Source organism: Paraburkholderia sp. 2C (genome assembly GCF_054589215.1).
The window spans coordinates 1-53,256 of sequence record NZ_BAAILL010000011.1 but is presented as its reverse complement, the minus strand read 5'-3'; the positions used below and the strand labels follow the sequence as shown (position 1 = coordinate 53,256).

At 63.0% G+C, this 53,256-nt stretch carries 60 protein-coding genes and 2 pseudogenes (1 of these 62 only partly in view); 32 read left to right on the top strand and 30 right to left on the bottom strand.

Features of this window, described 5'->3' with window-relative positions; translation table 11 throughout:
- The 5 genes from ACYPXD_RS01740 to ACYPXD_RS01720 all read right to left on the bottom strand — a co-directional run.
- A protein-coding gene (locus ACYPXD_RS01740) for an MFS transporter (RefSeq protein ID WP_459706751.1) crosses the window boundary here: on the bottom strand, positions 1-489 show its 5' portion. 729 nt of this gene lie to the left of the window's left edge; the window shows 489 of its 1,218 coding nt (coding positions 1-489); the start codon lies at positions 487-489; its stop codon lies off the left edge, out of view.
- A gap of 243 nt (positions 490-732) precedes the next feature.
- Positions 733-1,104, bottom strand: coding sequence for a superinfection immunity protein (locus ACYPXD_RS01735; protein ID WP_459706749.1), 372 nt, complete (start codon positions 1,102-1,104; stop codon positions 733-735).
- A gap of 156 nt (positions 1,105-1,260) precedes the next feature.
- Positions 1,261-2,622 carry a TAXI family TRAP transporter solute-binding subunit gene (locus ACYPXD_RS01730; protein ID WP_459706747.1) on the bottom strand — a complete coding sequence of 454 codons (1,362 nt, stop codon included), beginning with the start codon at positions 2,620-2,622 and terminating at the stop codon, positions 1,261-1,263.
- A gap of 143 nt (positions 2,623-2,765) precedes the next feature.
- Positions 2,766-3,593, bottom strand: coding sequence for an alpha/beta fold hydrolase (locus ACYPXD_RS01725; RefSeq protein WP_459706745.1), 828 nt, complete (start codon positions 3,591-3,593; stop codon positions 2,766-2,768).
- A gap of 29 nt (positions 3,594-3,622) precedes the next feature.
- Complete coding sequence (locus tag ACYPXD_RS01720; protein WP_459706743.1) at positions 3,623-4,165, bottom strand: 2,4'-dihydroxyacetophenone dioxygenase family protein; 543 nt, start codon at positions 4,163-4,165, stop codon at positions 3,623-3,625.
- A gap of 338 nt (positions 4,166-4,503) precedes the next feature.
- Between ACYPXD_RS01720 and ACYPXD_RS01715 the strand changes: the two genes are divergently transcribed.
- Complete coding sequence (locus ACYPXD_RS01715; protein WP_459706974.1) at positions 4,504-4,764, top strand: hypothetical protein; 261 nt, start codon at positions 4,504-4,506, stop codon at positions 4,762-4,764.
- 34 nt (positions 4,765-4,798) lie between these two features.
- Here the strand turns inward: ACYPXD_RS01715 and ACYPXD_RS01710 are convergent, their stop codons facing one another.
- Complete coding sequence (locus tag ACYPXD_RS01710; RefSeq protein ID WP_459706741.1) at positions 4,799-5,191, bottom strand: hypothetical protein; 393 nt, start codon at positions 5,189-5,191, stop codon at positions 4,799-4,801.
- 198 nt (positions 5,192-5,389) lie between these two features.
- On the opposite strand from ACYPXD_RS01710, the gene ACYPXD_RS01705 reads away from it, so the two are divergent.
- Positions 5,390-6,565 carry a permease gene (locus ACYPXD_RS01705; protein ID WP_459706739.1) on the top strand — a complete coding sequence of 392 codons (1,176 nt, stop codon included), beginning with the start codon at positions 5,390-5,392 and terminating at the stop codon, positions 6,563-6,565.
- Between the two features lie 45 nt (positions 6,566-6,610).
- Here the strand turns inward: ACYPXD_RS01705 and ACYPXD_RS01700 are convergent, their stop codons facing one another.
- Positions 6,611-7,903 carry an alpha/beta hydrolase family protein gene (locus tag ACYPXD_RS01700; protein WP_459706737.1) on the bottom strand — a complete coding sequence of 431 codons (1,293 nt, stop codon included), beginning with the start codon at positions 7,901-7,903 and terminating at the stop codon, positions 6,611-6,613.
- Positions 7,904-8,681: 778 nt separating this feature from the next.
- Here ACYPXD_RS01700 and ACYPXD_RS01695 point away from each other — a divergent pair.
- Together ACYPXD_RS01695 and ACYPXD_RS01690 are read left to right on the top strand one after the other, a co-directional pair.
- Complete coding sequence (locus ACYPXD_RS01695; RefSeq protein ID WP_459706734.1) at positions 8,682-9,578, top strand: LysR family transcriptional regulator; 897 nt, start codon at positions 8,682-8,684, stop codon at positions 9,576-9,578.
- Between the two features lie 36 nt (positions 9,579-9,614).
- On the top strand, positions 9,615-10,079 hold the full coding sequence (locus ACYPXD_RS01690) for a GNAT family N-acetyltransferase (protein ID WP_459706731.1): 465 nt from the start codon (positions 9,615-9,617) through the stop codon (positions 10,077-10,079).
- Between the two features lie 46 nt (positions 10,080-10,125).
- On the opposite strand, the gene ACYPXD_RS01685 is transcribed toward ACYPXD_RS01690, so the two are convergent.
- The 4 genes from ACYPXD_RS01685 to ACYPXD_RS01670 form a co-directional block, all read right to left on the bottom strand.
- Positions 10,126-11,004: an alpha/beta fold hydrolase gene (locus ACYPXD_RS01685; RefSeq protein ID WP_459706729.1), complete on the bottom strand. Its 879-nt coding sequence runs from the start codon at positions 11,002-11,004 to the stop codon at positions 10,126-10,128.
- Between the two features lie 321 nt (positions 11,005-11,325).
- Entirely contained in the window at positions 11,326-11,682 is a 357-nt protein-coding gene (locus tag ACYPXD_RS01680) for a BON domain-containing protein (RefSeq protein ID WP_459706727.1), read from the bottom strand.
- 318 nt (positions 11,683-12,000) lie between these two features.
- Positions 12,001-12,354 carry a TFIIB-type zinc ribbon-containing protein gene (locus ACYPXD_RS01675; RefSeq protein ID WP_459706725.1) on the bottom strand — a complete coding sequence of 118 codons (354 nt, stop codon included), beginning with the start codon at positions 12,352-12,354 and terminating at the stop codon, positions 12,001-12,003.
- A gap of 125 nt (positions 12,355-12,479) precedes the next feature.
- Positions 12,480-13,262, bottom strand: a complete 783-nt coding sequence (locus ACYPXD_RS01670) for a TerC family protein (protein WP_459706723.1) — start codon at positions 13,260-13,262, stop codon at positions 12,480-12,482.
- A 148-nt stretch (positions 13,263-13,410) separates the two neighbouring features.
- On the opposite strand from ACYPXD_RS01670, the gene ACYPXD_RS01665 reads away from it, so the two are divergent.
- Positions 13,411-14,292 (top strand): LysR family transcriptional regulator, encoded by an 882-nt coding sequence (locus tag ACYPXD_RS01665; RefSeq protein ID WP_459706720.1) that lies wholly within the window; start codon positions 13,411-13,413, stop codon positions 14,290-14,292.
- Between the two features lie 88 nt (positions 14,293-14,380).
- On the opposite strand, the gene ACYPXD_RS01660 is transcribed toward ACYPXD_RS01665, so the two are convergent.
- Positions 14,381-14,785, bottom strand: coding sequence for a TerB family tellurite resistance protein (locus ACYPXD_RS01660; protein WP_459706718.1), 405 nt, complete (start codon positions 14,783-14,785; stop codon positions 14,381-14,383).
- A 280-nt stretch (positions 14,786-15,065) separates the two neighbouring features.
- Here ACYPXD_RS01660 and ACYPXD_RS01655 point away from each other — a divergent pair, with 280 nt between their 5' ends.
- Positions 15,066-15,290, top strand: a complete 225-nt coding sequence (locus ACYPXD_RS01655) for a hypothetical protein (RefSeq protein WP_459706714.1) — start codon at positions 15,066-15,068, stop codon at positions 15,288-15,290.
- Between the two features lie 461 nt (positions 15,291-15,751).
- Entirely contained in the window at positions 15,752-16,036 is a 285-nt protein-coding gene (locus ACYPXD_RS01650; RefSeq protein WP_459706712.1) for a hypothetical protein, read from the top strand.
- A 360-nt stretch (positions 16,037-16,396) separates the two neighbouring features.
- Here the strand turns inward: ACYPXD_RS01650 and ACYPXD_RS01645 are convergent, their stop codons facing one another.
- Entirely contained in the window at positions 16,397-17,281 is an 885-nt protein-coding gene (locus ACYPXD_RS01645; protein WP_459706709.1) for an aldo/keto reductase, read from the bottom strand.
- Between the two features lie 310 nt (positions 17,282-17,591).
- Positions 17,592-18,239 carry a cation transporter gene (locus ACYPXD_RS01640; RefSeq protein WP_459706707.1) on the bottom strand — a complete coding sequence of 216 codons (648 nt, stop codon included), beginning with the start codon at positions 18,237-18,239 and terminating at the stop codon, positions 17,592-17,594.
- 66 nt (positions 18,240-18,305) lie between these two features.
- Between ACYPXD_RS01640 and ACYPXD_RS01635 the strand changes: the two genes are divergently transcribed.
- The 8 genes from ACYPXD_RS01635 to ACYPXD_RS01600 all read left to right on the top strand — a co-directional run bounded on the left by ACYPXD_RS01635 (position 18,306) and on the right by ACYPXD_RS01600 (position 26,818).
- Positions 18,306-18,734 carry a MerR family transcriptional regulator gene (locus ACYPXD_RS01635; RefSeq protein ID WP_459706704.1) on the top strand — a complete coding sequence of 143 codons (429 nt, stop codon included), beginning with the start codon at positions 18,306-18,308 and terminating at the stop codon, positions 18,732-18,734.
- A gap of 100 nt (positions 18,735-18,834) precedes the next feature.
- Positions 18,835-19,221 (top strand): hypothetical protein, encoded by a 387-nt coding sequence (locus tag ACYPXD_RS01630; RefSeq protein ID WP_459706702.1) that lies wholly within the window; start codon positions 18,835-18,837, stop codon positions 19,219-19,221.
- 224 nt (positions 19,222-19,445) lie between these two features.
- The gene (locus ACYPXD_RS01625; protein ID WP_459706699.1) at positions 19,446-19,769 is read left to right on the top strand and encodes a DUF4148 domain-containing protein; all 324 of its coding nucleotides are present in this window, start codon (positions 19,446-19,448) and stop codon (positions 19,767-19,769) included.
- Positions 19,770-19,850: 81 nt separating this feature from the next.
- On the top strand, positions 19,851-20,222 hold the full coding sequence (locus tag ACYPXD_RS01620; RefSeq protein WP_459706697.1) for a hypothetical protein: 372 nt from the start codon (positions 19,851-19,853) through the stop codon (positions 20,220-20,222).
- A 110-nt stretch (positions 20,223-20,332) separates the two neighbouring features.
- Positions 20,333-21,673 carry a TolC family protein gene (locus ACYPXD_RS01615; protein ID WP_459706695.1) on the top strand — a complete coding sequence of 447 codons (1,341 nt, stop codon included), beginning with the start codon at positions 20,333-20,335 and terminating at the stop codon, positions 21,671-21,673.
- Between the two features lie 8 nt (positions 21,674-21,681).
- A complete protein-coding gene (locus tag ACYPXD_RS01610) occupies positions 21,682-23,238 on the top strand; it encodes an efflux RND transporter periplasmic adaptor subunit (RefSeq protein WP_459706693.1) in 1,557 nt (518 codons plus the stop codon).
- Positions 23,235-26,468, top strand: coding sequence for an efflux RND transporter permease subunit (locus ACYPXD_RS01605; protein ID WP_459706691.1), 3,234 nt, complete (start codon positions 23,235-23,237; stop codon positions 26,466-26,468). The genes ACYPXD_RS01610 and ACYPXD_RS01605 overlap by 4 nt, the downstream gene beginning before the upstream one ends.
- Entirely contained in the window at positions 26,465-26,818 is a 354-nt protein-coding gene (locus ACYPXD_RS01600; RefSeq protein ID WP_459706688.1) for a copper-binding protein, read from the top strand. The genes ACYPXD_RS01605 and ACYPXD_RS01600 overlap by 4 nt, the downstream gene beginning before the upstream one ends.
- Before the next feature lie 57 nt (positions 26,819-26,875).
- Here ACYPXD_RS01600 and ACYPXD_RS01595 read toward each other — a convergent pair whose 3' ends face one another.
- Genes ACYPXD_RS01595 through ACYPXD_RS01580 form a run of 4 tightly spaced genes read right to left on the bottom strand, consistent with a single transcriptional unit; the run spans position 26,876 to position 30,855 of the window.
- Positions 26,876-27,916: a YncE family protein gene (locus ACYPXD_RS01595; protein WP_459706686.1), complete on the bottom strand. Its 1,041-nt coding sequence runs from the start codon at positions 27,914-27,916 to the stop codon at positions 26,876-26,878.
- Positions 27,913-28,647 carry a superoxide dismutase gene (locus tag ACYPXD_RS01590; RefSeq protein ID WP_459706684.1) on the bottom strand — a complete coding sequence of 245 codons (735 nt, stop codon included), beginning with the start codon at positions 28,645-28,647 and terminating at the stop codon, positions 27,913-27,915. Before ACYPXD_RS01590 ends, ACYPXD_RS01595 begins: the two co-directional genes overlap by 4 nt.
- A 34-nt stretch (positions 28,648-28,681) precedes the next feature.
- Positions 28,682-29,878 (bottom strand): chromate transporter, encoded by a 1,197-nt coding sequence (locus tag ACYPXD_RS01585; RefSeq protein ID WP_459706681.1) that lies wholly within the window; start codon positions 29,876-29,878, stop codon positions 28,682-28,684.
- Positions 29,875-30,855, bottom strand: a complete 981-nt coding sequence (locus ACYPXD_RS01580) for a chromate resistance protein ChrB domain-containing protein (protein WP_459706679.1) — start codon at positions 30,853-30,855, stop codon at positions 29,875-29,877. Before ACYPXD_RS01580 ends, ACYPXD_RS01585 begins: the two co-directional genes overlap by 4 nt.
- 338 nt (positions 30,856-31,193) lie before the next feature.
- Here ACYPXD_RS01580 and ACYPXD_RS01575 point away from each other — a divergent pair, with 338 nt between their 5' ends.
- From ACYPXD_RS01575 to ACYPXD_RS01565, 3 genes are all read left to right on the top strand, one after another.
- A complete protein-coding gene (locus ACYPXD_RS01575) occupies positions 31,194-31,565 on the top strand; it encodes a DUF1428 domain-containing protein (protein ID WP_459706677.1) in 372 nt (123 codons plus the stop codon).
- 203 nt (positions 31,566-31,768) lie between these two features.
- The gene (locus tag ACYPXD_RS01570; protein WP_459706674.1) at positions 31,769-32,194 is read left to right on the top strand and encodes a CopG family transcriptional regulator; all 426 of its coding nucleotides are present in this window, start codon (positions 31,769-31,771) and stop codon (positions 32,192-32,194) included.
- 47 nt (positions 32,195-32,241) lie between these two features.
- Complete coding sequence (locus ACYPXD_RS01565; RefSeq protein WP_459706672.1) at positions 32,242-33,339, top strand: extracellular catalytic domain type 1 short-chain-length polyhydroxyalkanoate depolymerase; 1,098 nt, start codon at positions 32,242-32,244, stop codon at positions 33,337-33,339.
- Between the two features lie 156 nt (positions 33,340-33,495).
- Here ACYPXD_RS01565 and ACYPXD_RS01560 read toward each other — a convergent pair whose 3' ends face one another.
- Positions 33,496-33,993 (bottom strand): phasin family protein, encoded by a 498-nt coding sequence (locus tag ACYPXD_RS01560; protein WP_459706670.1) that lies wholly within the window; start codon positions 33,991-33,993, stop codon positions 33,496-33,498.
- A 138-nt stretch (positions 33,994-34,131) separates the two neighbouring features.
- Positions 34,132-34,311: a hypothetical protein gene (locus tag ACYPXD_RS01555; protein WP_459706669.1), complete on the bottom strand. Its 180-nt coding sequence runs from the start codon at positions 34,309-34,311 to the stop codon at positions 34,132-34,134.
- A 265-nt stretch (positions 34,312-34,576) separates the two neighbouring features.
- Here ACYPXD_RS01555 and ACYPXD_RS01550 point away from each other — a divergent pair.
- A pseudogene (locus ACYPXD_RS01550) lies at positions 34,577-35,693 on the top strand (ATP-binding protein).
- A 79-nt stretch (positions 35,694-35,772) separates the two neighbouring features.
- Here the strand turns inward: ACYPXD_RS01550 and ACYPXD_RS01545 are convergent.
- Positions 35,773-36,156: a hypothetical protein gene (locus ACYPXD_RS01545; protein WP_459706667.1), complete on the bottom strand. Its 384-nt coding sequence runs from the start codon at positions 36,154-36,156 to the stop codon at positions 35,773-35,775.
- A 256-nt stretch (positions 36,157-36,412) separates the two neighbouring features.
- Here ACYPXD_RS01545 and ACYPXD_RS01540 point away from each other — a divergent pair, with 256 nt between their 5' ends.
- Both ACYPXD_RS01540 and ACYPXD_RS01535 read left to right on the top strand, forming a co-directional pair.
- Positions 36,413-36,853, top strand: coding sequence for an Hsp20/alpha crystallin family protein (locus tag ACYPXD_RS01540; RefSeq protein WP_459706665.1), 441 nt, complete (start codon positions 36,413-36,415; stop codon positions 36,851-36,853).
- A gap of 12 nt (positions 36,854-36,865) precedes the next feature.
- Complete coding sequence (locus ACYPXD_RS01535; protein ID WP_459706663.1) at positions 36,866-37,273, top strand: Hsp20/alpha crystallin family protein; 408 nt, start codon at positions 36,866-36,868, stop codon at positions 37,271-37,273.
- A gap of 244 nt (positions 37,274-37,517) precedes the next feature.
- Here ACYPXD_RS01535 and ACYPXD_RS01530 read toward each other — a convergent pair whose 3' ends face one another.
- Positions 37,518-37,955, bottom strand: a complete 438-nt coding sequence (locus ACYPXD_RS01530; RefSeq protein WP_459706661.1) for a hypothetical protein — start codon at positions 37,953-37,955, stop codon at positions 37,518-37,520.
- Here ACYPXD_RS01530 and ACYPXD_RS01525 point away from each other — a divergent pair.
- Positions 37,920-38,420, top strand: a complete 501-nt coding sequence (locus ACYPXD_RS01525; protein ID WP_459706659.1) for a YciE/YciF ferroxidase family protein — start codon at positions 37,920-37,922, stop codon at positions 38,418-38,420. The two genes, ACYPXD_RS01530 and ACYPXD_RS01525, sit on opposite strands and share 36 nt — an antisense overlap.
- Positions 38,421-38,817: 397 nt before the next feature.
- Here the strand turns inward: ACYPXD_RS01525 and ACYPXD_RS01520 are convergent, their stop codons facing one another.
- A complete protein-coding gene (locus tag ACYPXD_RS01520) occupies positions 38,818-39,027 on the bottom strand; it encodes a hypothetical protein (protein WP_459706657.1) in 210 nt (69 codons plus the stop codon).
- Between the two features lie 140 nt (positions 39,028-39,167).
- Positions 39,168-40,097 (bottom strand): manganese catalase family protein, encoded by a 930-nt coding sequence (locus ACYPXD_RS01515; protein ID WP_459706655.1) that lies wholly within the window; start codon positions 40,095-40,097, stop codon positions 39,168-39,170.
- Positions 40,098-40,318: 221 nt separating this feature from the next.
- On the opposite strand from ACYPXD_RS01515, the gene ACYPXD_RS01510 reads away from it, so the two are divergent.
- The gene (locus tag ACYPXD_RS01510) at positions 40,319-40,570 is read left to right on the top strand and encodes a CsbD family protein (RefSeq protein WP_459706652.1); all 252 of its coding nucleotides are present in this window, start codon (positions 40,319-40,321) and stop codon (positions 40,568-40,570) included.
- A 101-nt stretch (positions 40,571-40,671) separates the two neighbouring features.
- The gene (locus ACYPXD_RS01505; protein WP_459706650.1) at positions 40,672-40,896 is read left to right on the top strand and encodes a dodecin family protein; all 225 of its coding nucleotides are present in this window, start codon (positions 40,672-40,674) and stop codon (positions 40,894-40,896) included.
- Positions 40,897-40,965: 69 nt separating this feature from the next.
- On the opposite strand, the gene ACYPXD_RS01500 is transcribed toward ACYPXD_RS01505, so the two are convergent.
- Positions 40,966-42,201, bottom strand: a complete 1,236-nt coding sequence (locus tag ACYPXD_RS01500) for an MFS transporter (RefSeq protein WP_459706648.1) — start codon at positions 42,199-42,201, stop codon at positions 40,966-40,968.
- Positions 42,202-42,270: 69 nt separating this feature from the next.
- Positions 42,271-43,380, bottom strand: a complete 1,110-nt coding sequence (locus tag ACYPXD_RS01495; RefSeq protein WP_459706645.1) for an alkene reductase — start codon at positions 43,378-43,380, stop codon at positions 42,271-42,273.
- 267 nt (positions 43,381-43,647) lie between these two features.
- On the opposite strand from ACYPXD_RS01495, the gene ACYPXD_RS01490 reads away from it, so the two are divergent.
- Both ACYPXD_RS01490 and ACYPXD_RS01485 read left to right on the top strand, forming a co-directional pair.
- On the top strand, positions 43,648-44,766 hold the full coding sequence (locus tag ACYPXD_RS01490) for a Gfo/Idh/MocA family protein (protein ID WP_459706643.1): 1,119 nt from the start codon (positions 43,648-43,650) through the stop codon (positions 44,764-44,766).
- 34 nt (positions 44,767-44,800) lie between these two features.
- Positions 44,801-45,742, top strand: coding sequence for a LysR family transcriptional regulator (locus tag ACYPXD_RS01485; protein WP_459706641.1), 942 nt, complete (start codon positions 44,801-44,803; stop codon positions 45,740-45,742).
- A 159-nt stretch (positions 45,743-45,901) separates the two neighbouring features.
- Here ACYPXD_RS01485 and ACYPXD_RS01480 read toward each other — a convergent pair whose 3' ends face one another.
- On the bottom strand, positions 45,902-46,141 hold the full coding sequence (locus tag ACYPXD_RS01480; protein WP_459706637.1) for a hypothetical protein: 240 nt from the start codon (positions 46,139-46,141) through the stop codon (positions 45,902-45,904).
- Between the two features lie 214 nt (positions 46,142-46,355).
- On the opposite strand from ACYPXD_RS01480, the gene ACYPXD_RS01475 reads away from it, so the two are divergent.
- Positions 46,356-46,829, top strand: a complete 474-nt coding sequence (locus ACYPXD_RS01475; protein WP_459706635.1) for a response regulator — start codon at positions 46,356-46,358, stop codon at positions 46,827-46,829.
- Positions 46,830-47,013: 184 nt separating this feature from the next.
- On the opposite strand, the gene ACYPXD_RS01470 is transcribed toward ACYPXD_RS01475, so the two are convergent.
- Positions 47,014-48,150 carry an ATP-binding protein gene (locus ACYPXD_RS01470; protein WP_459706972.1) on the bottom strand — a complete coding sequence of 379 codons (1,137 nt, stop codon included), beginning with the start codon at positions 48,148-48,150 and terminating at the stop codon, positions 47,014-47,016.
- 541 nt (positions 48,151-48,691) lie between these two features.
- On the opposite strand from ACYPXD_RS01470, the gene ACYPXD_RS01465 reads away from it, so the two are divergent.
- From ACYPXD_RS01465 to ACYPXD_RS01450, 4 genes and pseudogenes are all read left to right on the top strand, one after another.
- Complete coding sequence (locus ACYPXD_RS01465) at positions 48,692-49,162, top strand: MarR family winged helix-turn-helix transcriptional regulator (RefSeq protein ID WP_459706632.1); 471 nt, start codon at positions 48,692-48,694, stop codon at positions 49,160-49,162.
- Positions 49,163-49,219: 57 nt separating this feature from the next.
- Entirely contained in the window at positions 49,220-49,561 is a 342-nt protein-coding gene (locus ACYPXD_RS01460; RefSeq protein ID WP_459706630.1) for a DUF1398 domain-containing protein, read from the top strand.
- Between the two features lie 409 nt (positions 49,562-49,970).
- Entirely contained in the window at positions 49,971-50,390 is a 420-nt protein-coding gene (locus tag ACYPXD_RS01455) for a hypothetical protein (RefSeq protein ID WP_459706628.1), read from the top strand.
- Positions 50,391-50,525: 135 nt separating this feature from the next.
- Positions 50,526-51,028, top strand: a pseudogene (locus tag ACYPXD_RS01450) (transposase); the annotation flags it as partial.
- Between the two features lie 145 nt (positions 51,029-51,173).
- Here ACYPXD_RS01450 and ACYPXD_RS01445 read toward each other — a convergent pair.
- The gene (locus ACYPXD_RS01445) at positions 51,174-51,641 is read right to left on the bottom strand and encodes a DUF892 family protein (protein WP_459706626.1); all 468 of its coding nucleotides are present in this window, start codon (positions 51,639-51,641) and stop codon (positions 51,174-51,176) included.
- A gap of 963 nt (positions 51,642-52,604) precedes the next feature.
- On the opposite strand from ACYPXD_RS01445, the gene ACYPXD_RS01440 reads away from it, so the two are divergent.
- Positions 52,605-52,853: a chemotaxis protein CheB gene (locus tag ACYPXD_RS01440; protein ID WP_459706624.1), complete on the top strand. Its 249-nt coding sequence runs from the start codon at positions 52,605-52,607 to the stop codon at positions 52,851-52,853.
- A gap of 144 nt (positions 52,854-52,997) precedes the next feature.
- Here the strand turns inward: ACYPXD_RS01440 and ACYPXD_RS01435 are convergent.
- A partial coding sequence (locus ACYPXD_RS01435) for a hypothetical protein (protein ID WP_459706621.1) occupies positions 52,998-53,256 on the bottom strand: 259 nt, incomplete at its 5' end.

The window sequence follows — 53,256 nt, the reverse complement described above, 5'->3', positions numbered from 1 at the left end:
CAGATATTCGACGATCAGACCGCCGAGCACCGGTCCGAAGCCGAGGCCGAGCATGTTCGACGCCGTGGCCGCAAGCGTTGCGGCATTGCGCCACTTCGCCGGCGCGGCTTCGATAACCGCAACGGTGGCGGTGCCCGTGAAAATGCCGGCCGACACGCCCGATATCAGCCGCGCCGCCATCAGTCCGGCAAGGCTCGTGCTCGCGAGAAACACCGCGCCCGACGCCGCCGCTGCGAAGAGCCCGTAAGTGAGCATGCGCTTGCGGCCCAACTGATCGGACCAGTTACCGACCATCAGCAGCGCGGCCAGCACACCGAATGCATAGCACGCGTAGATCACGGTGATCGTGGCCGGCGTGAAGCCGTAGGCAATGCGGTAATAGCGGTAGACGGCGGTGGGAAGCGTCGTGCCCATCATATTGATGACGAACGCGAGCGCGAGCAGCAAAAAGGCGGTGGACGTGCGTGGCGTGCCGGAGGCGGATTGCATCGAATACCGGTCTGTGAGGAGACTGCGGGAAAACCGCGGAAAAAGACGGCGCACCCGATTATCGTCAATGCACGGATTCTCTGCTGACTGCCGTACTGCAAGCTTGCAAGCTTTAAGGAAACCGCGCGTAAGAATGCGGCCGGGAGAAGCACGCCTCGAGCACGCCTCGAGCACGCCTCGGCCGCTGGCTGCCCCCTCTACGCATTCCCCGCAATGCTGAGTTGCGCGGCGCGGAAAGATCGCTTATCGGAATGTGCGGTGACTGTTCTTCACGTGGCGATCGAAGTGCACGTGACGCACGTCGGCGACTCTCACTTCCGCAAGCCGCGGCTTGAACGGCGCATTATGCTGGGCATGCCTGACAAGCTTGTCGATCGTGCCGCGCGCAATCGCCACGCGGGCCGAGCGCGCGATCTGCGCGAGCCGTGCGCCGCCATCGGGCGACCGTGCCGCGCGCAATGCGGCAAACCAGCCGATCACGGTCCAGCCCAGAAAAACATTGATCATCGTGATCGCGAACGCGTGGCGGTGTTCGCGTGCATCTGCTTCGAGCGACGGCACGAGGTATACCACCAGTGCACCGATCAGTCCGATCGCTTCGACATACTTGGCCATTGCATCACCTCTTTTTCCTATTGGTCCATACGAGCGTTGCAGCCGTGATAGCGGGCGCGGCGCCGTTTGATCCAATGTAGGTCAGTTCAGGGTGATGACGAAACAGGGTAGTTCGCAAATCACAATCGCCAATTCGTGAACAATCGTCCGTGGCTATCAATCCGGTACGTTAGCGTGCGAGGTGTGCGCGGCAATCTGCACGATCCGGTGGCGCACCACGGCGATGGCCTGCTTCAACGCGTAAACATCCTGAAAGTAACGTTGCGGCATGCGGATTTGCCCCGCGTACGCGTCGATCTCCTCGATTTCCTCGCGCCACTGTTCGACTTGCTCCGGCGTCGGTTGCGCGGTCTTCCATATCTCGTCTTCGAGCGACTTCAGTTCGCGGTACCAGACGACGAGCCGCTTCTTGATGCGGGTCTCGAGCATGCGCGGCAACGCCTGCAGCAGGCCGACCAGCACCGCGAGAAACGGCACGAGTATCAGCAGACGCCGTTCGATAAAGCTGGCGAGCCAGAACGGCAGATAGCGCTGCAGGAACGGCGGCCCGGATTTGAAGTAGCGCTCGCTTTCGTCGGAAACCGGAAACTCGGCCGTGTTCAGATTGGGAAACGCGCCGACCGGGGTGAAGTAGTCTTCCCCGCTGTGCACGTTCTTCGCGACTTCGAGCAGCACGAAGGCGAGCGCCGGATGCAGCGAATCTTTCGCGACCAGTTGCGCGGTCGCGGCAAGCAGCGTGATGTCCTCGGGCGGAAGATCCTTGGCGATGCTCGTCGCGCCGCGCGGATAGGTGATCTTCGTGAGCGCCGGGAATTTCTGCACGAACGCGTCGGCCAGTGCGAAGCTCATCAGTTTCAGGTTGCTGTTGAGCAGCGTTTGCTGCATTGGCGCGTCGGGCCGGCCGATAAAGAAGGCCGCGTCGAGCGTGCCGTTTTCGAGGCCGTGATACGCCTCGGTCGCATCCAGTTCGAGCAGCGTCGAATTTTCGCGGGTCACCTCGGCGAGGCCGAGCAGCGTTTGCGATACGTTCAGTAAGCCGCTGCCCCGCACGCCGATCGAGATGCGCTTGCCGCGCAGCTGCATGAGCCGGTCGATCGTCTCGGGGCCGCGGTAGAACACCCAGATCGGTTCATACGAAACCGCGGCGATTGTCTGCAGATTGTCGGTGTCCTTCGGCTGGACCGTGCCGGACTGGATAAAGCCGACCTCGTATTCGCTATTCGGGTCGGCGAGGCGCTGGTAGTTTTCAATCGAGCCCGACGACGGACGGATATCGAGGGTGATGCCTTTGCGCTTGAGCAGCGGCGCGTAATGCTCGGCAAAGCCGCGATAGATGCCGCCGTTCGCGCCGGTGGTGATGACGATCGTGCTGCGCACCGCGGGCTCGCCAAGCGACCACGCCGCCCCGACGAGCGCCGCGAGCACGATCAGCACGACGGCGATCAGCGTCCACCGGCGCGCGGGCGTCATTTTCTCTGCGGTCTGAATGCGGTGCAACGCGGGGTTGCGTTTTGGCATTCTCACTCCCCGTGATCGGCTTATGCGCTATGGTGGGCCGCGTTTCTATGCCTGCGGCAAAGATCATAGCGCATCCCGATAGTGGGGTAGCAAGGAGGACTGATCTGCCGATGGCCGCGCGGGATTTACCGGCGCGGCCGCCGTCAGGCGAAGAAGCCGATCAGCGCATGTGCGACCGCTTGCGGATTGTTTTCCATCGGAATGTGCCCGGCCGCGGCGATGCGCAAGAGTGTCGTATGCGGAATTTCCCTGACGAAGCGTTCCGCGAACTCGACGCGCTGAAACGCATCGTCTTCGCCCCATACGAGCAGCTTCGGCACCGCCGACGCAAGCAGCGCCGGCACGATGTCGAGCGTATAGCGGGCGTCGGCCGCGCGCGCCAGCGAGAGCCACGAGCGCGCGACGCGCGGATCGGTCCACGGGTTCAGATACTCGGCGATTTCCTCTTCTGACGCGGGACGGGCGAGTGCCGCGATCACGGAAGCGCGGCGCGCGACGAGGATATCGGCAGGCGTCGTTGCGGCCGCAACAGCCGGATCGCGATACCGCGCGACGGCCGGTGCCGGCCATGAATCGAACATCACGCCGTTGACGAGCGCGAGCCGGCTCACTTCGAGCTTGCCGTCGACGAGCATGTGTTGCGCGATGCCGCCGCCGATATCGTGCCCGGCCAGGTACAGCGGGCCCTCGATTCCGAGCGCGTGCGCGAAGCGCACGACCCAGGCGGCGAGCGCGGGCACCGATGCGTGTTCGACATCGAGCTCGCCGGCCGAGCGGCCGAGCCCCGGCAGATCCACCGCGATCGGCCGCAGGCCCGCAGCCGCGAGGTCTTCGAGCACCGGTTGCCAGACGCGGCTCCAGTACGTGCCGTGCAGCAGCAGTACCACGGGCGCGGCGTTGCTGCGCGTCACAGCGGTCAGATAACTTGCCGCGATGCCATCGACGTCTACGGATTTTCGTTGAATCGTCATCGTTCAACTCTCCTACCGAAGGGGGGCGATTAACGAACGAACTGCTCGACGTAGCCGGCGCCCAGCCCGATGGCTTCATAGTGGCGGCGCGCCGCTTCGAGCTTCGTGAAGACGTCCTCGTAACCGAGCGCGACGCCTTGCGGATCGACAAACACGTAGCCGCCCGTCACATGGAACCACGTGATCATTTCGTCGACATCGTCGGGCACGAACAGCGTGTGCGTTTCACCGGGCGGCTCGAATGCATACGAATTCTGCTCGGCGACCCAGTCGTGCTCGAGGTAGTACCAGCGGCCCTTCAGCACGATTGCATGAACCGCGCCCGCATGGCGGTGCCGCGACACGATGCCGGACTGGCGCACGCGCAGCAGATTGATGAAGTAGCCCTGGCTCGTATTCAACATCAGCGGCTTGAACGATACGGCCGGCGTGCTGGGCACCCACAGCCTGTCGTCTTCGAGCCAGTCCTTGATGACGCCCTTGTGCACGAGGTCGCCCGACATGAACGGCGGTTGCGGGAGTTGATAGGGAACCGCGCTCGGGTCGGGTACGTTTGCGGGTTGCGAGGTCATGCTGCCATCTCCTTTGATCGGTATCGGGAATGCCGGCGCGATTGCAGGGCCGTGCGACGCGAGTACTATAGTCAATCATTGACACGCGTGACAAGAATGATTTTCGAGGCTGCGGGCCGATACAGGCCGCACGCGTGCGGCACTGGGCTTGCTGCGACAGGCCTGGCGCGCCCGCTGACGGAATTGATGTGGAACGCGGAGAACAGTCATTTGCTTGACACGTCATAAATGTCACGCGGCGATGCGCGTGCGCCGCAGTTGGGCGGACGGATGGTCCACGTATGGTCCACGCGGCGGCGCACCAAAGGCGATCCCCGTTTACGGGTAAACTTGACACTATGAACAAGTGCCCTTACTGCGAAAAAATTCGTGACGAGTGGGACTGCCACGGCTCGGAGTGCCGCGCGGCGATCGCGAAGGCGCTGCGCAGGCAACGTCAGGGCTTGCCGATGGTCCCCAAAGTCATTCGCAATGAGATCCCCGCGGGCGCGAGCACCGGCGAAGTCATCGTGCGGTTGTCGCGGCAGCGATTGCGCGCGCGTCGCGGCAATGAGGAGCGGCGCGAGCGTAAGGAAATCGACAACGCCGACGTCGATTGACGGGCGTCTTCGTCGTATTGCGGTTGCCTGTCATCTATCGAACGGGCGTCTTCGCCGCCTGCCACGGCGGAACCGGCACTTTTTTCATCGAATTTTTTGTCGAACCGATCTCTTTCGTTCGTCCGTCGGCAATCTGCTCCGCGATGTGCCGCAAGTGTGCGTCGTGATCCTGTGCCGAGCGGTTCGCTGCCCCGATAAACGCGGTCAAATGTGCGACGAAACCGGCGTCGAGATCGCCAAGGTACGGCGCACTACCGATGGCCTGCATCACCCTGTGCGCATGCCATTCGAAGGACGACAGCAATGTGCCGTTCGCGCTGTCCGCCGCGAGCCGGTTCGTCGAGCCGCCGGCCGCGTTGGCCGCGCCGAATATCAATACCAGTGCGGCGGCGTGGACGCTGAATCGACGGAAAAGGCCAGATTTCATCGCGATGCTCGGCTGGAGACTCCATGACAGGTGCGGCCAGTGTCGGTCATTCCCATGACGGAAGGTCAAGTGTTACGATGAAAAGCGCTGCGATGCCGTGTTGCAGCCGCGGTTTGCCATCACTCACGCATTGAAAGCGGTCGTGCAGTACTGAACATGCAGTACTCGTGATGCAGTACCCCAGCGACGGAGCTCCGTATGCAAATCGCCGACGCGCTTGGCCACGCATGGTGGGTGGCGTTCACGATGCTCTGGCAGATCTTCTGGGGCTTGAGCCTCGGTTTCCTGTTCTCCGCAATCGTCGAAGTGCTCGTTTCCCGCGCGGAAATGTCGCGGCTGCTGCCCGACGAATCGCCGCGCTCCCTGTTTCGCGCGAGCGTGCTGGGCGCGGTGTCGTCGTCATGTTCGTATGCCGCGGTCGCCATGGCGCGTTCGATTATTCGCAAGGGCGGCAACTTCACCGCCGCGATGGCGTTCCAGATGGCGGCCACCAATCTCGTTCTCGAGATCGGCGTGTTGATGTGGGTTCTGCTCGCGTGGCAGTTCGCGGCGGCCGAATTTATCGGCGGACCGATCATGATTGTCGTGCTCGCGCTGCTATTCCGGCTGTTTTTATCGGGCACGCTGAGAAAGTCCGCGATCGAGCAGGCCGATAAGGGCATCGCCGGCAGCATGGAAGGGCATGCATCGATGGCAATGGCCGCGCAGCAGGGCACATGGAAACAGCGTCTGTTGTCGAAGGACGGCTGGATCGCGATCAGCCACGGCTACGTGATGAACTGGGCGATGCTCTGGAAGGATATCGGCGCGGGGCTGCTGATTGCCGGCGCGCTCGCTGCGTGGGTGCCCGACAGCTTCTGGCAGCGCTTCTTTTTTGCCGACGATCCGCATGTCGCGATGATGTGGGGTGCGTTTATCGGCCCGCTGATCGCCGTTGCGTCTTTTACGTGCTCGGTCGGCAATGTGCCGCTCGCGGCGGTGCTGTGGAAAGGCGGCTTGAGCTTTGGCGGCGTCGCGTCGTTTATCTTCGGCGACCTGATCATCATTCCGATCCTGAATATTTACCGGAAGTACTACGGTGGCCGCATGACGGTATTGATCGCCGTCACGTTCTATGTGGCGATGGTCGTGGCGGCGTTGCTGGTCGAAGCGCTGTTTCAGCTAAGCGGCTGGGTGCCGCGGCAGCGCACTGCGGCGGTGGTTGGCGCGTCGATCACGCTTAACTACACGACGGTGCTCGATATCGCGTTCGGCGCGGTGTTCGTCGTGCTGACGCTGGTGTTCTTCCGAACCGGCGGTCCCGAGATGATGCGGATGATGGCGCACGGGGAGCACGATCACGCGGGCCATTCGCACGATCGCCGCGAAACGTAGCGCCCGCTTTCGTCAGCTCGTCAGCTCGTCAGGGCATACGGCACGTTACGGTGACGGGCCGCCCGTCGCGCTCCATACGACATCGCCGTCCACGGCATAGAGGCGGCAATTGGCGTGTCCGTTCGCGCATCGAACGAGCGCATCGCTGATCGGATCGACGCCCGAAGATGCACCCCATGCGCCGTCCGGCGCGATCGCAAAGGCGCGTGGCCGCGGCATCGTCAGGAACTTTGCATAGGCAAGCCGACCCTGAGCGTTCAGATACGGCACCGCCGATGCGTTCGCGAGCGTCGCGAAGGTCGTGGCCGGCGGCGCATCGGCGAGCCGCGGCCAGACCACCGTGTTATCGACCGCGTACAGCTGGCAATACTGCGCGGTTTGCCAGCACCGTTCGAGCGCCGTGCTGGACGGATCGAATCCACCGGACGCCCACGAACCATTCGACATGCCGATGGCAATCGCGCGCGGCAGCGGCGCGGCCAGAAAGCCACGATAGAGCTTTTCCTTCTGATCGTCGGTCAGATACGGAATCGCCTTGAGATCGTTCAGCGCCGCGTAGGTGGTCGATCCTGGCGCGTGGCCCGGCAGATACTCGGGGTGCGTCTCCGTGCCCGGCATGCCGATGCTGCGCAGAAAGGCATCGGCTTTCCGCACCCACAGCGGCAGGCCGGCGCCCGACGCGGTCATTGCATGTGCGTCCTTCTGGAAGGCGCCGTAGTCGACGAGTTCCGCGTGCCCGCCCGCCGCGGTGTATTGCGCATACATCTGGCGCCACGTCGCGGTCGGGAAGATCTGGTCGTTTTCGCCGTAGAACCAGATCGAACGCAAGCGCGTGTGCGAGCCCAATTGCGCGGCTGCGCTGACGAGGCTCGCGTCCGGCGTCTCGCAGTCGCCTTCCTTGACGCCGCCCGCGAAGTCGAGCAGCCCCTTCACGTCGCTGACGTCGTTGGGGTTCATCGAGCCGAACGCAAGCGTGTTCCAGCCGCCCATGCTCTTGCCCGCGACGACGATGCGCGATGCGTCGATGCCCGGCTGCTGCTTGACGACGTCGAGCACCTTGCGGATGTCGTGCGCGGCGTCGAGTCCGATCGCGCTCACGTCGCAGCCGTGCGGTCGCAGATGACCGCCCGAGCCGGCATAGCCGCGCATCATCGGCATCGCGACCGCGTAGCCGCGCGACAGGAAGTAGTAAGGGATGAACTGGTCCGCGACGCGCGGCGCGCTCGCCGGGTCGTGCGACGCGCCGTGATTGACGAGTGCGAGCGGGAACGGCCCGCCGCGCGACGGCATATAGAGCGTGACTTCCAGGCGCACCGGCGGCGACGTGTCGACGGGCACCGTCAGGACGGTTTCGTTTAGCGGCGCGGGCGGAAGGTCGTGCGTGTCGCTGGCCCATGCGGCGGGGGCGCCAGGTGCGATGGAAAGTGCGCTGAAAAGCGTTGCGCACAGAAGCACGGTGTGGATGGGCCGGATAAGCGGGCGACGCATCGCTGTGATGACAGGCGTCTGACGCGGGTTCGGGAGCCGGGCCGGACGCGGGTTTCGTTGCCGATTTCAATGCGCAGGCTGCCACGCACGGGTTGCAGCCTGCGCATTCGAATGCGGGTCTCACGCCGGACGCCGCTGAAATCCGTTCGCGAAAGCAGCACGAAAGTTTGCGAGGTTTCAGAAGCGGGAACCGCGTTGAACACGTATAACGGCGCGCCGCGGCGAAACTTGAAACCGGCTTGCTAGTTCCGGCGCGGCTGACGCGGTCTCCACGCCAGATGCATCGCAACACTGACAAGAATGGCAAGCGAGCCGAGCGTATCGAGCAGGACCGACATCATGGTCTCCTTATCCTCAGGTCGGGAAAAGCCGGGGCCGGGGGGGTAACGGGCCGGGAGAAGAGGCATGGAGGCGATGCTAACGGCGAAGCTAAGCACTCACAATCTGGCATTTCCAATGCTAGACTTCGGCAAAACCGAAGCGGGCGGTGCAATGCCGCCGGACGTCAAACCGGACGCAAACCGGACGCAAACCGGACGCAAAGCCGGACATCAAGCGAAACGGCAAACGGCAGTCTGAACGCGGGCGCGCAGCATGCCCGCACGCGCCATCACAGGAGAGCCAACGCATGCGTTTTGACCTGACCGATATGCGGCTTTTCCTGACGGTCGTCGAACGCGGCAGCCTCACGCAAGGCGCGCAGGCCATGCACCTTGCGCTCGCGTCGGTCAGCGAACGCATCGCCGGCATGGAGGCCGCGCTCGGCGCGCCCTTGCTCGATCGCAATCGCCGCGGCGTGCAGGCCACGCCGGCCGGTGTCGTCCTGATGCGCCATGCGCGCGCGATTCTCGACCAGGTCGAACAGATGCGCGGCGAAATGCGCCCGTATGCGACCGGCCTTAAAGGACGCATCCGTCTGCTGTCGAATACCGCGGCGCTCGCGGCGTTCTTGCCGCCGCATCTGTGCCGTTTCCTCGCGCGTTTTCCCGATCTGTCGATCGATGTCGACGAGCGGCCCAGTTCGGAGATGGTGCCCGCGCTTGCGGAAGGGCGCGCCGATCTCGGCATCGTCGCCGATATCGCGGACCTCGGTTCGTTGCAGTCGCATCTTCTGATGCAGGATCAACTCGTCGTCGTCGCGAGCCGTTCGCATCGGATCGGCGGCGCCGAATCGGTCGCGTTTGCGGAGATTCTCGACGAGCCCTTTGTCGGCCTCTCCGATGCCGCGCTCGAAACCCATCTCGCCGAACGCGCATCGCGTCTCGGCAAACAACTGCATTACCGTATTCAGATGCGCGGCTTGGACGATATCGGCATGCTGATCGAGGCGGGCATCGGCATCGCGATCCTGTCGCTCGTGTCGGCCGAAACCTTGCGCCGGCCCGGTCTTTCGATCGTGCCGCTATCGGAGCCGTGGACCACGCGGCGCCTGCATCTTTGCGCGCGCGATTTCGCGGCGCTCACGCCGCACGCGCATCTGCTCGCGGAGCAACTGATCGACAGCGCGACGTCGCGCGGGTCGTGAATCTTCTGAATGCGGGAATCGGGGAGAAGCCATCGGATGAATGTGCGTGCACTCGAAGAAGCGGATCTCGAACTCGTGTGCCACCATCGCGAGCAGATGTTTCGCGAGGCGGGCCGCGACGAAGCCGTGTTGCACACCATGACCGCGCATTTTCGCGAGTGGCTGCGGCCGCGTCTGCGTGACCGCACGTATTTCGGCTATCTGCTGTGCGAAGCGGGGGAACCGGTCGCGGGCATCGGCCTGATGCTGATCGACTGGCCGCCGCATCCGTCTCATCCGGTATCGGACCGGCGCGGTTATGTGCTGAACGTTTTCGTCGAGCCTGCGTATCGCAGACGCGGGCTCGCTCGCGATCTGATGCAACTGGCCGAAGCGGAATTCGCGAAACGCGGCGTGCAGTACGCGATTCTTCATGCAACCGAGGCGGGCCGCGACCTGTATGCGGGCCTCGGGTGGAGCGGCACGACGGAGATGGCCAAGCCGATCATCGCTTCAGGCTGAGCCGCCGGCATAGCGCTGCGGTTCATGGCGCCACCGCGCTTCCCGCTCAGGCTTGAGTCGCATGCGCCGTCATAAACCCGATCGCCAGCTCGCGGAATTTTTCGGGCTCTTCGGAGAACAGAAAGTGGCCCGAATCGTTGAATTCGACGAGGCGCGCGCCCGGTATGCCACGCGCGATCGCGCGGCTCGCGCGCGGCGGGCACACCCAGTCGTGGCGCCCGACGATCGCAAGCGTCGGCGCGGCAATGCGCTCGAGCATCGGGCGCAGGTCGTAGGTCGGCGCGATCGACTGCATGAAATGCCGGACCATCTCGATCGTCATGGTCGACGCGGCGAAGATGCGCGGGAAGATTTCGGGCCGGGCCGGCGTCGTGTGCAGCGGTCCGACGATCTTCAAGAAGTCGTCCATGGTCTGCGTCGTGATATCGCCGCCTGAAATGCGCGCCATGATCTCGAGCGCCTCACGGCTGCCTCGCGAAGCGAGTGTCGGCGCCGGGTCGCCTTCGTAATCGGGCAGCGGCGCCACGGTCGGCGACGTGCCGCACAGGATCAGCCCCTGCACGAGCGACGGGTGGCGCAGCGCGGTGTGCATCGCCACGAAGCCGCCCGCCGAATGGCCAAACACGAACGCCCGCTCGACGTCGAGCATCTCGCACAGCGCGGCGATATCGTCGGCCATCTGCTCGAGCGTGCACGATGCGAGCGCGGGTCGCCCGGACCTTCCCTGGCCGCGCAAGTCGACGTAGATCACCTGCGCGTCGTGGCGCAGCGGGCCGAGTCCGTCGCGCAGATACACATGGTCGAAGCCCAGGCCGCCATGCAGCGCGATCAGCGTCGGTTTGTCGATCAGATGCCCGCCCGATGCGCGCTGGCCGGCGCCGTCGATGTCGAAGTAGAGTTGTGTGCCGTTAAGCTTTGCGCGCATGCGAGTCCTCGAGTGCATGAAGAGCGCGCCGGCGCGCGGCAGGATGCCGTGCCCGGCGCGCCGGATTCAAATCGGGACTCAGGATACTGAAGCGGCGCTGCGATTCCGCCAGGTGGCGCGAAGTTTAATGTTTGGCGCCGCAGACCCGCAGACCCGCAGACCCGCAGACCCGCAGACCCGCAGACCCGCAGACCCGCAGACCCGCAGACCGCCGCGGACCGCTACACCGCTAACCACCCGTACGCACTGCGAATGCGATTCGATGGGGGCGCGCGGCGCCCGGCGGCTATGAGACAGCGACGCCCATTGCCGCGCGCGCGTTCAGTGCCCGGCTTCGCGCATCGTCAGCAGGTTCTGCACCGAGGTGACGCCCGCCACCTTGCCCGCGGCCTCCCCGGCCGGCTGCACCATGTCGTCGCTGGGAACGGTGCCGTCGAGCGTGACCTTGCCGCCGCGCGCGACGATACGGATGTCGGCGGCGGGAATCTTCGCGCGCGTGATCGCGACGCGCACGTTGTGTTCAAGGCGGTGGTTTGCCTTGCGGATGCTTGCACGGGTCGGCTGCTGATCCGGCTGCGCGCTTTGCGCGAGTGCCGCCGCGCTGATGACGGACGCGGCGACCGCCACGCAGGCGGCGAGAGTGCGGGATGCAAACAGCTTCTTGACCGGGAATTTCACAATTGACTCCTCTTGAATGAATGGCGCGGTGGGAAGGATCCCATGCGAGCACAGATGTCAGGACGTGGGCCGCGCACGTTGGAATCGGCGACGGCCACGCATTCTGTCTGTCGAAAATAGATGGGACTTTCTTCAGTGCACTGAAGTTCTTTAAATGCACGGAATGGGGAGCGATGAGGGGGCGAAATAAACGGGCGAAAAAAAAGCGGGCGAAAAAAAGGCCGGCTTGCGCCGGCCAAATAGCTCTAGCCTATCCGAGGGCCTGGCGGCCAGAGCCTGAGGGGCTGTCGTTCGCGTCGACCTTGCGCCGTTGAAGGCCTAGTCGAAGTCGAACATGTCGAATAGCGAGCGTTTCTTTCGATATCCGCCGTGTCCGTATCGGCTGTCATGTCGATAGTCGTCGCGATGCCGGTCGTCGTAGCGGCGCTCGCTGTCGTGGTGCGGGCGCGTACGGTGGTGGTCGCTGGCCGGGTTCTGCTGGTCGTCGCCGCGCGGCCGCGTGTCGGCGCGCGCCGCCGTCGTATCGTCGAGTTGTGCACCAACCTGGGCGACGAGCTTGTCGAGTTCGCCGCGATCGAGCCACACTCCCCGGCAGGTCGGGCAGTAGTCTATTTCGATCGACTGGCGTTCGGTCATCAGCAAATCAGGCGTCTTGCAGACAGGGCATTTCATGATGGGCTCCTTTGCGTTTCATTCGCGCGACTTCGGTTCCGCCGCTGTTCCGCGGCGGTTCCGCGCTGCGATGGGTTCAATCTAACGCGCTGTGCGCCGCGAAAAAATCTGGCTTTGCCGAGGTTTCACTTCGTAATTTCCGCACCCGCGCGGGCGGCTTCCCCGGCGCGGGCCACGCTGCGCGTTTTCGAGCGGCGCGCAAGGATGTTCAGCCCCTCGACGAACGCGGAGAAACCCATCGCCGCGTAGATGTAGCCCTTCGGCACATGGGTGCCGAACCCTTCGGCGATCAGCGCCATACCGATCACGAGCAGGAACGCGAGCGCGAGCATCACGACGGTCGGGTTGCGCTCGATAAAACGCGACAGCGGGCCGGCGGCGAACATCATCGCGATGACGGCGGCGATGACGGCGATAAACATGATCGGTATGTGTTCGGTCATGCCGACCGCGGTGATGATGCTGTCGACCGAAAACACGAGGTCGAGCATCAGGATCTGGCTGATCGCGGCCCACGCGGTCAACGTACCGGCCGCGCTTGCGATGCCGCCGTTCGCGCCGTCATGCGCGACGTGATGGTGCATTTCTCGCGTCGCCTTCCAGAAGAGAAACAGGCCGCCGGCGATCAGGATCAGGTCGCGCCACGAAAAGCCGTGTCCGAACAGGTCGAACGCGGGCTGCGTGAGACGCGCGATCCATGCGACTGTTGCGAGCAGGCCGAGCCGCATGACGAGCGCGAGCAGAATGCCGATGCGCCGCGTCCGTTCGCGTTGCGCTTCGGGCAGCTTGTTGCTCAGAATCGAGATGAAGATCAGGTTGTCGATGCCGAGCACGACTTCCATCACGACGAGCGTGACGAGCGCCGCCCACACGGCGGGGTCGGCGGCTAGAGCGAGCAGGTAGTCCATGGCGGGCGGTTCGTCCGGAAATCGAAATTGATCGGATAAAACAGGCAATCGTGTGATGCGGTAACCCTTATTCTGGGCCGCTTTGCGCTTCGGTGAAATCAGACATAATCGCAGTTCCACATCGGTTTTTCCGAAGCGAGGCTTCCATATGCTGAACTTTCGCCATCTGTATTACTTTTGGGTCGTGGTGAAAGAGGGCGGCTTCGCGCGCGCGGCCGAGCATCTCGACATGGCCGTGCAGACCATCAGCGCGCAGGTGCGCGAGCTCGAGAAGTCGATGGGGCGCCAGTTGCTGAAGCCGGCCGGGCGCGGCGTGACGATGACGGAAGCGGGGCAGGCGGCGTTCGGGCGCGCGGAAGAGATTTTTCATCTCGGCGCGACGCTCGTCGAAGAAGTGCGCGAGGCGGCCCACGAGCCCGCGGCGCGGCTTGCGGTCGGCTTGTCGGACGGTATTTCGAAGCTGGCCGCGCACGCGCTGCTCGCGCCGGTGCTCGATACGCCGTCGCTGCGGCTTTTATGTCATGAGGGCGAGCATGGCCAATTGCTGACGGAACTCGCGCAGCACCGGCTCGATCTCGTGCTGGCATGCCAGCCGGCGCCGCACAACAGCGATCTGCGCGTGTTCAGCGAGCGCGTCGCCGCATCGGCTGTCGACTGGTATGGGCCTGCCGCGCTCGTCAAGAAGTCCGCCAAAGACCACTTTCCCGCTTCGCTCGCCGATCTGCCCGTGCTGCTACCCACCGGGCATGGCGCGCTGCGCGCGCGGCTCGACCGCTGGTTCGAGGCCGAGGACATCCGGCCGAGGGTCGTCGGCGAGTTCGAGGATAGCGCGCTGATGGCCGTGTTCGCGGCGCGCGGGCTCGGGGTGTTTCCGCTGGCGGAACTCGGCGCCGAAGATCTTTCGATGATGCGCGGATTGCGGTGGCTGGGCCGCGCGGACGGCGTCGCGGAAGAGATCCACGCGATCCGCTCGCGGCGCGGCCAGCATCATCCGCTTGCATTGCAGGTGCTGGCCGCGCCGCGCGGATAGGCGGCGCCGTTACCGGATGCCGCGCCGCACGGCGCAGGCGCGTTGTCTGTGCCGTGCGCGCGTGCGGACGAGGCGTTGCCTTGCCGCGTTACATCGCAATTGCCGTGCGATGCGGGCGCCATGCTTCGAGCATCGCGGCGAGCAGCGCGATTTCGCCGTCGGCGAGATAGTCGTCGGCAACGGCGACCGCGAGACACAGGCGCATTACCTTGCGGCGCAACGTCGGGTCGTCGATTTCGGCCATCAGCGTGGTCAGCAGATCGCCGTCGAGGTCGCCGGCCGGGTCGGCCCACGACGCGGGTGCAAGCAGCCGGTCTTCGCACAGCGTCTGCACGATGCCCGGGAACTGACCTGGCGCGAGGCCGAGTTCGCGCGCTACGTTGAGCCGGTCGAGCGCGCGGTCTTCGGAACTGCAGACGTGTCCGTCCGCGGTCAGCGCCAGCGCGACAATCCGGGCGGCGGCTTCGGGGCTGTTACGAGGATAGGTGCGCATGTCACGACTCCTTTTTGCGGATTGGATCCGCAGTGATGGGAGCCCTCAGTTTCGGGGACGCGCGCAGTCGGATAAACCTGCAAACGCGGAAGCCGGAGTTCGGAAAAACCGAAGTTCGATGAATGACGACCAAAGACGAAATGCAAAGGAGATACGCGCGTTATGCGTGTTGCGATAGCGGCGTGTCAGCTTCTTCAGGTAATCTTTAATAGCCTGCAGGCGCGGTGCCGGAGCGAATGCCCGGTGGCATGCAGGCAATCCGAGTGAATAACGACCACCCATGCCCGCTACTCCTGAACATTCGAAACCTGCGCGCAAACCGTCGCGCGCGATGCTGGCCACGATCACATGGCTGGTCGGCATTGCGGTGCTTGTCCTCGGCTTCGGCATGCTCTATTGGTATGTCGCAGTCGAGCGCAACGAACTGCCGTGGGGCGCGTTGCTGCTGATTCCCTGCGTGGCGGTGATTGCGGCGGTGACGTTTCGCAATCATTTCAGCCGGTGACGGCATCAGCATCCGTTTTCCGATGCCGGACCTCGATTGCCATTCAGGCGTTCCGCAATGGAATGCGCTGAACTGCAATTTACCTCGTGCAATCCGGGGATTTGATTCGACGTTTCAAGCTCGATGCAGGCGTCGAGGCCAGTTCATCTGAACCCGGCGGCGAAGCGAGCGGCGCACATCCCGTTTCTTGTGGTTTTGGCTTCTCGCATGGGAAACCGCGGGTTGGCAGGGTGTGCTGGACGGCGTCGAGGCTAAAGCGGGTCGCCGGCGCCCTGCGTCCGCGGGCGGCACCCTGCGGGTCGCCGCCGCCGAGTGGTCGGCGAGAGACTAGGGTTTATACCTATTCCAGCAACTTTCAATTGTTCTGCAAGAGCTTAATCACACGCCTCCTACGGCCTAGACTGCAATCACTGAAACGCAAACGGGTGTTTGCGGAAAATCAAGCCCTGGAGGTAAGGATCATGAAACTCGTTCAATCGCTCGTTGTAGCTGCCGCTCTCGCTATTCCGGCTGCGGCATCTTTCGCTCAAACGAATGACGCGGCCGCACCGGTTAATTCTCAGGTCACGAACGTGAACAATGCGGCGCAAGATTCCGGCGGCGTTGCAGACGGTACGTCGGCGTCGGGAAGCCATCAGCATCTGCATGCGTTCCGTAACGACGTGGAGCGCCTGGGCCACAAAATCCAAGGTTCGATTCGTCCGGATGCAAACGACGGGATGAAGCCGATTTACTTCGGTTCATAAATCGCCGGGGTTGAATGTCGGAGGCCACTGCTGGCGTCATGTACCAGACGTTGGGTATTGCGCGGTGGTCGCAATGCATCGAAGCGCGCAGCTCGATCTGCGCGCTTCTGGTTTTTCTGAACGCCATTCTTTCGCGCCTGCTCAGGCCGTCGGTACGGCCGCCGGGCCCCATGTCGCTTTGGCGGCCGTAGGCCTGGTTGTGGTCGCGTTGTATCGAGGGTCCGGGCGTCGTTCTGCCGCAGTACGCCGCAACGCGCCCGGTGAGTGCCGAACAGTCAGCGCCCGGTTCGAGCCGCCGTGCGATCTTGCAAGGGTTCGCACGATCGCACCGGCGGCTACGCGTCAAGACACTCTCCACGCTCAGCGTACGGTCGCGTTACGCCCCTGGCGATCGAGCTCGTCGAACTGCTCATCAGTCAGTTTCACACTGGCGCCAGCCACGTTTTCGATCAGGTGATGGACGCTGCCGGTGCCCGGGATCGGCAGCATGACTTTGGAGCGCTTGAGCAGCCACGCCACCGCAATCGCACCTGTCGTCACGCCGTGCGCTTCGGCAATATTGCTCACGAGGGAGCCCGGTTTGGCGAGTGCGCCCGCCGCAAGCGGATTCCACGGAATAAAGCCGATATTGTGCTTTTCGCAGTAGTCGAGGATGTCCTCGCTTTTGCGATCGACCAGGTTGTACTGGTTTTGCACGGTTACAACCTTGAAGTGTTTTTGTGCGGCTTCGATGTCGTCCACCGGTACTTCGCTAAGACCGACATGCCGGATCAGGCCTTCGCGCTGCATCGTCGCCACCGCATCGAACTGCTCGTCGCGCGGCACTTTCGGATCGACGCGATGCAGTTGCCAAAGATCGATCCGCTCGACGCCCAGGCGCCTGAGACTCATCAGCACGCACTGCCGCAGATATTCGGGCCGGCCGAGCGGCGCCCAGATATCCGCTCCATGTCGCGTAAATCCTCCTTTGGTGGCGATCAGCAAACCCTTATACGGATGCAGTGCTTCCTTGATAAGGTCTTCGCTGACGTCGGGTCCGTAACTGTCGGCCGTATCGATGAAGTTGATTTCCAGCTGGGGCACGCGTTTGAGCGTCTCGATCGCGGCATCGTGATTGGCGGGCGGGCCCCAGATGCCCGGTCCGGTAATTCGCATCGCGCCGAAACCGAGACGGTTGACGGTAAGGTCGCCGCCGATGGCGAAAGTGCCTGAGGCAGATGCAGCAACTGCGACAGTCTGTGACATGGATGTTCCTTTTGGGAAGTTGAGCCGCGGTAGCGCATGACGAAAGCGTTAATCATCATGAATGCGACAGCCCGCGGCGAGCTCGAATGAGCGCTTTGCTTCGTTGGCAGGTCGGCAAAAGGCTTTGAATTTCGGAGTACGGCACAGCGTCACCGGGGAGCATCTTCGATCGGCCATGCTGCGAAAAGTCTAGTACAAGCACTGTGGTCTTGCCCGGTACGGCCTGAGAGGTGCGCCCCTCAAGCCGCGCCGAAATACGCGGTGTGCTGATGGCCGTTCAGCACGCTGGAAGCATGTCTGATTCCTGGCGTTACGGCCTGGCGGCAACGCGCGGTCGGGTCGCGCCGCTGCGCAGCTCGTCACGGGACTGGCGAAGGATGCGTACCGCGGACGTCACTGCAAGGATGGACATGGCCGCTGCGACGACGAGGTCCGGCCAGACAGTCCCGGTTCCGAATACGCCGAGCGCGGCAAGCAGGACCGCGATGTTGCCCAGTACATCGTTCCGCGTGCAGAGCCAGACGCTGCGCATGTTGCTGTCGCCATCCCTGAACCGGAACAACAGGCCTGCGACCGCGCCGTTGGCCAGCAACGCGCACGCGCCAACAATGCCCATCGTGGGCGCGCTCGGTACCCGGCCGGTGATGAGATGCCAGGCGGCGAGACCCAGCACCCAGATGCCAAACGCCAGCATCGACACCGCCTTGAGGCGGGATGCGTTTGCGCGGATGGTCAGGCTTGATCCGAGCACAAGCAGACTGATCCCGTAGTTGGCTGCATCGCCGAGGAAATCGAGTGAATCCGCGAGCAGGGATGCCGATCCGGCGTGCAGGCCGGTCAGCACCTCGACCACGAACATGGCGAGATTGATCGTCAATGCGGCCCAGAGCAGTCGGCGATAGATTGCCGGCTGACGGCTCGATGGATCGTCGCAATGGTGGCAGCATGTTCCGGGCATGATCGGATTTCCGAAAGTTCTCAGGAACGGGTATCGTGAACCCTGTAGCCACTACAGGGTCAAGCGATGAGTAACACCTATTCGATCGGCAATCTGAGCCAGCTCACGGGCGTCAATGTCGAAACCATCCGCTACTACGAAAAAGTCGATCTGCTGCCGGCCGCCAACCGCGCGAGCAATGGATACCGGCAATATGACGGCAACTCGCTCGAGCGGCTGTCGTTTATCCGTCGTGGCCGGGAGCTCGGTTTCACGATCGACGAGATTCGCGAACTGCTCGCGTTCTCGCATCATCCCGAGCGCCCGTGCGCCGATGCCGACCGTATGACGCGTGCTCACATCGCCGATATTGAAGGCAAGATTCGCGACCTGCAGCGTATGCGGCGCGCGCTCAGGCAGGTAGCGAACTGCGCCGGCCCCACTGCGCGGCACTGCGAACTCCTCAGGGCGCTTGCCCGGCCGGACGAGTCTTCAAAACGTCACACGCGCAATTGAGCGGAAAATTTTTTTGCGATACCCGTTGACCTTCCCATGTGGCAAGGTCCGAAAGTTCATATCGTTGGCTTTCTGGGCTGTGGAACCGGGTTCGCACATCATGCGCCGTATCAGACTGTTCACCGTTGTCGCCGCACTTTGCATGCTGGTCTTCGGCCAGCTGTGGGTGTCGGCCTATGCGTGTGCAGCGCCCGCGGCAACGATGTCGTCGGACGCGGGTGCGATGATGACAGTGGCCGCGGGAAGCCACAGCGACCTGCGCGACGCGCCGGCCGCCGCGGCCTGTCACCTGCATTGCAACGACTTCGCGCAACCCGATCACGCGGATCTGCCGACATTGTCTCCAACGGTCTGGCTGCCCGTGATCTGGGGAAGCTCGTCGATTCTCGCGCTTGCCGGCGAGCCACAACGATGCCCTCATCCCGCGCCGATTCTCGTGTCGGCGCCTCCTCCGCACCGCATCCTGTTCCAGGTGTTCCGAACGTAGCGCCTGCTGCGGCTATACGTGCGACGTCCGTCGCGCATTCCACCCGAAGTCACTGAAGTTTCGTCGACGCCGCATGGTCATGCGAAGCGCGCGTGTGCGCCGCTTCACGGCCCGTCGCGCCGACGCCTGCAGCGCTGTGCGCCGCCTTGCCCGACGCGTGTCTGAACGCGTCGGTCGGCAGGCGCAGCGCGGCTCCGCTTGTTCGACACTCAAGGAAATTCACCATGAAACGCAATTCGCTTCCGATTCGCGCAGTCTTCGCAGCCTTGCTGGTATCCGTATCCGCATCGGTGTTCGCGGCCGTCGACCGGCCTGCCATCGCTGCTTCGCCCGAAGCAACCGTCGCGGCCGCGGCGTCAGGCACCCAGGGCAAGACGCGTGCGCAGGTTCGCGCCGAACTCGTACAGGCTGAAGAGAGCGGTCTCGTTCCGGCGGGAAATACCCGCTATCCCGCGGGCGCCGGCACGATCGCGCGCAACCGCTACAACTTCCAGAGCGCCAGGACGTGGTGGGCCGCGCATGGACAACAGGCGACCTGGGGCGGTTGATGGCATGACGCGTTGATCCTGAACGGCTTGACGCGCAAGTTTTGTGAACCCGCTAGAATGTCGCGACGCTCGACTGCTGCCATGAAATTCATCCGAACGCTCTTCCTGTTATTGCTGTGCGCGATGCTGCCCATCAGTGGGCTGGCAGCGAGCGGCCTGACCGGCGAGTGTCCGATGCAGCAGCAGTCCGCGGCGACGCAGGACGCCGGCAACGCGGCCGATGCCATGCCCGGTTGCGACTCGATGAAGCCGTCGCCAGGCGGCAAGACATCGAAGGCCGGGCTCTGCAAGATGACCGCGCAATGCGGGTTCGGCAGTCTCTACTATTCCGGCGCCCAGGCGAGCGTTGTTCGCCATGCGGCGCCGGCTTCAAGCCGTATCGTCTTCCACTATTCGCAGTCGCTTTCCATCCGCGCGCCGGATGGCCTCTGGCGACCTCCGCGTTCCGTCTGACTCCGACTCTCTGGCACACCGCGCGTGCGCGGTGACGTTTGTCCTCGCTTGAGGACCTGAGCCGTTGCGCCTGCTCGTGCGCGACGTAGGCTCGACCATTCGGGGTTGACATGTTTTTCCCATCTTCGCCGCCGCGCAGCCGGCGCGTCGCGTTGCGTCCGCATTTGCGTCCGAGGTTGCGTCCGCCTTTGCGTCTGATTGCGCTCGCGGCATTCGTCATGTTCGCCGCCCGCGCCGCTTACGCGCAGGGCACCGGCATGACACTCGACGAGGCGCTTCAGGTGGCGCAAGACCGCTCGTCGTCGATCGAGGCCACGCAGGCCGCCGTGCGCGGCGATTCCGCCGTCGTCGTCAAGGCAGGACAGTTGCCGAATCCGACCTTGAAACTGAGCGTCGAAGACCTGCCGATCAACGGACCGCAAGCGTTCACGATCGGCCAGGACGACTTCACGATGCGCGGCATCGGCATCGAACAGGAGTGGGTCTCGCCGTCGAAGCGCCGGCTCCGGACCGCGCTTGCCAGTCGCACAGTCGATCAGGACAGGACGACTTATCTGGAGAAGCTCGCCGAAGTCCGGCAGCAAACCGCGATGGCGTGGCTCAACGCCGTCTACGCAAAGAAAGCCGTCGCGCTGAACCAGGCGCTCGTCGATCACCTGAAGGACGAACTCGCGGCCCGCCAGGCGTCGTACCGCGGCGCGCAGGGCAACGCAACGGACGTCGCGCAGGCGCGCGTGACGCTGGGCAACGCGCGCGACGCGCTGATCGACGCGCAGCAGGACGAAAAGGCCGCGTTGATCGATCTGTCGCGCTGGACCGCGGCGGGCAATGTGCTCGAAGTCGCCGACCGGCCGCCGTCGCTCGACTCGCCGGTATCGGGCATGAGCGCCGAGCAGATCGCGCAGGTGCAGCCCGCGTTGATCGCGGCGCGCGCGGCCATTTCGGTGGCCGATGCGGCGACTGATGTCGCTCGCAGCGACAGAAGTCCCAACTGGACGTGGGGGCTGACTTATTTCAAGCGCGGCGGAAATTTCTCCGATTACGTTTCGTTCGGCGTATCGATTCCGTTGCCGATCAACCGCAAAAACCTCGAAGACCGCGACGTCGAACAGAAGTCGCAAATGGGCACGCAGGCGCGGCTCAATTACGAAGACACCGAACGGCAGGTGATGGCCGGCATTCAGACGCTCGCGACGAAGCTCGCCAGCGGCCGCGAACGGCTCGCCAATCTGCGGCAGACCGTATTGCCCGCCGCCGATCAGAAAGTGCAGCTGGCCAACGCGGCCTACCGGTCCGGCACAGGCTCGCTCGCCGACGCGTTCGACGCGCGCCACATGCAGCTCGAAACGCAGCTCCAGGTGCTCAATCTCGAACGGCAGGTGTCGCTCGTTTGGGCCGGGCTCGAATATCAGGTGCTGCCGCCCGAAGTGATCGCGACTGCGGGCCAATAAGGATCGACATGAACACAACACGACTCGTACAGGCCGTCGCGGGCGTATTCGCGGGCGCGGCCCTGCTGGCAGCGGGGTATGTCGCCGGCACGCATCACGCTTCAGCGCCGGCGCCGATGGCCGCTGCAATGATGGCGTCCACGCCGGGCGACAAGGCCGACTCGCAGAGCGGCCGCAAGGTGCTGTACTGGCACGACCCGATGGTGCCGAACCAGCACTTCGACAAGCCGGGCAAATCGCCGTTTATGGACATGCAGCTGCAGCCCGTCTACGCGGACGAAGGCGGCGGCGGTACCGGCATACGCATCGACGCGGGCTTGCAGCAGGATCTCGGGATCCGCTATGCAACCGTGCATCGGCGCGATACGGCCGAGGGCTTCGATGCAATCGGCACCACGCAGTTCGACGAATCGCAGGCCGACGTCGTGCAATCGCGCGTGAATGGCTATATCGACCATCTGTATGCGAGCGCGCCGATGCAGCGCATCGCGAAGGGCGCGCCGATCGCGTCGCTGTTCGTGCCCGACTGGCTCGCGCCGCAGGAAGAGTATCTGTCGCTCAGGCGAAGCGGCATGGACGACGCGCTGTTGCAGGCGTCGCGTGCGCGCATGCGCGCGATGTCGATTCCCGAGGGCGTGATCGCCGGCCTCGATCGCACGGGCCAGGCGCAGACGCATATCGTGCTGTCGTCGCCCGAAGACGGCGTGGTCACCGAACTGAACGTGCGCGACGGCGCGATGGTGACGCCCGGACAGACGCTCGCGAAAGTCGCGGGTCTATCGAAGCTGTGGCTCGTCGTCGAGATTCCCGAGTCGCTTGCGCTCGACGCGCAGCCGGGCATGCGCGTCGATGCGAGTTTCAGCGCGGATCCGACGCGGCATTTCACGGGCCGCATCCGCGAAATCCTGCCCGGCATCAGCACGACGAGCCGCACGCTGCAGGCGCGGCTCGAGATCGACAACGCGAGCGGCCGGCTCACGCCCGGCATGCTCATGCGCGTGCATGTGAGCAGGGCGAAGCCCGTATCGCGCCTGCTCGTGCCGTCCGAAGCGGTGATCACCACCGGCAAGCGCTCGGTCGTGATCGTCAGAAACGGCGATGGACGCCTGCAGCCTGCGACCGTCACGGTGGGCAACGACGTCGGCAACGAGACCGAGGTATTGGGCGGCCTTAACGACGGCGACACGGTGGTCGCATCGGGCCAGTTCCTGATCGACTCGGAAGCGAGCCTGAAGTCGGTGCTGCCGCGCCTGGAAGGCGCGTCAGCGTCGGGCACGGCGGCGCCGCCCGGCGCATCGGCGCCCGCGGCGGCATCGGCTGCCGCCGCTGCGCCGCCGACCTATGAAACGACCGGCAAGGTCGAGCAGATCACGCCCGCGGGCATGACGTTCTCGCATCAACCGGTGCCGGCGCTCGGCTGGCCGGCGATGACGATGTCGTTCAACAAGCCCGCGCCGAACGCGTTCCCCGAAGTGAAAGTCGGCGAGACCGTGCACTTCGTCTTCACGCAGTCCGACGACGGCTATCAGCTCACGAAGGTCGAACCCGCGGGAGGCGCCCAATGATTGCTCGCGTGATCCGCTGGTCGATCCAGAACCGCTTTCTCGTATTGCTCGCCACGGTACTGGTGGTTGCATGGGGCGTGTATTCGCTGCGCGAGACGCCGCTCGATGCGCTGCCCGATCTGTCCGATACGCAGGTGATCATCAAGGCGTCGTATCCGGGCAAGGCGCCGCAGGTGATCGAAGATCAGGTGACGTATCCGCTCACCACGACGCTGCTCGGCGTGCCGGGCGCGAAGACGATCCGTGCCTATTCGTCGTTCGGCGATGCCTTTGTATATGTGCTGTTCGACGACAGGACCGACCAGTACTGGGCGCGTTCGCGCGTGCTCGAGTATCTGAACCAGGTGCAAAGCCGTCTGCCGCCGGGCGCGACTGTTTCGCTCGGGCCCGACGCCACGGGCGTGGGATGGGTCTACGAGTACGCGCTCGTCGATCGAACCGGCCACCATGATCTCGGGCAACTGCGCGCGCTCAACGACTGGTTTCTGAAGTTCGAGCTGAAGGCCGTGCCGGACGTATCGGAAGTCGCGAGCATCGGCGGCATGGTGCGGCAGTACCAGGTCGTGCTCGATCCCGACAAGCTGCGCGCCTACGGCATCACGGAGCAGCAGGTGGCCGACGCGTTGAAGAAGGCGAACCAGGAGTCGGGCGGCTCGGTGGTCGAACTGGCCGAGTCCGAATACATGGTGCGCTCGTCAGGCTATCTGCATACGCTCGACGACTTCCGCCATGTCGTGCTGCGCACCAACGAGATGGGCACGCCCGTTTTGCTGGGCGACGTTGCGCGCATCCAGATCGGCCCCGAAATGCGCCGCGGCATCGCCGAACTGAACGGGCAGGGCGAAGTGACGGGCGGCGTGATCGTGATGCGCTCCGGCAAGAACGCGTTGACCACGATCGAAGCCGTGAAGGCGAAGCTCGCGGACCTGAAGCGATCGCTGCCGCCCGGCGTCGAAATCGTGACGACGTATGACCGCTCGCAGCTGATCGAACGCGCGGTGGACAATCTCAAGGACAAGCTGATCGAGGAGTTCATCATCGTCGGCCTCGTCTGCGCGGTGTTTCTGTTCCATCTGCGCAGTGCGTTCGTGGCGATCCTGTCGTTGCCGCTCGGCGTGCTCGCCGCATTCATCGTGATGCGCTATCAGGGCGTCAATGCGAACCTGATGTCGCTCGGCGGCATTGCGATCGCGATCGGCGCGATGATCGATGCGGCGATCGTGATGATCGAGAACGCGCACAGGCATCTGGAGGCTTACGAGCAGGCGCATCCCGACGCGCCGATCACGACCGCGCAGCGCTGGGAGGTCGTCGCGACAGCGGCCGCCGAAGTGGGACCCGCGCTGTTCTTCTCATTGCTGATCATCACGCTGTCGTTCATCCCGGTGTTTTCGCTGGAAGGGCAGGAAGGCAAGCTGTTTTCGCCGCTCGCGTTCACCAAGACCTATACGATTGCCGCGGCGGCGGGCCTGTCGGTTACGCTGGTGCCGGTGCTGATGGGGTATCTGATTCGCGGCCGTATTCCGCACGAGTCGAGCAATCCGATCAACCGCGTGCTCGTCAGGCTGTATCGTCCGCTGCTCGAGGCGACGTTGCGGCGGCCGTGGTTTGTGATCGGCCTTGCGGCTATCGCGCTGGCGCTGACCGCCATTCCGCTATCGCGTCTCGGCGGCGAATTCATGCCGCCGCTCGATGAAGGCGATCTGCTGTATATGCCGACTGCGCTGCCGGGCATTTCCGCGCAGAAGGCCTCCGAGCTGCTGCAGCAGACCGACCGGCTGATCAAGACGGTGCCCGAGGTCGAAACGGTGTTCGGCAAGTCGGGGCGCGCCGACACGGCCACGGACCCGGCGCCGCTCGAGATGTTCGAGACGACGATCCAGTTCAAGCCGCGCAGCCAGTGGCGGCCCGGCATGACGCCGGAGAAGCTGGTCGACGAACTGGACCGCACAGTCAAGGTGCCGGGGCTCTCGAACGTCTGGGTGCCGCCGATCCGCAACCGCCTCGACATGCTGTCGACCGGTATCAAGACGCCGGTCGGCGTGAAGGTTTCCGGGGCGGACCTGACGCAGATCGACAAGGTGGCGGCGCAGGTCGAAAGCGCGGTAAAGGATGTGCCGGGCGTGACCTCGGCGCTGGCGGAGCGGCTCAATGGCGGACATTACATCGACGTGGATATCGACCGGCAGGCGGCGGCGCGTTACGGGCTCGCGGTCGGCGATATCCAGGATGTCGTGTCGACCGCCGTCGGCGGCGACAACGTCGGCGAAGTGATCGCGGGCCGCGAGCGCTTCCCGATCAATATCCGTTATCCGCGCGAAGTGCGCGACTCGATCGAGAAGCTGCGCGAGCTGCCGGTCGTCACCGGGCGCGGCGCGCAGATCACGCTCGGCGATGTCGCGCATATCGCGATCGAAGACGGTCCGCCGATGATCCGCAGCGAGAATGCGCGGCTGTCCGGTTACGTGTACATCGATATCCGCAATGTCGATCTGGAAACCGCGGTCAAGGCGATGCAGCAGGCCGTCGCGCAGAAAGTGACGCTGCCGCCCGGCTATTCGATCGAGTGGTCCGGGCAGTTCGAATATCTCGAGCGCGCGGCGGCCAAGCTGCGCACGGTGATTCCGGTCACGCTCGTCGTGATTTTCGTGCTGCTGTTTCTCACGTTCAATTCCGCCGCGGACGCGCTGCTGCTGATGTCGACCGTGCCGTTCGCGCTCGTCGGCGGCTTCTGGCTGATCTGGATGCTCGGCCATGCCGTTTCGGTCGCGACGTCGGTCGGATTCATCGCATTGGCCGGTGTCGCCGCCGAGTTCGGCGTGGTGATGCTGCTCTACCTGAAGGAAGCGCTGAACCGCCGGTTGAAAGCGGGCGAACCGCTGACCGAAACCACCCTCGTCGACGCGATCCGCGAAGGCGCGGTGCTGCGTGTCCGGCCCAAGGCGATGACCGTCGCGGTTGTGCTTGCCGGGCTCATTCCGATCATGGTGGGCCACGGAGCCGGGTCGGAAGTGATGCAGCGAATTGCCGCGCCGATGGTCGGCGGGATGATCACCGCGCCGCTTCTTTCGATGTTCGTGATTCCCGCTGCCTGGCTGTTGCTGCAACGCCGTCGTTTGCCGCGCAGCCGCGAAGTACCGAAGGCTTTTGCAGTCCCGACCGGCACGCGAGTGCCAGCGTCCCCTATCGGCACGTCCGTGCCGTCATCCCACTCTGGAGAAGCACCATGAAGAAGTCGATCATCCTGTCCGCCATGCTGGTTGTTGCCACCGCCGTCAGCGGCGCCGCTTTTGCCGACGACATGTCCGGCATGAAGATGAGCAGCGGCGCCATGAGCCATGCGCCCGCGTCCGGCAACACCGCCATGACCGATGCCGTGGTCAAGCACGTCGACGCGGCGAGCGGCATGGTGACGCTCAAGCACGGCGCGCTCACCAATGTCGGTATGCCGGCCATGACGATGGCCTTCAAGGCGAAAGACGCGGCGATGGCCAGCAGCGTCAAGGAAGGCGATAACGTCAAAGTGCGCGTCGAGAATGTGGACGGGACGCTGACCATTGTGAAGATGGCGAAGCAGTAAGCGCCGCATCGGCGAGGGCACGGCATCGCAGGTGTCCTCGCTGCCGGAGCGCTATCGTTACCGGGGCGCCATGACCCGCAACACCGGACGCCCGTCGACGCTCTTCAGCGGAAAGTAGGATTGTTGCGTGGCCGCTTCGACATGGACAACGTGCGCGTTCGGCCCGACACGGCCTTCGCCGATCTTCGACACGTGGGTGCCGGCAATGCCGAACATCGATACGATGCCCTTCTCGCCGGCGACATAAACCGTGCGTGTGCCGGGATCGAACGCCAGCACGTCCGGATCGCCGCCCACGTCAAACGCGCTGGTTATGCTCATCGTGCGCATATCGAGTACCAGCAGCCGGTCGTTGTCTTCGCATGCAATAAAAGCGAGGCGCACCTCGGGAACAATGAGCAGCCCGTGATTGCCGCGCGCGCCTGGCAGGTCGATTCGCGCCACGATCGCATCGGAGGATGGGTCGATTTCGACCAGCTGACGCCGCGTCTGTACATTGACGAAGATATGCCGCGAAACCGGGTCATATTGCGCGTTACCCACTTCACCGCCAAGCGGAATGGTCGCAATCCGTTTCATCGCGAGCACATCGATCACGGTCTCCGTTTCTCCCGTTTCATCCGAGACGTAGAGTTTGTGCACGTCGGGCGCGTAGGCCATACCGTCCGGATAGACGCCGCCAGGTATGCGGGCGAACTCCTTGAGCGTGTGTTCGTCGATAGCGACGATCTCATTCGTTCCGGTTGCCGAAGCATAGACGCGGGACAGCTCGGGCACGACGAGCACACCGTGGACGGCGGCGATTCCCCGAATCTGACCGACCACACGCGACGCTGACGTGTCGAACACGACAACCTCGCTGTCGCCCAGATGCGCGATAAAGAGGAGGTGGCGGCGAGGGTCGCCGCTTTCGTAGTCGAAGCGGGAAGCGCGTCCTGGCAACGGCACGTCGGCGACATGCTGCAGCGGGAGGCTATCGAGTGAAGGGTCGTCCGCGGCGGCGTAACAAGCGGCGCCGAACCCGGCCGTGGCGACGACGAGGCAACGCGCGACGATCCGCGACACGCTGAACGAGCGGTTTATCCATCCGCGAATCATGACGCGCTGCGCGACGGCATCGCCGCCTGCAGTCTCAGCGCCGCGTTGTCCCAGTTGACGATGCCGAACAGCTGGTTGACGTATTCGTTGCGGCGGTTCTGGTATTTCAGGTAGTACGCGTGCTCGAAGACGTCGAGGACGAGGACCGGCTGGATGCCCCAGGCCGTGAGTTTCTGATGGTTCTCGCACTGCAGGATCATGAGCTTGCCCGTTGCCGGGTGATAGCCGACGACACCCCAGCCCGACGCTTCAGTGGCAATCGTCGCGGCGACGAGCTGCGCCTTGAACTTCGCATACGATCCGAATTGACTGTCGATCGTTCTGGCAAGCTCGCCCTTCGGTTCGCCGCCCTTGCCGGAAACGCTGCTCCAGTAGACCGTGTGCAGGATATGGCTGGACAGCTGGAAGGCGAGCTCTTTCTCGTAGAACTTCACGAGCGTGAAATCGTTGGTGTCGCGCGCCTTGGCCAGCGCTTCTTCGGCCTTGTTGGCGGCAACCACGGCCGGCTTGTGATGAAAGTTGTAGTGCAGTTCAACCGTCCGCGCGTCGATGACCGGTTCGAGCGCGTCGTATGCAAAAGGCAGCGGCGCTGCGGCGTATTTGCCGTCGGCGTCGACGAGCTTGTCGACGTAGCCCGGGCCTTCGGCGGCGAGAACCGTTTTTGCCTGGGCCAGCATCACCCCAGCGCCAACCGCAGCCGTGTTTTGCAGAAAGGTACGACGTGTTGCCATTTGCATTCCTCAGGGTGTTCGTGCACGCGTCCGGTCACAGTGCGTGCAGGTGGACAAGCGGATAGACAGCAAGGCCGATCAGGGCGGCTGCAACGACGATGACGGGCTCCTGGAGCTTGCGGAATCGCCATAACAGCAATACGGTTGCGAGCGCGAGCAACGCGGTTGGCCAGTCGATGACCGAACGTTTCGCTATGACGATCACCGAGCCGGTAATGGCACCCACGGCCGCGGCCGTGATGCCGTCGACAAACGCCTTGACCGCGGGTAGCCGGCCATACTTCTTGAAGTACGGCGCAGGCAGCACCGTGAACAGATAGCAGGGCAGAAACGTGCCGAGCGCGGCGACGCAGGCGCCGGCCAGGCCCGCGACCAGGTACCCGATGAAACCCACCGTGATCACGACGGGGCCAGGCGTGATCATCGCGACCGCTACCGCATCGACGAACTGTTTGTCGTTGAGCCAGTGGTGTTCGGTCACGACTCCGCCGTACAGGAACGGCACGATGGCAAGGCCCGAGCCGAACACGAACGCGCCGGCCTTCGTGAAGAAGAGGCCAATCTGGCCGAGCAGCGAGAGGTCCAGCCCGCTCAGCACGCCGCTCAGCACGCCGCTCAAGCCAGGCGCATGGGTCATGGCGAGTGCGTTGAGGCCGCCCTTGCTCCACCCTTTCGGCGGCGATCTGCGGAACCAGTTGACGAGTCCGCCCGCGATAAAGAGCCACGCGATTTCGGATTCCGTGGCGACGGTCACGACCGCGAGGGTCGCGTAGATGACCCACAGCAGCCTGTCCGCGCCGAGCGTCTTCGTGGTCAGCCTGTATGCGCTCATTGCGATGATGCCGGCCACTGCGGCGCCGACGCCGTAGAACACCGCCTGCATCCACGAGAGTCCGCCGAAGTGCGCGTAGGCCCAGCCGAGCGCGACCACCATCAGGAACGACGGCAGCACGAATGCGAGGCCCGCTATCGTGGCGCCCACGATCCGGTAGTGCACGTAGCCGAGATAGATGCCCAGTTGCGCGGCAAGCGGACCGGGCATCATCTGCGCGAGCGCCAGTCCTTCGCGATAGTCCGCTTCGGCGATCCAGCCGCGCTGCTCCACCAGATCGCGCCGCATATAGCCGACGAGCGCCACCGGTCCGCCAAATCCGAAGGTGCCGAGCTTCAGCATGTACAGCGCCATCTGGCCGAGCGTATAGCCGGGCGTGGTGACGGCCGTCGTGCTCATGAACGGCTTCCTGTGTCGCGGCTTTTCTCGCTCGCTGCAAAGTGCGTGTAGATCGAATCGAGCACGCGGCTCATGTCGTCGAGCAGTTGATCGTCGTCGGCGGCGCGCTCGCGCGCACCGGCCATGATCGCCTCGAAGCCGATTGCCTCGGGCACGGGCGTCCCGCCGACGTCGAGCGCATGGACCATCGCGCCGAGGCGCAACAGCGCCGGGTCCTTGTCCAGCCCGAAGCTCGCGAGCAGCACTTCGAACGTGACGCGCTCGCCGACGTGGGTAAAGGCCGCGCCATCGAAATCGAAGCCGAGCGCACCGGATGGGCAGACGTCCGGCGATGTCAGCCAGATGAAGCGTGCATGGAGATCGATGAAGCGGCGAATCAGCCACGCGCTGGCGACACGATCGACCCACATCCGCTGACGCGTGGCCCATGTGCGGCCCTGGTAGTCCGCGACCGACAGCGAACGGATGGCACGGTCGGCCGCGTGCGGCTCGCCCGGCGACAGCACCGTGTCGACGTGCGCGACGAAATCCTGCCAGGCTACCTCCGCGCGCGTCGCTGTTTCGCCGGGGAAATAGTCGATGGCGACGATCGTCTCGTAATCTTTGCGCAGCCGCCGAAGCAGCCTGGTCAGCTCGGCGGCGGACTGCCCGGCAACCGATTTGCGGGCATCGGCAAGCGTGCGGATGAAGCCGTCGTACTCGTCAGTGCGGTCGAACAGCGCGCGGAATTCCGAGTCCTGAGCGGCATCGAGGCTCGGCGCGCGCAGCAGGTGCGCCGTGCCGCCGCTCTCGGCAATGGCGATGGTCAGTTCGCGCAGCATCGCTTCGCGTTCAGCGGTGTAAGGCAACAGATAGATGCCGTCGCGCAGAACGGCGCAACCCCTGGCTTTCAACGCGCGCCAGAAACGCATGCGCGCCGTGGCGTTCTCGGTTGGAAGCGTCAGAACGAGGAGCGACCAGGTCAGAAGAGTAGTCATGTAGAGTAAACTACTCTCTAGTAGTGATCTCTACAAGTTAACTTTTGACGGTTTGGGCGGATCGATCGTGCCGCCCGTTTCAGCCGCCTGTTTCAGCCGCCCGTTTCAGTTACGCGACCCGAGCGATCGGGCTTCGCGACATTCTTCGGAATCCGTGTCGATTCCGTGTCTCCCGTTTCGTCGTAGTGTCAGAGAACCCGTCGCTCGCGGATCGACTTCACGGCTGTGTCGCGAACTGCCGCAACCCGGCGCGACATCGATGATCAAAGGCAGCATGAAATAGCGGGTTCTCGGATCATGCTTTGTGCAGGTAAGCCCGTTAGTCACAGGAGGCGCAAATGACACACTACGTTGATGGATTTGTCGTACCCGTTCCAGCTGACAAGCTCGATGCCTATCGACGCATGGCGGAGCAAGCCGGCGAAGTGTGGCTGGAGTACGGCGCGCTTCAATACTGGGAGTGCGTCGCCGACGACGTAAAGCCCGGTAAGGTCACGTCGTTTCCGCAGAGCGTGCAACTGAAGGACGGAGAGACCGTCGTGTTTTCCTGGATCCTTTACGACTCGCGGGAGCACCGCGACAGCGTCAACGCCAAGGTGATGGAAGACCCGCGCATCAAGGCCATGATGGATCACAAGAGCCTTCCCTTCGATGGGATGCGCATGTTCTTTGGCGGGTTCAAGACGCTGCTCGAACTGCCTCACGCGTAATGGCGAAAGATGGCGGGCCTGTCGGGAGCATGGCGCGTCGGGAGATCCGCGATGCAGAACGACGGGCCGGCGCCGCGGAACTCGCGCGCCGATCGCATACGCGGGCACCGTCGCCCCATTCTTATTGGGGACATAGGCAAATTTCTTGCATCGCAGCAAAAACCCTCCTATAACCATCCATATGGATGGTACATGGATGGAATATGAAAAAAGCTGCGGTTCCCGAGACGCCTCGCTCCAAAGGCGGAGAGTCCGAAAAAATCACGATCAATCTTGTGCCGGTAGACCTTGGTCAGATCGATCTTCTCGTTGAAGAAGGCTTCTATTCGAACCGTACCGACCTGATCCGGACGGCCATCCGCAATCAGCTCGCACTCCACGCTCAGGTCGTTCAGGAGACGGTCACACGCCGCGCGCTCGTGCTCGGCATGCAGCATTTTTCCCGACAGGACCTTGAGGCAGTGCGCAAGGCACACGAGCGACTCGACATCCAGGTGCTCGGGCTGGCAAGCATTGCGGCTGACGTCTCACCGGAACTTGCGCGCGCAACCATTGGAAGCGTCGCGGTGCTGGGGGCGTTTCATGCCACGCCCGCCGTCAAGGCAGCGCTCGCCGACCGTATCCGGTAATCGCCTGCCGCGCTACTCGACATCTACTTTGCTCACCGGAACACACCATGAAACTGAACGAGGGATTTCTGAACTCGATGCACGAAGCGATGGACTTGCTACGCACACGCGGCCCCGCCGAAGCGACGGCCGCAATACAACGCGCGTTGCGTGGCGAAGGCACTCGGGCAGCGAGCGACATGTCGCATGAAACGGTATCCAGTCCCGCGGGTGCCCGGCTTGACCGGACGAATACGAACGACGTCCCGCCGCGCGCGGCGGAACAGGGGCGCACGGAGTTCGAAGATCGCGGGCATTTCAGCACGCACTCGTATTCGAACGCGGCTGGCCGCCGGCAATATCGGCTCTATGTGCCCGCGGGGACCGCGAGCGCACCGATGCCGCTCGTTGTCATGCTGCATGGCTGTACCCAGGACGCCGATGACTTTGCAGCCGGCACGCAGATGAATGCGCTCGCCGAGCGTCACGGGTTTCTTGTTGCGTATCCGGTGCAGCCGAAGCAGGCCAACCCGTCAAAGTGCTGGAACTGGTTCAAGCCCGGCGATCAGTCGCGCGAGCGCGGCGAGCCGTCCCTGATCGCGGGTATCACGCGCGAGATCATCGCGACGCACCATGTGGACCCTTCGCGTGTGTATGTCGCGGGCCTGTCCGCGGGCGGTGCGATGGCGGCGATCATGATTAGCGAGTATCCCGAACTGTATGCCGCGGCCGGCGTGCACTCCGGTCTTGCTGCGCGTTGCGCGCATAACTTGCCCTCTGCGCTTGCCGCGATGAAAGGCGGCACACCTTCCGCAGAGACGCGACGCGCGCAATGCGATTCGTTTGCGCCGCAACGGCCCGTGATCGTTTTTCACGGCGATGCCGATGCCACGGTTCACCTGTCGAATGCCGCCCGAATCGTGCGCGGTTTCGAACGGCAACAGGCTGGCGCCGACGTGGGGCGTCGTAGTGGGGCGGGCCGACGCGACTGCACGGTAGAGCGGCTGGTTTCCCGCGGCGGCGTCGACGCCGAGTTATGGACCATTCACGGCGCGCCGCACGCCTGGGCAGGCGGCAGTGCGCGTGGAAGCTATACCGACGCAAGCGGGCCGGATGCGAGTGGCGAAATGCTGCGGTTTTTCCTTGAGCATCCGCAACATCCCTAATGCAACAACGCGCGGATTGCCAGCAGGCAGACGCCGACCTGATCAGCGGGCATGGCACGCCTGATACGGTCGACGGTCCGTCTGTCGAGGATTGCCGGGCGCGCTCCAGAATCAGCTCGCGGCAGGGCCGCCATCGCGGCGCTGCTCGCTTATCGCTTACGCTCGCCGGGACGAGACGACATCGCCTTTCTCATCGACGATCCGCACGGCTTGATTCGGCGTGGTTGTGAGATCCGAGCCGGGATTCAGTATCGCCGAAACAGCGCGGGGAGACGCGTCGTTGACCATGCCGGTCATCGCGATGAAGCCGCGGTTGAACGACGTCTCCGCTTCACTGAAGGCATCGGCGTAGGCGCCAAGCAGAATGTCGCCGACATGCCGCAGGTACGCGGCGACCTTGGCGGTCCCTGCGAGCGAATAGCTTGCTTGCAGATGCCATGCACCTAACAGCGAGCGTTCTTCGGCTGCCTGCAGCGCAACCGCGCGATGCTCGTCTAGCGTGGTACGGATCGCACACTGATTCAGGTCCGCGAGGCGCCCGGCAGCCGCGACACAAGCCGCGACACATACCGCGCTCAACCCAGTCAAATCGTTGACCACGGACGTGGCATGACCAGCGGGAGTTTCTGGCGCTTCGGCGGTTTCCAGCAACACAGATGCACTCACGATCGACTCCTCGACAGTTGTACGGCCGGTGCGCGACCGGCCAATGCTTGTGGAAAAAGCCGTGACGGGACAATGGCGCGAGCGGAGCGAAGCGGGTCCGCGCGATTGGCCGTCACATGCCGCGATTCAGGGCTGCTCGCTGTCTTTGCTCGAGCTGGCCGAGCCCTCCTTGTCCGGCTGATCCCGCTGATCTTTTCCAGACTTGCTTTTTCCGACGCCCAGCTCATCCAGCTTTTTGTCGATCTTTTCCGCGTCGCCGTGTCTCGAACCATCGTCATCGTTCCGGTTGTTTGTATCCGGGTTCATCGAAGCACCTCAGTGGGTGGAAGGAAGCGTCACAATCGCGCGTGGCAGCAGCCCTTCAGGTGGAACCCCGCGCGGGTCGATTGCGCTCACGCGGTGTTGCAGTCGCCGGGCGTGAGCGCGGCGCGGATTGTGTCAATGCAGCCGTGTGCATCCCATGTGCCCGCGTCGCCAGGAACACCGCGTGAACGATTCCTATCGGGCCGTCGCAGGTAATATAGAGAGCGAACGCCGGTCCCGCTGACACAGGCTCTTTTCGGGGAAACACATGCGACTCGCCGACTTTATCCATGCAGAACATGGAAGAAATTCTTGTGCAGTGGCAAGCCTTCGCGACGACGCTGCATCCGGCAGCAAGAAGCATGGACCGCGCCGCGTTGCGCGACCATGCGCAACAAATACTGCAGGCGATCGCAAAGGACATCTCGAGTCCGCAGACACACGACGAGCAGCACGAGAAGTCTTGGGGAAATGCCCCGAAACCCATCGACGCGGCGGAGACGGCCGCGCAAACGCATGCTTTGCTACGCGCGCGCGGGGGTTTCAGCGTCAATCAGCTGGCAGCGGAATATCGCGCGCTGCGAGCCAGCGTGCTACGGCTCTGGATGGACCGCAACGGCACCACGGTAACGAGTCTCGATGACGTGATCCGGTTCAATGAGGCGATCGACCAGGCTGTCGCTGAATCGGTCGATTTCTTTAACGTGCAGGTCGAACAGGCCCGCAATCTTCTGCTCGGCATGCTCGGGCACGATATGCGCAGCCCGTTGCAGACGATCCAGATGACTGCCGCTTATCTCGCTGCGTTAAATGCAGGCGAAAAAGTGTCGGAAGCCGCGACACGGCTGATCCACAGCGGCTCCCGTATGCAGTCGCTGCTCGATGACCTGTGCGATTTCAACCGCGTCAAGCTGGGACTGGGTATCAACGTCGTCCGCACCGACATCGATCTGGCGACTGTGTGTGCCGATACGGTCGACCAGTTGCGAGCCGCGCACCCGGGCCGGGAAATCGAGCTGAACATAGAAGGCAGTTTTCGAGGGCTCTGGGACGGTGCCCGGCTGCAGCAGCTGCTTTCCAACCTGGTGACAAACGCACTGAAATACGGAAGTCCGGACATACCCGTTCGCGTCGCGTTGACGGGAAAAGCGCCCGGGGTGCTGCTGGAGGTGGCGAACGGCGGTCAGGCCATCGACGAGCAGACGATGGAGGCGATTTTTGACCCGCTCATGCGCGGCCTCGGTCAGGAAAACAGCCATGCGGGCGGACTCGGGCTTGGACTCTACATCGCGGCCGAGATCGCGAAGGCTCACGACGGCAACATCGAGGTCCGGTCGGACAGCAGTCAGACGATATTTTCTGTTCACCTGCCGTATCGCGACTAGGCCTCGTCCCCATCGACTGCTTGCCCGGTTCGCGGCTTCACAGGCGACGTTTTGTGGCGGACGGCTCCGAGCCGAACGCTTAATGAAGTGGCGAAATGACGCCTGCTTTTTCCGCGAGCGCTCGTTCGTAGACGCCGAAATTCAGATCCACCTCCTCCTGAGCGACGACCTGCACGGCGATGTTGACCTGCTGCGGCAGCAGCCCCATGACCGTTGCAATTGCACTCTCCAGCTGCGGAACGCAAAGCCGGTCTTCGGCCAATGTCGTCCCGACCGTGATGTCGTAGGCCTTCTCCTGGCGAAACACAATCTCGAGGATGCGGGCTCGTGCGCTCATGTTGTTGTCCACCGCAAGACGCGCCACGTCGGCCAGTTGCCGCATCACTTCGGTGGGAAAGCCCTTTGTCGAACGCATCCTGAGGCGATGTCTGCCCAGCGTTGTCCAGTCGGTGTCGAATTCCACGGCGTTCCTCCTTGCATGGGTTTGTGCGCCGACGGTATGGGCGGCATGCGACTTTTCAAGAGGGAAAAATCCGGCCCACCGGCCCCTTGAAATTTCCGCGTGCCCTCCTATTTTCCGTAGCGCTCAGGCAGCGGTTCGCGACGCGCATTGCTCGCGAGCCCTGCGTGTTTCAACCTTGATTGTCCGCGGCACCGCGACAACCGGACTGAAGCGCGTACGCCGGTTCGTTTCCTTGCCGTCATAGGAGCAAGCGACCATGAGTGATCTTTACTTCGGGACCGACCTGTTGGGCGAACTCGACAGGATGCAGCGGCAGATGTCGAGCCTGTTCGGCAGCTTCCCGTCCAGCCTTCGTTCGAGCCGGTCAGGCTCTTTTCCTCAAATCAATATCGGCACGACCGACAGCACGATCGAGATCGTGGCGTTCGCGCCCGGCGTCGATCCTGCGAAGCTCGATATCTCCGTCGACAAGGGCCTGCTGTCGATTGCCGGCGAACGATCCGCGCAGCAGCAGACCTTGCCGGAAGGCACGCGCCGGTATGCGCAGGAGCGCTTCAACGGCGCCTTCCGGCGCGTCATCGAGTTGCCGCAGCAGGCTGACCCCGACAAGGTGCAGGCGCGCTATGTCGACGGGTGCCTGCTAATTTCCGTGGGCAAGCGCGAGGCCTCGAAACCCCGTGCGATTACCGTTCAATGAAGAGGTGAGATCATGAGCGACAACACGCAAATTGCCCAGCGCGATCCGAACGCGATGACGCGCGCGGAGTCCGACGAAGCACGTCGACGCGTCACGCTGACGCCGGCCGTGGATATCGTCGAGGACGCGCATTCCGTTACGGTGTGGGCCGACCTGCCCGGCGTGCCGAAGGACAAGCTGGACATCAGGGTGCACGACGGCAATCTGACTATCGACGCGGAATCCGTCGTGCCGGTCCTGCCGAACCTGCGGCTCTCGCACGCCGAAATACGGGCGCCCTATTTTTCGCGGCGATTTACCGTCAGTGAAGACTTCGATACATCGAAAATCGAGGCGTCCCTGAAGGACGGTGTGCTCAAGCTGACCATTCCGCGTCGGGACGAGGCGAAGCCGCGGCGCATCGACGTACAGGTGGGTTAAGCGCCGGACCGTCTGAACAATCCGGCTGTTGCGCCACGGCCGACAGCCGGTGTCGGCGGCATCGGCGACGGTGCGGCTTGACGATGCGGCTAACGTCGTTGCTTGGGCGGAATTCATGTCCGCCCGAGGATGGCTGCCTATCGGGAAACCCGTGTACGCCATGTCCCCTTAGGCATAGAGCTTCCCTCTTTGAGGGAAGCGCCGCTCACGATCAGGTCGCGGCGTGCGTCCATATTTGCGCTCCTCAGGTTGTTGAAAGTTGTCGTACTGCGACGTGAGCGCCTGTGTGGCAACGCATGCCCGTATGTTCCGCATTCGTCGTGCCCACCAGCACGCTCGCGCTTTCCGTTGCTGCCGACCGGTGCGGCTTCTCGTGCGCACCGACATGCGTTTGTGTGTCGCAGAGAGAAGGCGACATCGTATTGTTATCCGCCCGCGCCCAGGCATACGCCATGCACATCTGTGCGGGCGACACGCCGCCAGCAGACCCTGGTCGGTACGCATCGGCTGACTGCCATACCACCAGCACGAGGCACCGCCGGACCGAGATGCAGCGACGAGCCGCAAGCGTGGCAGCCAGCTGCTGGCCACGCTGCAACAGCGACAGGTACCCACCACTTTCGGTAACGTCCTCAGGGAGCAGGCCATGACCACAAAAACCGTTCACGATCTTTTCGTTCATTCGCTATCCGATATTTACAGTGCGGAAAAGCAGATGACAAAGTCTTTGCCGAAGCTGGCACGAGCCGCCACCCACGCCGAACTGAGCAGTGCATTCATGACGCACCTTGAAGAGACGCAAGGGCAGATCGAGCGCATCGATCAGGTCGTCGAGGCATGCGGCATTCGCCTCAAACGCGTGAAATGCGTGGCGATGGAAGGACTCATCGAGGAGGGACAGGAGCAGATCGAGGAGATCGAATCCGGACCAGTCCTCGACGCTGCGCTAATTGCCGCGGCACAGAAGGTCGAGCACTACGAGATCGCAGCCTATGGATCGGTGATCGCGCTGGCGAAGCAACTGGGCGAAACGCACGCAGTCACGCTTCTGCTACAGACGCTCAAGGAAGAGAAGGCGACCGACGAAAAACTCTCCCTGCTCGCCGAAGAAAAGATCGCAGCGGAAGCGTTGAGCAAGGAGTCGTGAATGCAACGCCCGGACAACGATCCGCTGTCGTCATGAAGGCGCGGCGTGCGGCGCATCCTCGCGGTAGCCATCTGCGGTTCGCTCTCGCGGGCTGGCAGGTGGGGGTGTGGATCGCCGCCGTCGCGCTTTCGTTCGTCTTGTGACAGAACCGCCGCCCGTTGTGCGGCGGCCAGACGGACGGTGCTTCAGACATGACAGACAGAAAGCGCGATATGAATGAAGCGCTATGGAATGAAGCGCCATGCCGTTTCGCGCGGCCAGGGTTTCGCGCGTGGCGGGGTTCGGACCGTCCGCCGCCGGAAAGATCTCGGGCGCGACCGTCGCGGTGACGGGTGGGGCGTCGATGCTTTGAGCGGGTTACTCTTGGCCGGATAGCCGGTCTGACGCATATCGCCGACTATGGCTGGCTATCGCACCATTCAATTGTCCAACGCTTGCCGCGTTCGGCGGCCTCGGCTTGCGAGCCGAACTGACCGAGATCGCCGCTCCATTTCACTTCGCTGCGCGTCGCGCCCGTCACCGTGGAAATCCTCGCGCGGGCGAAGTAGCGGCCGCCTTCGGCAAGCGGCGATGCGTCGACGTGATAGCCGTTGTAGTCGAATTCCATGGCTTCGGACCTCCGATGGTTGGGTGGCGTGAAACCGTCGTCGTACCGGCTGTCGCCGGCGGCGTCTGTGCGTGCCGGACGCGCGGCAAACTGCGCGGCAACCCGGTGGTTTCCGGGCTGCCGGCGCGCAACCAATAGCGTTACGCCTTTTTGCTCGCCTTGCCGCCCGATTTCGCCGCAGTCTTTTCCTTACCGTTCGCGGCGTCTTGCGACATACCCAGTTCGGCGCCGGTCTCGGGGTCGGACGACGGATCAGACATGAGACGCTGTTGCATGGCCTCGAGCGCGGCCACCTGCTGCCTGTCGAGCTTGACCGAGGCGAGGCCGTCGCCGCCGTCCACGGCCGGCGACGGCTCGCCGATAAACGTCAGGCCGCTGCCTTCGTTCCACGGGCCCATTTGAGGCGGCTCGCCTTGCGACATCTTCAGATATGCGTCCGCGAACGCCGGCACCGGCGGCATCTTGCCCGGCGGGAAGTTGCCGACGATCGAATACAGCGCTTTCTCGAACGACTTCTGGTGCGAGACCTCGCGCGTCATCAGGAAGCCGAGCGCGTCGCGGATGCCGGCGTCGTCGGTCACGTTGATCAGGCGCTCGTAGATGATTTTCGCGCGCGCTTCGGCTGCGATATTCGAGCGCAAGTCGGCGGTCGGCTCGCCTATCGTGTCGATGTACGCGGCGCTCCACGGCACGCCCGCGGAGTTCGTCAGCGGCGTGCCCGCGCCGTACAGCACCTGCGTCACGTGGCTGTCGTTGCCGGCGCCGTTGAGCTTGCGGTACAGATCGGCCTGCGTATCGACCGCCTCGGCGAGCTCGCCCTTCGCGCCGCGATTCAGCATCGCGACAATCGATCCGATGATTTCGAGGTGGCTCAGCTCTTCGGTCGCGATGTCGTACAGCATGTCCTTGCGCCCAGGATCTTCCTCGGTGACGGCCTGGGTGAAGTAACGCATGGCAGCGGCGAGCTCGCCCTGCGGTCCACCGAACTGCTCGAGCAGAAGATTCGCGAGGCCCGGATCAGGCCGGGACACGCGAACCGTGTATTGCAGACGCTTGTTGTGCATGAACATGGAGAGGCTCCTTGACGGATGATCGATCGATGGGTGCCGTGGGTGGCCCGTTCGCTACCGCATCGCGTGTACCAGGGTACCAGGGCGCACTGATGGGAACACTGCCGGCGATGTCGCGATAGCCGTTCCGGCTCGCGCGCCGGGAGGCACGGGCATTGCGCGTTCTGGATGGGCGAACGTGACAACGCGCGCCGACCTGAAACGATTCGACGGAGGAAGCGATGGCCAGCGAAAAGTCTGCGGGAATCAAGGAAGAACTGAAGGGGTACGTGAATAAGGGCGTGGGTTCGATAACCGGGAACGACGCAAAAAAACTCAAGGGCGAGGTCCAGATCACTGAAGGCGACAACCGCAAGGATGCGGCGGACCAGCGGGAAAACATCGAGAAGGGAAAAACGGATCCTGGCAATCCTTCGAACCTTCGAACCTTTGAACAGCCGGTCGGAAGAACGCTGCGTCGCGCATGGTTGTGATTATGTTTTTCGGCCGCGTGGGTTCTGCTTCAGGCGCGACGGAGCGCCTATCATCAGTTAACGAGGCGCAAGACGCGCCTTCCGTTCAAAGGAGAGACATCATGGCTACTGCGGACACAGCGTCCAGCGTGTATAGCATTACGGAAATTATTGGCACGAGCGCAAGCTCCTGGGAGGACGCAGCAAAAAATGCCGTGGAAACTGCTGCAAAATCGTTGCGCGATTTGCGCATCGCGGAAGTCTGCAAGCTCGATATGAGGCTCGATGACGGCAAGGTCGTGGAGTATCGTGCCCGGGTGACGCTGTCGTTCAAATACGAGGCGTGACTCGGTCCGATTTACCGTATCGCGCGCAAGGCTGCGGTGCCCAAACACCTCGCTGTCAGCCGCCTGCGATCATCGAATACGATCGCCGAGAACCGTCGCGAGCGTGTGCTGCTTCGTCGCGAACGAGGCGAGCACCGCGAGACCCAGCGCCGATAGCAGCACACCCATATGCATGGCGCCGGTCGCGCCCGCATGGTCGACCGCGATGCCGCCCACCAGCGAGCCTGCCGCGATTGCGGTCTGCACCGCGCTCACGAAAAGCGCCGATGCGGTTTCTGGTTGCCGCGGCGATGTCATCTGCATCCACACGCTCAGGCACAACGGAATCGCGCCATACGCGAGGCCCCACGCGAGCACGCCCGCTACCACCGCGCCCGCGACGTGCGCAAACGCGGGCAACGCGAGCAGCGATGCGATGACGAGCGCGGTCGTCGCGAACAGCGAGATGCGCGGATGCGATTTCACGAACGCCGAGGCCACGAAGTTCGACAGGAACCCGACGATGCCGAAGCCGAGCAGCAGCGCGGTCACCCATGTCGCGCCGAGCACGGCGTCGACTTCGAGGAACGGCGCGATGTACGTGTAGGCGCAGAAGTGCGCACCGAACAGCAGCGCGACGAGCAGCAGGCTGCGCAGCACGGTCGCGCGCGCGAGCATGCGGCCGAAATCGGCGAGCCGCGGGGCGGCGCGCGGCGCGAGATCGGGCAGCAGCATCGCCTGAAGCAGCCATGCGGCGAGCGCGAGCGCGGCGGTTGCGGTGAACGACACGCGCCACGACCACCACCCGGCGATAAACGTTCCGAGCGGCACGCCGACGACCGTTGCGAGCGTGATGCCCATGAAGATGGTCGCGCTTGCGCGAGCGCTGTCGTCTTCGCTGACGATCTGCCCGGAGACGCCGAGCGCGACGGTCCAGAATCCGCCGAGGCTCACGCCGAGCAACGCGCGGCCGACGAGCATCGTCGCGAAGTTGGGCGCGAGTGCGGAGACGGCATTCGATGCGACCAGCGCGACCGATAGCAACAACAGGATCAGCCGTCGATTCAGACGGCCCGCCGCGAGCAGCAAAAGCGGTGCGGAGATCGCGGCGATGATGCCCGGCGTGGTCGTCATCAAGCCGGCCGTGCCGGGTGTGACGCCGAGATCGGTGGCGATGGCGGGCAAGACCCCGACGGGCATATATTCGGTCGTCACGAAGGCGAACGAGCCGAGGGCGATGGACAGCACGGCAAGCCACGGCCGTTTGCGTGTGATGGGCGAAACTGCGCGCGCGCCATCACGGGGCGCGGGTGATTTGAGACTCATGCTAAAGACTCCGGAATGCCGCGGGCCGCGCGACAAGCATCACGCGGCCCGGGAAAACGAACCTGTGATTCAAGCCACGATGGCTTCTTCGTTAAAGAACGGGTAATCGGTATAACCGACTGCGTTGCCACCGAAGAAGGTCGCGCGATCGTACGGATTGAGCGGCTGATGCTTGCGCAGGCGTTCCGGCAGATCGGGATTCGCGATGAAATGCCGTCCGAATGCGACGAGATCGGCATCGCCCGACTGCACGATGGCTTCGGCGCTGTCGCCATCGAAACCGCCCGCCGCGATAATCGGACCGTGAAAATGCGCGCGCAGTGTCTGTGCCGCGACGGGCGTTTGATCGCGTGCGTCGTCTTCGACATTTCCCGCGATGCGCGGCTCGATCAGATGCAGATACGCGATGCCGAGCTCGTTCAGTTCCGCCGCGACGTAGGCGAAAAGCGCTTGCGGATCGCTGTCGGACATGTCGCCCCACGAACCGCTCGGTCCGAGCCGAACCGCGACCTTGTCCGCGCCCCAGACATCGATCACGGCGCGCGTCGTATCGAGCAGCAGGCGCGCACGGTTCGCGATCGAACCGCCGTATGCGTCGGTGCGCAGGTTGCTGCCGTTCTGAAGGAACTGGTCGAAGAGATAACCATTGGCCGCATGCAGTTCGACGCCGTCGAAGCCAGCCGCGATGCCGCGCTTCGCCGCCGCGCGGAAGCTGTCGACGATGCCGGCGACTTCCGATGTTTCCAGCGCCCGATTCGGCGTGTTCGGTACCCAGCCCGCCTCGGTATAGGCGACGCCGCCGTGCGGCACTTCCGACGGCCCCACGGGGCGGCCACCGCCGGGCTGCAACTGCGCGTTCGACTGCCGGCCCGCGTGATAAAGCTGAAGAAAGATCGTGCCGCCCTTGGCGTGCACGGCATCGACGACGGCTTTCCATCCGGCTATCTGACTATCATCGTAAAGACCGGGCGCGCCGAGATAGCCGTTGCCTTCCGGCGCGGCGATGGTCGCTTCGCTGATCAGCAATGCGCCGGGCGATGTGCGCTGTGCGTAATATTCGGCCATCAGCGGGCCGGGCCGCGCGCCTTCCTCGGCGCGCATGCGGGTGAGCGGAGCCAGCACGACGCGATGCGCGAATTCGTACGAACCGACTTTGACTGGCGAAAAGAGTCTGGACATTTCGATCTCCATCATTCCGGGTAGCGGGTGCGTCATGCCGATGACCGGCGACGCTTGACACGGAATGTAGATGCGCATCCGCCTGAGAAAAACGGTCCGACGGTTCACGCACCCCGGACGCGCGTGTCCGCAATCGCGCGGCGGGGCGCCGCGGCAGTGTTGCGGCGATTGTTTTGGTAAGCAGAACAGTCATGTTGTGGTGCCGGCATTTATCGCGTCGGCGACCGTTCCGATAATCCGCGTCACTTCTTGAACACGGGGACTCTCATGGAAACATCACACATCGCCCCGTTGCGCGTGGGCGTGATCGGCGTCGGCAATTGGGCGCGGCACGGACATCTGCGCGTGCTCGATCTGTTGCCGCATTACGCGCTGCAGGCCGTATTCAGTCACCGGCGCGAGGCGGCGGAAAGCGCAGCGCGCGAGTATGGCATCGGGCGCGTGGCGGCTTCGATCGATGAGATCGTCGGAAGTCCCGACATCGATCTCGTCGTTGCGCTGAACACGGCGCCGCAGCATGCCGGGACCGTGAAGCGCGCGATCGAGGCGGGCAAGCACGTCTACTGCGAATGGCCGTTGACGACCACGCCCGAAGACTCGGCGGAGCTGTTGCGCCTTGCGCAAGCGCGCGGCGTGCGGCATGTCGTCGGCTTGCAGCGTCGGCTCGCGCCGCATAACCGTTACGTGCGCGATCTCGTTGCGCAAGGCTATGTTGGCGCGCTGCGTTCCGTGCGCGTGCACGTGAGCGTGAACTACTTCCAGGCGATTCGCTCGCGCGCGCTCGAATGGACGGTGTCGCCCGACAACTTCTCGTCGATCGTCTCGATCTATGGCGGCCACTTCCTCGACATGCTGCTCACGGTGACGGGCTGGCCCGTGTCCATCGCGGCGCTCACGCCGAATCAGTTTCCGCTCGTCACGATCAGGGAGAGCGGCGCGTCGATTCCGACGTCCGCGCCCGATCAGCTCGTGCTGGCGGGCATGCTGAACGGCAATGCGGTGCTGTCGGTGCATATCGAGGGCGGCAAGCGCAGCGGCTCGGGCGTGCAGATCGACATCACCGGGACCGAAGGCGATCTGCGCATCACCAATACGTCGGCGTTCGGCGATGTCGGCGACGATTACCGCATCGTCGGCGCGCGCGACGACAAGGCGCCGCTGGCACCGCTTGCGGTGCCGCAGGGTTATCATCGGCTGCCGGGATCGGGGCTGCCGTCCGCGGTGCTGGAACTGGCCGAGCTGTATTGGGCTTACGCGCACGACGTGACGCATGGCACGCGCACCGCGCCCACCTTCGCCGATGCCGTGCGCCTGCACGATCTGATCGATCGCGCGCAGACGTCGTCCGCGTCGCGACAATTCATGTCGATCGACCCGGCTGTATGACGCGCATTTCACCGCACGGAGGGAGAGTGTCGAGATGACCGAGCCTGACATCGGCAACGGCGCCGCGCGCGCGTCCGGCGCGCTCGATCACATGAGCGGCATGGTCGTGTTCACGCGCGCGGCGGAAACGCTGAGCTTTGCGGAAGCAGGGCGGCAACTCGGACTTTCGGCGTCGGCGATCGGCAAGGCCATCGCGCGGCTCGAAACGCGGCTTGGCGTGCGGCTATTTCATCGCAGCACGCGAAGCGTACGTCTGACGCCGGAAGGCGAGCTTTTTCTCGCGCGCTGTCAGCGCATCCTCGGCGAGATCGAGGAGGCCGAATCCGAGCTGGCCATTTCGCGCGCGAAGCCGATGGGCCGGTTGCGCGTGAGCATTCCGCTGGTCGGCACATTGCTGATGCCGGTGCTGTCGGCGTTCATGCGCGAATATCCCGACGTGCAGCTCGAGATCGATTTCAGTGATCGGCTCGTCGATGTCATCGAAGATGGTTTCGACGCGGTGCTGCGCACGGGAGACGCCGTCGATTCGCAACTGACGATGCGCACGCTCGGGCATTACACGCATCTGATCGTCGGCGCGCCGGCCTATCTCGATGCGCGCGGCGTGCCGGCAGCGCCGGAGGAACTGGGCACGCATGCGTGCCTGCAGCATCGGTTTTCGCGCACGGGGCGGTTGAGACGCTGGACCTTCGTGCGCGACGGCGTTTCATTCGACGTCGAACTGCCGTCGACGGCGATTGCAAGCGCGGTGGAGCCGCTTATCGCACTGGCTGAAGAAGGGCTGGGTCTTGCGAACGTGCCTGACTATGCGGTGCGCAAGCAGCTCGCCGATGGCTCGCTGGTCGCCGTCCTGCGCGATTTCACGGCGGACCGGATTCCGTTTCGCGCGCTGTGGCCGTCAGGCCGTATGACGCCGCCGAAGGTGCGCGTGTTTGTCGACTTCCTGCATCAACACTTGTTTCCCGGCGCGAAATGACGCTGCGCTAGCACGAAGCGACCGCGATGCAAAGCAGATCGATGCAAAGCAGATGTGTGGGGTGGGCGGCCGGTACTCAGGGTTAGCTCCTGTCGCAAGTATGCGGTCAGCGCGAGGTAGTCGCTGCACCGCAACGCCTCGTGTTCACCGCGTCACGGGTCAATCCCGCTCCCTTCCGGTGTGGAAAATGATAAGTGCGGAGAGACGCTGGTGCACCGCCACCGACCTGTCCAATTCTGCCTGGTACAAGGCCAGCTCGTTCCGCTGTATGCACACGCTGACTCGGAGTCTTTCCAAAAGCTCTACGTAGTCGAACTGCTGCTGCAGCTGCGCGCGGCGCTGGGTGATCTGTGCGCTGGCATCAGCTAGCTCTTGCAGCAGACGGTCGACGATGTGCATGACAACACTTTAGCAGAGTCAATTGACTTTCCCTGTGGCATTTCGGGTCGGAAATCCGGCACGCCACCGATTCGCAAGCGGAACGTTGAAATAACAAGCCGCGCTGGTCATCGCGAAGTCGCTCGGAAAGCATGGAATCTGCCTATGAAGCGCGTCCCGTTTTCTGACGAGTCGGCGCCTGAATGATGTCATGATGCGGCGGCGGGAATACCCCATGCTCGACTTTGTGTCGTCAAGCCTATCAGAAGCGTTCGCACATATGAAAACGTTCCCGCACACTGCGCGATGGACATTGCGCACCCTGCTTCGACAGCAGGCCAACCAGCGGCGTCGCCTGCTCGTGATTGATAACGATAAAAACGGGGCCGAAGCAATTACGGCATCACTCTGCTTATTGGGATATGACACTCAATTCGCTACCGGCGCGCAAGCGGCATTTCACGCCATCGCTGTGCGGATGCCGGAGATCGCGCTGCTCGACATCAACATGCCGGACATAGACGGATTTGCGCTCGCGCAGCAGTTACGACGGGAAGGTCGGACGCAGCACATCGTCCTTGTAGCCTTCACCGCGTACGACGAGATCACCGTTCATGCAAATGGAATTGCGGCCGGCTTTGACGGATACTGCCGGAAAAGCACTGCTCCTGATTCACTGCTGCGTTTGCTCGGGCAGATGGCGGCATAACGCAGACGACGGCCGCATCGACCTTCGGCTGAGCAACGCTGGCCCGAGCCCTGCGAGCGTCCGTAAAACCGGCTGCGTAGTGCCTGATGCCACAGACACATCTCGCCCCCGAAGGTACATTCGGTTCCAGTACGCGAATGGCGGCTTTACGCGGCGTGGCAAATCTCTTCGCCACCACGGATTGTCAGCCCCCTTTCCGGCTGACGTTCCTGGGCAGTGACACGGAAAATATTGTCTCAATATCGTTGGACCGGGTTTCGATAGCACCGTGATGAGCCCTCGCAATTTCGCGTGCGATATACAACCCCAGTCCGAGACTACCGGTCCGCTCGTCTTCACTCCGGTCGGGCCCTCGCATCAGCGGATCGAAGATGCGGGCTAGCGTGGCGGTTCCAATCGCAGCTCCACGATTGCTGACATTGATACGGACCTCCGTTACGCCAGCGATTACCATCACGCGCACAGGCGTGTCCTGGGCTCCATACTTGATGGCATTGAGAACAAGATTGCCAAGCAATTGCTGCAAACGCGGACCGTCCCAGTCTCCCTGCGAGTCTCCACTGACGTCATAATCGATTTGCCTGTCAGGATGGATTGCGCGCAATTCCTCGACTTCGTCAGCGAGCACATCCGCCAGATTGACACTAGCAGGTTTTACGTTGATGCCCAATCCGAGTTTGGTCCGGTTGAATTCGGTGAGATCGTTTAGCAGCCCCTGAATCCGGGCCCCACTACGTATGAGACGGCCGGCGGCCTTTGATACCTGCTCCCCCGCATTTAACAGCGCCAGATGCGACGCAGTGACCTGAATTGCCTGCAGGGGGCTGCGCAGATCGTGCCCGAGCATCCCGAGCAGGAGGTTGCGGTTCTGTTCGATCTGCGCGTTGAAAGAGGTGACTGATTCGGCGAGCGCCTGATCGATCGCTTCGTTGAAGCGGACGATATCGCCCGGATCGGGCGTTCCAGGCTCGCAGTCGTCCATCCATAGGCGAAGCACACTTGCGCGCAAGGCGCGATATTCGGCGGCGAGCTGGTTAACGTTGAAGCCGGCCCGCGCTCTCAGAACGCCATGTTTTTGCGCAGCTGTTTCTTCTGCCGGATCGATCAGACCGATACATCGACCCATCGATTTTTCGCGTTGGGCTTCCCGCGTCTGAGAGGTACGCAGGTCCATTGCCACGATCCGCAGGATTTCCTTCACATGCTCGCGCAACTGCAATGGTTCCATATTGTCCGCCGCCGGTAGAAGGGTGGCGGCGAACGCCTCCCATTGTTCCGAAATCGGCTCGAGATCTCGCAAGATGAAGTCTGAAAGTCGCATGCCTGAGTCTCCCAACAGGAAGCGGGTGTCATTGGCCGTGGGCAGCGTATCCATGCTACACGCAAATGCGAGACAGCCTTTTACCGATGGGCCCCCGGTCGAGGTTGCATGTCGTCATAGGTGCCAATGCCGAGTAGTCGTGCAACATTGTGAGATCAGGTAGCGGCCTTTTTGCAGGATGTCCCGATCTCCCGGCTCCCATAAATCCAAACCGGCCGTTCGAATCGCCCAAATTTCTCTTAACTTCAGCGGCGGTTAGCTTGTCCTTGTCCGCGGCATCCGGGGCACGCGATTGGTCATAGTCGCTTCCATGATCTCTCAAGGAGAATCAGTCTGCGCCCCCGTCGATGGGCTATACCCGACCCATTGTGCGAAGTCGACTTACATTCAGCGAAAGTCCACTCGCTGCTGAAGATCAACCATTTGCCGTCGCATTGGGATCACATAAAAGGTCAACCAGGTTTTCCCCCAACCGTCTTGACAAATATTTCCATGGAAATCATAATAGTTTCCATGGAAATTACATGCATGAAGGTGCTCCGTGGACCACGCGACTTCGATACAGCCGGCCCCCGCTCTTGAAACGCATCTGGGCTATTGGGTCAGACTCGTTTCTAACCGCATTTCCGGCGCGTTCGCCCGCGCGTTGCAGGAGCGGGGCTTGTCGGTCGCGGAGTGGGTCGCATTGAATCAGATTGGGGGAGGGGCGGCCTTGACTCCCGCTGGTCTCGCCGACGCAATGGGCATGACTCGTGGGGCCATTTCAAAAGTGCTCGACAAATTGCAATTCAAGGGATGGATTTCGCGTGCAACGAGTTCGGAAGACAACCGCGTTCAGCTACTTGAGCTGACTCGACAGGGCAAACGGGTCTTGCCCGAACTGACAACCATTGCCAACGGCAACGACGAGCGCTTTTTTGGAGCTCTGGGTGCGACCGAACGAGCCACGCTCCGAAAGTTACTGAAGAAGCTGGCCGATACCCATCAAATGCACAACATACCGGTGGACTGAGGCGCGACATCCGCCACGCAATCCCGCTGCCGCGTTTCAACAATAAGGAGAGTAGCAATGAGCAAGGCGATCGAGAATCTGCAGGCCGCGCAGCAGCGTGCCATGTCCGGCCGACCGAAAGTGGACGGCTTTCCGTTCCTGGCTGACACCCTTCGGCGAGCAGGGGTGACGCGCAATGTGTGGTTCTTGCCTGCATGCGAGAGTCTGTATCTGACCGAGGACGGGCCTGTCGTCGTGCAGGGCACGCCGCTGGTGTCGGGCGCCGTCGACGTGCCGCCATTCGACCGGCACGCACTCGTGAGTGCGCTGCGGATCGATCAGGCAGGAGAGCTCGTTTGCCGAATTTCTGACGGCTTCGTGGCGCGCGGGCGTCGTCCGCTACGACGTCGACCTGGTTAATCGCACCGTGACGTGCTACAGGTGCCAGGAGGAGGAATACCTCGAGCAATATCCCCCTCCGGAATGCCAATAGCCGTGAAGACCCGGCTGGCCGGGCAGACCTTCGAAATCAATATCTTGGTCGCTGGAAATATTTGCGTAGCGATCTGCTGTTGACCGATGCGCTAGTGTCTCGGCCGGGCCGCTCGCAACGGTCGAGATTGCTCACCGCGTACCGGGCAGTTTTCATGCTAATGAGCGGGGCGAGAACTCATGCTGGCGCGTGGACGACTGGACACTCTGGGTCGGAGATGAATTTTCTTCTGGCCTTTGCCCCTTTTATCGCGTTCGTGGTGGTCGAGCGTCTGGCCGGTATGGCGGCGGACTGCAGTTGCCTCGATCCTCGCCGTCGCTTTTTTTTGATGCTCGTATGGTGACGCCGGGCCGCTACATCAATCTGTTGGAGATCGGCACGGCCGTACTGTTTGGCGCACTTATGGTCTATGCGTTCGCGAAGGATGTGCGATGGTCAATCGTCGCGGCGCGGGTGCGCGTCGATGCGAGACTGATGCTGATCGTGCTGGCGTCGATCTCTCTGCGGCAGTCTTTTACACTGCAGTATGCCCGCGAGACCATCGGCCGGGGGCATTGGGACAGCGCGGACTTCGTGCACAACAACCGCGTGATCAGCGCTATTTCGTTCGGTCCGCTCGTTCTCGCTGATATCGTGATGGCTTACGTGCCGGCCGTGCCGAATTCAACGGGGGGCATCGCGACGGCAGTGACCTTTTTCGCGGCGGTGAAGTTTCCGTCCCGGTATCCCGGACGGCGCGCGAGAACGCGAACATGACCTGATAAGCGAGGGGCGGCACATCAAGCGCCGGCATCTTGAATTGGTGTATGTAATTGGCCTCGCGGACGTCCGGTGCGCCGGTTTGCCCCGTCTGCGATCTGCACTTGCACACGATCGCTACACGCATGCGATCTGAACAACATCAGCGCGTATGTCCCGAAGCCACTGACCTCCGCATCAAGGAAGAAGGGGCTGTTCACGAAAGCCGACTTCGTCTACGTTGCGAAAGCCGATATGTATCGATGCCCTGCGGGTGAGCGTGTCATTCATCGGTTCAACACCGTTGAGAAGGACATGAATCTGCGGGTGTACTGGCCCAGTGCCTGTCCGCGTTGCCCTCCGAAGGAGCGATGTTCGCCCAGCGACTATCGCAGCATCCGACGGTGGGAACACGAAGGCGTACTGGAGGCCATGCAGCGTCGGATCGACCACATGCCCGATGCAATGACCATCCGTCGAAGTACCGTCGAGCATGTCTTCGGTACGCTCAAGCACTGGATGGAGCCCGCACACTTCCTGACCCGGACGCTAGGGCGGGTGAGTACGGAGATGAGCCTCCAGGTGCTGGCCTATAACTTCAAGAGAGACTTTGTGTTGCGGGGACGATGAAGGCCATGAAGATGACTGGAAGCTAAAGCCCCAAGAGGCTCCTTTATGCGCGCGATGTTCGATCAGTACACGCTCGACGTATCAGCATCAATCGAGCGGCTGTTAGGTGAAGATGAATGGGGTTGACGCGTTCAATGGGTCCGATGCCATCCTCTTCCTTTGTCCATGCCATCACGTTTGTGCGGTCCGCGGATTGTCCTGCGTCAGGTATGCTGCCATCGCAAATTTTTGCAACAGGATCGCCTCGCAAGTGAACTTGGTTTCAAAAAAGCCGCTGGACTCCGCCGTTGCGATACATGCCGAGTAGACGTCGATTTCCTTGAGCGTCAGTGCATGGACGCGCGCCATTTCGTGCAGTGCATCGCCGTCCGATTCGGCTGCCAATGCATGCTCGGCACTTACCGGAAGATCCACGTTGATCGCTCGGACGGTTTCGCCGCCTCCATTGATTCTGCGCAGACACTCGACCAGTAATCGTTGCTGGTCGAGCGTTGCATTCAGGCAGATTTCCATCCGTTTGGCGAATGTGACACGACTGGTGCAGTGCCCGTCGAGCCTCCTTAGCGAGTGCTCAACATCCAGCGCCAGCGCATGGGCCACCTGTAGCAGATGCAGAAGATTTTGCCGTTGGTCGATCATGACGAGTCCCGTCATTCCAGGAGTGCGACGCGCGCGGTCACACTCTCCATTGCGCCCGGTTGCAGGAATACATCGGCCCCGCTGAAGTCGGGCAGGTGCGCCTCCGCCTGCGCTTGAAAAGTCCGTGCAGCAGAGGGGCGGGCTGAGCGCGCCCGCAGCCCGGTCGGCGCCAGCGAACTCAGAGCGAACTGAGATCAACGGCTCGCAAGCTTTTGTCACGACGCTTCGTTTGAAGCGATACGTTTAAGTTGTGACTGCGCTGCCTTGCCAGAGAATCAGGTCAGTTCGCGGGGCGAACCGAACACGACGACCAAGCATAAAGAACAACGCAACAAATACAACACCAAAGCAGTTGATTGGTGAGTAGCAGTCGCACCTCTCAAGCGTCACGGTCCAAAATACGCATCAGGCTCTACACGGTCAAGACATTTCTGGTAACGCATTGCACAGTCACAGAGTCCTCGTGACCGATCCCGAGGCAGACTGTGGCGCGCGACCAGAGTGTGCGGGCGCGGCGCGCTGCCGGTTGCGGGCCTTGCGAAGGAGGCAGCGAGATCAAGAACGCGAAGTCGCTCCGGTGTTCGCGTGTATAGTGGGCCACGCCGCTCGGGGGGAGACGTTATGCGCGTATCTCCCCGGACCTTCGCGTAACAACTGTGGTTGTCGTGTGGCGATTGGCCGAACGGGTGACCGTCACTGTCGATTTACGCTTGAGCTTCCTCGAACGGGAATGCCAGGATGAATTATCGGAGGCGGGAGTGCCTGCAAACAAATGGTACAGAATGCCGATGATCGGCCGATTGTTCGTCGACCAAAAATGTGGCGTCGAAATGCGGAGGGTTGACTCAGGTGTGATTGTCCGGTTCATCCCGCAAGGCAAGCGACCTGTCCAGCTGGAAAGCTCGTTTGCAGATGAAAGAACAGCCTATGGAGCGGTGATCGCTGAGGTTAGCCGGTATTTCAATGGAGACTAGCCGGCCAGCACGAACGGGCAATCCGGATCGTGCTCACCCCGGGGCCAACGCGGATGGCTCCGCGGGGTTGCGCGCCATCAAGGTCGAGGGTGGCATAGTGATGGCTCAGGACCCTGAGACGGCAGGGCACGCACAATGCCAAGGCAGACTATCGCCACAGGACTGGTCGACCATGTGCTGCCTGTCGAGCGGGGGCGGGCGCTCGGCTGTGGATTCAGAATTCAGGGCAGCGCGGTGAGGCCTGCCCGCGGCGCTGTTTCCATGCCCATGAGGACAGATGTCAGGTCCGTCGGATCTGCGAGACGATTCACTTCACAGAACCTGATTGCGGCTTCACCATTTCATGCAGATGTGAGGCGTCATGTGAATGGCCCTAGCCATGTTACACGGCAGGCTCGGGCGAGTCGATTTCCTCGGCGACACCTGAGCATATCGAAATTATCAGCGTATGCGAACCAGCATCAAGTGGCGCGTACACGCCATTGCCGCTGCAATCGACAGCCTGACCGTCGAGCACAATGCGCATGGCAGGATGCCCCAAGGCGGATTTCACGTGGATTTCGTAGCGGGTCGAATGCATATGGACGGTCGCTTCGAAGCCCGGCCACGAGTCCGGAATACACGGATTCACCACCAGAAAA

What these genes read in the sequence shown, in the direction of transcription:
- ACYPXD_RS01530 (WP_459706661.1), bottom strand. Translation starts at nt 37,955, where the DNA reads ATGAACGAAAAGATCGTGAACGGTTTTTGTGGTCATGGCCTGCTCCCT.
- ACYPXD_RS01670 (WP_459706723.1), bottom strand. Translation starts at nt 13,262, where the DNA reads ATGGACTACCTGCTCGCTCTAGCCGCCGACCCCGCCGTGTGGGCGGCG.
- ACYPXD_RS01660 (WP_459706718.1), bottom strand. Translation starts at nt 14,785, where the DNA reads ATGCGCACCTATCCTCGTAACAGCCCCGAAGCCGCCGCCCGGATTGTC.
- ACYPXD_RS01590 (WP_459706684.1), bottom strand. Translation starts at nt 28,647, where the DNA reads ATGGCAACACGTCGTACCTTTCTGCAAAACACGGCTGCGGTTGGCGCT.
- ACYPXD_RS01690 (WP_459706731.1), top strand. Translation starts at nt 9,615, where the DNA reads ATGAATGTGCGTGCACTCGAAGAAGCGGATCTCGAACTCGTGTGCCAC.
- ACYPXD_RS01515 (WP_459706655.1), bottom strand. Translation starts at nt 40,097, where the DNA reads ATGTTCATGCACAACAAGCGTCTGCAATACACGGTTCGCGTGTCCCGG.
- ACYPXD_RS01565 (WP_459706672.1), top strand. Translation starts at nt 32,242, where the DNA reads ATGAAACTGAACGAGGGATTTCTGAACTCGATGCACGAAGCGATGGAC.
- ACYPXD_RS01540 (WP_459706665.1), top strand. Translation starts at nt 36,413, where the DNA reads ATGAGTGATCTTTACTTCGGGACCGACCTGTTGGGCGAACTCGACAGG.
- ACYPXD_RS01580 (WP_459706679.1), bottom strand. Translation starts at nt 30,855, where the DNA reads ATGACTACTCTTCTGACCTGGTCGCTCCTCGTTCTGACGCTTCCAACC.
- ACYPXD_RS01500 (WP_459706648.1), bottom strand. Translation starts at nt 42,201, where the DNA reads ATGAGTCTCAAATCACCCGCGCCCCGTGATGGCGCGCGCGCAGTTTCG.
- ACYPXD_RS01695 (WP_459706734.1), top strand. Translation starts at nt 8,682, where the DNA reads ATGCGTTTTGACCTGACCGATATGCGGCTTTTCCTGACGGTCGTCGAA.
- ACYPXD_RS01460 (WP_459706630.1), top strand. Translation starts at nt 49,220, where the DNA reads ATGAGCAAGGCGATCGAGAATCTGCAGGCCGCGCAGCAGCGTGCCATG.
- ACYPXD_RS01455 (WP_459706628.1), top strand. Translation starts at nt 49,971, where the DNA reads ATGGTGACGCCGGGCCGCTACATCAATCTGTTGGAGATCGGCACGGCC.
- ACYPXD_RS01510 (WP_459706652.1), top strand. Translation starts at nt 40,319, where the DNA reads ATGGCCAGCGAAAAGTCTGCGGGAATCAAGGAAGAACTGAAGGGGTAC.
- ACYPXD_RS01730 (WP_459706747.1), bottom strand. Translation starts at nt 2,622, where the DNA reads ATGCCAAAACGCAACCCCGCGTTGCACCGCATTCAGACCGCAGAGAAA.
- ACYPXD_RS01555 (WP_459706669.1), bottom strand. Translation starts at nt 34,311, where the DNA reads ATGAACCCGGATACAAACAACCGGAACGATGACGATGGTTCGAGACAC.
- ACYPXD_RS01645 (WP_459706709.1), bottom strand. Translation starts at nt 17,281, where the DNA reads ATGTCACAGACTGTCGCAGTTGCTGCATCTGCCTCAGGCACTTTCGCC.
- ACYPXD_RS01525 (WP_459706659.1), top strand. Translation starts at nt 37,920, where the DNA reads ATGACCACAAAAACCGTTCACGATCTTTTCGTTCATTCGCTATCCGAT.
- ACYPXD_RS01615 (WP_459706695.1), top strand. Translation starts at nt 20,333, where the DNA reads ATGTTTTTCCCATCTTCGCCGCCGCGCAGCCGGCGCGTCGCGTTGCGT.
- ACYPXD_RS01610 (WP_459706693.1), top strand. Translation starts at nt 21,682, where the DNA reads ATGAACACAACACGACTCGTACAGGCCGTCGCGGGCGTATTCGCGGGC.
- ACYPXD_RS01475 (WP_459706635.1), top strand. Translation starts at nt 46,356, where the DNA reads ATGCTCGACTTTGTGTCGTCAAGCCTATCAGAAGCGTTCGCACATATG.
- ACYPXD_RS01685 (WP_459706729.1), bottom strand. Translation starts at nt 11,004, where the DNA reads ATGCGCGCAAAGCTTAACGGCACACAACTCTACTTCGACATCGACGGC.
- ACYPXD_RS01655 (WP_459706714.1), top strand. Translation starts at nt 15,066, where the DNA reads ATGCCCGCTACTCCTGAACATTCGAAACCTGCGCGCAAACCGTCGCGC.
- ACYPXD_RS01585 (WP_459706681.1), bottom strand. Translation starts at nt 29,878, where the DNA reads ATGAGCACGACGGCCGTCACCACGCCCGGCTATACGCTCGGCCAGATG.
- ACYPXD_RS01445 (WP_459706626.1), bottom strand. Translation starts at nt 51,641, where the DNA reads ATGATCGACCAACGGCAAAATCTTCTGCATCTGCTACAGGTGGCCCAT.
- ACYPXD_RS01720 (WP_459706743.1), bottom strand. Translation starts at nt 4,165, where the DNA reads ATGACCTCGCAACCCGCAAACGTACCCGACCCGAGCGCGGTTCCCTAT.
- ACYPXD_RS01675 (WP_459706725.1), bottom strand. Translation starts at nt 12,354, where the DNA reads ATGAAATGCCCTGTCTGCAAGACGCCTGATTTGCTGATGACCGAACGC.
- ACYPXD_RS01650 (WP_459706712.1), top strand. Translation starts at nt 15,752, where the DNA reads ATGAAACTCGTTCAATCGCTCGTTGTAGCTGCCGCTCTCGCTATTCCG.
- ACYPXD_RS01480 (WP_459706637.1), bottom strand. Translation starts at nt 46,141, where the DNA reads ATGCACATCGTCGACCGTCTGCTGCAAGAGCTAGCTGATGCCAGCGCA.
- ACYPXD_RS01440 (WP_459706624.1), top strand. Translation starts at nt 52,605, where the DNA reads ATGGAGACTAGCCGGCCAGCACGAACGGGCAATCCGGATCGTGCTCAC.
- ACYPXD_RS01735 (WP_459706749.1), bottom strand. Translation starts at nt 1,104, where the DNA reads ATGGCCAAGTATGTCGAAGCGATCGGACTGATCGGTGCACTGGTGGTA.
- ACYPXD_RS01600 (WP_459706688.1), top strand. Translation starts at nt 26,465, where the DNA reads ATGAAGAAGTCGATCATCCTGTCCGCCATGCTGGTTGTTGCCACCGCC.
- ACYPXD_RS01520 (WP_459706657.1), bottom strand. Translation starts at nt 39,027, where the DNA reads ATGGAATTCGACTACAACGGCTATCACGTCGACGCATCGCCGCTTGCC.
- ACYPXD_RS01640 (WP_459706707.1), bottom strand. Translation starts at nt 18,239, where the DNA reads ATGCCCGGAACATGCTGCCACCATTGCGACGATCCATCGAGCCGTCAG.
- ACYPXD_RS01725 (WP_459706745.1), bottom strand. Translation starts at nt 3,593, where the DNA reads ATGACGATTCAACGAAAATCCGTAGACGTCGATGGCATCGCGGCAAGT.
- ACYPXD_RS01490 (WP_459706643.1), top strand. Translation starts at nt 43,648, where the DNA reads ATGGAAACATCACACATCGCCCCGTTGCGCGTGGGCGTGATCGGCGTC.
- ACYPXD_RS01485 (WP_459706641.1), top strand. Translation starts at nt 44,801, where the DNA reads ATGACCGAGCCTGACATCGGCAACGGCGCCGCGCGCGCGTCCGGCGCG.
- ACYPXD_RS01605 (WP_459706691.1), top strand. Translation starts at nt 23,235, where the DNA reads ATGATTGCTCGCGTGATCCGCTGGTCGATCCAGAACCGCTTTCTCGTA.
- ACYPXD_RS01710 (WP_459706741.1), bottom strand. Translation starts at nt 5,191, where the DNA reads ATGAAATCTGGCCTTTTCCGTCGATTCAGCGTCCACGCCGCCGCACTG.
- ACYPXD_RS01715 (WP_459706974.1), top strand. Translation starts at nt 4,504, where the DNA reads ATGAACAAGTGCCCTTACTGCGAAAAAATTCGTGACGAGTGGGACTGC.
- ACYPXD_RS01495 (WP_459706645.1), bottom strand. Translation starts at nt 43,380, where the DNA reads ATGTCCAGACTCTTTTCGCCAGTCAAAGTCGGTTCGTACGAATTCGCG.
- ACYPXD_RS01630 (WP_459706702.1), top strand. Translation starts at nt 18,835, where the DNA reads ATGCGCCGTATCAGACTGTTCACCGTTGTCGCCGCACTTTGCATGCTG.
- ACYPXD_RS01620 (WP_459706697.1), top strand. Translation starts at nt 19,851, where the DNA reads ATGAAATTCATCCGAACGCTCTTCCTGTTATTGCTGTGCGCGATGCTG.
- ACYPXD_RS01535 (WP_459706663.1), top strand. Translation starts at nt 36,866, where the DNA reads ATGAGCGACAACACGCAAATTGCCCAGCGCGATCCGAACGCGATGACG.
- ACYPXD_RS01505 (WP_459706650.1), top strand. Translation starts at nt 40,672, where the DNA reads ATGGCTACTGCGGACACAGCGTCCAGCGTGTATAGCATTACGGAAATT.
- ACYPXD_RS01705 (WP_459706739.1), top strand. Translation starts at nt 5,390, where the DNA reads ATGCAAATCGCCGACGCGCTTGGCCACGCATGGTGGGTGGCGTTCACG.
- ACYPXD_RS01665 (WP_459706720.1), top strand. Translation starts at nt 13,411, where the DNA reads ATGCTGAACTTTCGCCATCTGTATTACTTTTGGGTCGTGGTGAAAGAG.
- ACYPXD_RS01570 (WP_459706674.1), top strand. Translation starts at nt 31,769, where the DNA reads ATGAAAAAAGCTGCGGTTCCCGAGACGCCTCGCTCCAAAGGCGGAGAG.
- ACYPXD_RS01575 (WP_459706677.1), top strand. Translation starts at nt 31,194, where the DNA reads ATGACACACTACGTTGATGGATTTGTCGTACCCGTTCCAGCTGACAAG.
- ACYPXD_RS01470 (WP_459706972.1), bottom strand. Translation starts at nt 48,150, where the DNA reads ATGCGACTTTCAGACTTCATCTTGCGAGATCTCGAGCCGATTTCGGAA.
- ACYPXD_RS01635 (WP_459706704.1), top strand. Translation starts at nt 18,306, where the DNA reads ATGAGTAACACCTATTCGATCGGCAATCTGAGCCAGCTCACGGGCGTC.
- ACYPXD_RS01625 (WP_459706699.1), top strand. Translation starts at nt 19,446, where the DNA reads ATGAAACGCAATTCGCTTCCGATTCGCGCAGTCTTCGCAGCCTTGCTG.
- ACYPXD_RS01595 (WP_459706686.1), bottom strand. Translation starts at nt 27,916, where the DNA reads ATGATTCGCGGATGGATAAACCGCTCGTTCAGCGTGTCGCGGATCGTC.